The sequence below is a fragment of the Kamptonema formosum PCC 10802 genome, assembly GCF_000332335.1.
Classification (GTDB): Bacteria; Cyanobacteriota; Cyanobacteriia; order Cyanobacteriales; family Oscillatoriaceae; genus Oscillatoria.
Genome location: NZ_KB235948.1, coordinates 3,233,511 through 3,287,768 on the forward strand (window position 1 = coordinate 3,233,511; position 54,258 = coordinate 3,287,768).

The 54,258-nt window shown below is 54.5% G+C and carries 32 protein-coding genes, 1 pseudogene and 1 riboswitch (1 of these 34 cut by a window edge); of the genes and pseudogenes, 15 read left to right on the plus strand and 18 right to left on the minus strand.

Features of this window, described 5'->3' with window-relative positions:
* Both OSC10802_RS0113875 and OSC10802_RS0113880 read left to right on the plus strand, forming a co-directional pair.
* Window positions 1–1,099: the 3' portion of a serine/threonine protein kinase gene (locus OSC10802_RS0113875; protein ID WP_017717368.1), read on the plus strand. It extends 662 nt beyond the left edge of the window; only the last 1,099 of its 1,761 coding nucleotides appear in the window; its start codon lies beyond the left edge, outside the window; the stop codon is at window positions 1,097–1,099.
* A gap of 221 nt (window positions 1,100–1,320) precedes the next feature.
* Window positions 1,321–1,977, plus strand: a complete 657-nt coding sequence (locus OSC10802_RS0113880) for a tudor domain-containing protein (protein ID WP_017717369.1) — start codon at window positions 1,321–1,323, stop codon at window positions 1,975–1,977.
* A gap of 261 nt (window positions 1,978–2,238) precedes the next feature.
* On the opposite strand, the gene OSC10802_RS40100 is transcribed toward OSC10802_RS0113880, so the two are convergent.
* The 5 genes and pseudogenes from OSC10802_RS40100 to OSC10802_RS0113905 all read right to left on the minus strand — a co-directional run bounded on the left by OSC10802_RS40100 (window position 2,239) and on the right by OSC10802_RS0113905 (window position 13,987).
* Window positions 2,239–4,701, minus strand: coding sequence for a two-partner secretion domain-containing protein (locus OSC10802_RS40100; protein ID WP_017717370.1), 2,463 nt, complete (start codon window positions 4,699–4,701; stop codon window positions 2,239–2,241).
* 240 nt (window positions 4,702–4,941) lie between these two features.
* Window positions 4,942–8,202: a two-partner secretion domain-containing protein gene (locus OSC10802_RS0113890; RefSeq protein ID WP_017717371.1), complete on the minus strand. Its 3,261-nt coding sequence runs from the start codon at window positions 8,200–8,202 to the stop codon at window positions 4,942–4,944.
* A gap of 290 nt (window positions 8,203–8,492) precedes the next feature.
* Window positions 8,493–8,942: pseudogene (locus OSC10802_RS40105) on the minus strand (filamentous hemagglutinin N-terminal domain-containing protein); the annotation flags it as partial.
* Window positions 8,943–9,237: 295 nt separating this feature from the next.
* Window positions 9,238–12,519 (minus strand): two-partner secretion domain-containing protein, encoded by a 3,282-nt coding sequence (locus tag OSC10802_RS0113900; RefSeq protein ID WP_155967722.1) that lies wholly within the window; start codon window positions 12,517–12,519, stop codon window positions 9,238–9,240.
* Between the two features lie 958 nt (window positions 12,520–13,477).
* Window positions 13,478–13,987, minus strand: coding sequence for a hypothetical protein (locus tag OSC10802_RS0113905; RefSeq protein ID WP_155967725.1), 510 nt, complete (start codon window positions 13,985–13,987; stop codon window positions 13,478–13,480).
* 267 nt (window positions 13,988–14,254) lie between these two features.
* Here OSC10802_RS0113905 and OSC10802_RS49775 point away from each other — a divergent pair, with 267 nt between their 5' ends.
* From OSC10802_RS49775 to OSC10802_RS44355, 4 genes are all read left to right on the plus strand, one after another.
* Window positions 14,255–14,407 (plus strand): hypothetical protein, encoded by a 153-nt coding sequence (locus tag OSC10802_RS49775; protein ID WP_017717375.1) that lies wholly within the window; start codon window positions 14,255–14,257, stop codon window positions 14,405–14,407.
* Between the two features lie 82 nt (window positions 14,408–14,489).
* The gene (panB, locus tag OSC10802_RS0113915; RefSeq protein WP_026098462.1) at window positions 14,490–15,275 is read left to right on the plus strand and encodes a 3-methyl-2-oxobutanoate hydroxymethyltransferase; all 786 of its coding nucleotides are present in this window, start codon (window positions 14,490–14,492) and stop codon (window positions 15,273–15,275) included.
* 274 nt (window positions 15,276–15,549) lie between these two features.
* Window positions 15,550–17,181, plus strand: coding sequence for a hypothetical protein (locus OSC10802_RS0113920; protein ID WP_198525117.1), 1,632 nt, complete (start codon window positions 15,550–15,552; stop codon window positions 17,179–17,181).
* Between the two features lie 835 nt (window positions 17,182–18,016).
* The gene (locus tag OSC10802_RS44355; RefSeq protein ID WP_052334308.1) at window positions 18,017–18,493 is read left to right on the plus strand and encodes an SET domain-containing protein-lysine N-methyltransferase; all 477 of its coding nucleotides are present in this window, start codon (window positions 18,017–18,019) and stop codon (window positions 18,491–18,493) included.
* 165 nt (window positions 18,494–18,658) lie between these two features.
* On the opposite strand, the gene OSC10802_RS49780 is transcribed toward OSC10802_RS44355, so the two are convergent.
* Complete coding sequence (locus OSC10802_RS49780; RefSeq protein WP_155967728.1) at window positions 18,659–19,303, minus strand: hypothetical protein; 645 nt, start codon at window positions 19,301–19,303, stop codon at window positions 18,659–18,661.
* Window positions 19,304–19,523: 220 nt separating this feature from the next.
* On the opposite strand from OSC10802_RS49780, the gene OSC10802_RS0113930 reads away from it, so the two are divergent.
* The 3 genes from OSC10802_RS0113930 (at window position 19,524) to OSC10802_RS40115 (ending at window position 28,921) form a co-directional block, all read left to right on the plus strand.
* Window positions 19,524–20,513 carry a sterol desaturase family protein gene (locus OSC10802_RS0113930; protein ID WP_017717379.1) on the plus strand — a complete coding sequence of 330 codons (990 nt, stop codon included), beginning with the start codon at window positions 19,524–19,526 and terminating at the stop codon, window positions 20,511–20,513.
* A 281-nt stretch (window positions 20,514–20,794) separates the two neighbouring features.
* Entirely contained in the window at window positions 20,795–27,289 is a 6,495-nt protein-coding gene (locus OSC10802_RS0113935) for a non-ribosomal peptide synthetase (RefSeq protein ID WP_017717380.1), read from the plus strand.
* A 288-nt stretch (window positions 27,290–27,577) separates the two neighbouring features.
* Window positions 27,578–28,921, plus strand: coding sequence for an MFS transporter (locus OSC10802_RS40115; RefSeq protein WP_017717381.1), 1,344 nt, complete (start codon window positions 27,578–27,580; stop codon window positions 28,919–28,921).
* A 426-nt stretch (window positions 28,922–29,347) separates the two neighbouring features.
* On the opposite strand, the gene OSC10802_RS0113945 is transcribed toward OSC10802_RS40115, so the two are convergent.
* From OSC10802_RS0113945 to deoC, 8 genes are all read right to left on the minus strand, one after another.
* A complete protein-coding gene (locus OSC10802_RS0113945) occupies window positions 29,348–30,382 on the minus strand; it encodes a DMT family transporter (RefSeq protein WP_232731676.1) in 1,035 nt (344 codons plus the stop codon).
* A 398-nt stretch (window positions 30,383–30,780) separates the two neighbouring features.
* Complete coding sequence (locus OSC10802_RS0113950; RefSeq protein WP_017717383.1) at window positions 30,781–31,587, minus strand: hypothetical protein; 807 nt, start codon at window positions 31,585–31,587, stop codon at window positions 30,781–30,783.
* A gap of 231 nt (window positions 31,588–31,818) precedes the next feature.
* Window positions 31,819–33,093 (minus strand): DNA-processing protein DprA, encoded by a 1,275-nt coding sequence (locus OSC10802_RS0113955; RefSeq protein ID WP_017717384.1) that lies wholly within the window; start codon window positions 33,091–33,093, stop codon window positions 31,819–31,821.
* 7 nt (window positions 33,094–33,100) lie between these two features.
* Window positions 33,101–35,197, minus strand: coding sequence for a RecQ family ATP-dependent DNA helicase (locus tag OSC10802_RS0113960; RefSeq protein ID WP_017717385.1), 2,097 nt, complete (start codon window positions 35,195–35,197; stop codon window positions 33,101–33,103).
* A 62-nt stretch (window positions 35,198–35,259) separates the two neighbouring features.
* Window positions 35,260–36,480, minus strand: a complete 1,221-nt coding sequence (locus OSC10802_RS0113965; protein ID WP_044170993.1) for a glycosyltransferase family 4 protein — start codon at window positions 36,478–36,480, stop codon at window positions 35,260–35,262.
* A gap of 157 nt (window positions 36,481–36,637) precedes the next feature.
* Entirely contained in the window at window positions 36,638–38,239 is a 1,602-nt protein-coding gene (locus OSC10802_RS0113970; RefSeq protein ID WP_017717387.1) for an MFS transporter, read from the minus strand.
* Window positions 38,223–39,158, minus strand: a complete 936-nt coding sequence (recO, locus tag OSC10802_RS0113975) for a DNA repair protein RecO (protein WP_017717388.1) — start codon at window positions 39,156–39,158, stop codon at window positions 38,223–38,225. Before recO ends, OSC10802_RS0113970 begins: the two co-directional genes overlap by 17 nt.
* A gap of 178 nt (window positions 39,159–39,336) precedes the next feature.
* A complete protein-coding gene (gene deoC / locus OSC10802_RS0113980; RefSeq protein WP_026098464.1) occupies window positions 39,337–40,029 on the minus strand; it encodes a deoxyribose-phosphate aldolase in 693 nt (230 codons plus the stop codon).
* Window positions 40,030–40,479: 450 nt separating this feature from the next.
* Here deoC and OSC10802_RS40120 point away from each other — a divergent pair, with 450 nt between their 5' ends.
* A complete protein-coding gene (locus OSC10802_RS40120; protein ID WP_017717391.1) occupies window positions 40,480–40,734 on the plus strand; it encodes a hypothetical protein in 255 nt (84 codons plus the stop codon).
* 143 nt (window positions 40,735–40,877) lie between these two features.
* On the opposite strand, the gene cobW is transcribed toward OSC10802_RS40120, so the two are convergent.
* The 3 genes from cobW to OSC10802_RS0114005 form a co-directional block, all read right to left on the minus strand.
* Window positions 40,878–41,918, minus strand: coding sequence for a cobalamin biosynthesis protein CobW (cobW, locus tag OSC10802_RS0113995; protein ID WP_017717392.1), 1,041 nt, complete (start codon window positions 41,916–41,918; stop codon window positions 40,878–40,880).
* A gap of 186 nt (window positions 41,919–42,104) precedes the next feature.
* On the minus strand, window positions 42,105–42,509 hold the full coding sequence (locus OSC10802_RS0114000; protein WP_017717393.1) for a DUF1636 family protein: 405 nt from the start codon (window positions 42,507–42,509) through the stop codon (window positions 42,105–42,107).
* Window positions 42,510–42,795: 286 nt separating this feature from the next.
* Window positions 42,796–42,939, minus strand: a riboswitch (cobalamin riboswitch).
* A gap of 66 nt (window positions 42,940–43,005) precedes the next feature.
* Window positions 43,006–43,965, minus strand: coding sequence for an alpha/beta fold hydrolase (locus OSC10802_RS0114005; RefSeq protein ID WP_017717394.1), 960 nt, complete (start codon window positions 43,963–43,965; stop codon window positions 43,006–43,008).
* A gap of 562 nt (window positions 43,966–44,527) precedes the next feature.
* Here OSC10802_RS0114005 and OSC10802_RS0114015 point away from each other — a divergent pair.
* The 5 genes from OSC10802_RS0114015 to OSC10802_RS0114040 all read left to right on the plus strand — a co-directional run bounded on the left by OSC10802_RS0114015 (window position 44,528) and on the right by OSC10802_RS0114040 (window position 52,125).
* The gene (locus tag OSC10802_RS0114015) at window positions 44,528–46,198 is read left to right on the plus strand and encodes a serine/threonine-protein kinase (RefSeq protein WP_017717396.1); all 1,671 of its coding nucleotides are present in this window, start codon (window positions 44,528–44,530) and stop codon (window positions 46,196–46,198) included.
* Window positions 46,199–47,079: 881 nt separating this feature from the next.
* Window positions 47,080–47,634, plus strand: coding sequence for a COP23 domain-containing protein (locus OSC10802_RS0114025; RefSeq protein ID WP_017717398.1), 555 nt, complete (start codon window positions 47,080–47,082; stop codon window positions 47,632–47,634).
* Window positions 47,635–47,753: 119 nt separating this feature from the next.
* Window positions 47,754–48,626: a S1 family peptidase gene (locus OSC10802_RS0114030; RefSeq protein WP_017717399.1), complete on the plus strand. Its 873-nt coding sequence runs from the start codon at window positions 47,754–47,756 to the stop codon at window positions 48,624–48,626.
* A gap of 501 nt (window positions 48,627–49,127) precedes the next feature.
* A complete protein-coding gene (locus OSC10802_RS40125) occupies window positions 49,128–50,036 on the plus strand; it encodes an Rpn family recombination-promoting nuclease/putative transposase (protein WP_017717400.1) in 909 nt (302 codons plus the stop codon).
* A gap of 523 nt (window positions 50,037–50,559) precedes the next feature.
* A complete protein-coding gene (locus OSC10802_RS0114040; protein ID WP_017717401.1) occupies window positions 50,560–52,125 on the plus strand; it encodes a serine protease in 1,566 nt (521 codons plus the stop codon).
* A 79-nt stretch (window positions 52,126–52,204) separates the two neighbouring features.
* Here OSC10802_RS0114040 and OSC10802_RS0114045 read toward each other — a convergent pair whose 3' ends face one another.
* The gene (locus tag OSC10802_RS0114045) at window positions 52,205–53,602 is read right to left on the minus strand and encodes a serine/threonine-protein kinase (RefSeq protein ID WP_017717402.1); all 1,398 of its coding nucleotides are present in this window, start codon (window positions 53,600–53,602) and stop codon (window positions 52,205–52,207) included.
* Between the last annotated feature and the right edge of the window lie 656 nt (window positions 53,603–54,258).

Sequence of the window (54,258 nt, forward strand, 5' to 3'; positions counted from 1 at the left end):
ATACAGCCCCCCAGAGCAGATTGCCGGCGCTCTTGTCGGACCGGCTGCCGATTTCTACGCCCTGGGGCGCACCTGCATTCACTTGCTCACCGGGCGCTACCCCGCCGATCTCGACGATCCCGTGACTGGACAGTGCCGGTGGCACCATCACGCCCGCGTCAGCCCAGTCTTGGCTATTCTTATAGATGAAATGGTGCACCCGTCACCCGAAAAACGACCGGCAAGCGCCGCTGAGATTTCTGGACGCCTGCGCCAGCGGTCGCGGGCCAGCCGGCAGCGCCGCCCAGTCACTGTCCGGGTAAAGGCCACCGGCAGCGCCGCTTCTGGAGTGATGCGGGCCATTTTCAAACCCCTGTGGCAAGCCCTCACCTCCATCGCCATCTTCTTCTATGAAATCGCTGCCGGCACAGTCGCCGCCATCATTGCCACAGTCTGGTGGGCGGTGCGAGCGCTATTCGATACCTTGCTCGGCATGGTGCTGGCGGGATTGGGCGGCAGTGTGGGAGCCGGCATCGGGTTCTGGCTAGCGTACAGGGTGCCTGCCGGCACCCAGCTTGTCAACTTCCTCACCCACCAGCTAACCTTCTTAATTCCCGACACCCACCTCACCGTCGAGCGGGCGGTTCTTGTATTTGCCTTTGCTGGGCTGGGCACAGCCCTGGGACTGACCGAGGCGGGAAGTTTTGGCCAGTTCCGGCAGTTTGGGCCGGCTGGGCTGATGGGAATTTTCGGCTATGTGCTGGGGTGGTTTGCGTTGGGGGCGATCGCACCGGCAGCCGCAGCAGCCGGCAGCCTCACTGAAGCTTGGATGGCATTTACTGCCATTGCGATCGCAGCCCTCACCCTCGGTCTGGGATTGCGCGGACCTGTCCTGCTGCACGCTTCTCTCGCCGCCATCGGAACCGCCACCTTAGTTGCCGGTTTGCTTTCCCCATCCCCCTCCTCCTTTTTCCCCCACCTTCTCCCCACAGCTGCCGGCGGTATCCAGGTGGCAGAGAGTGTCGTCTTTTTTGCTCTCTTGGGCAGCACCTGCGCCTTCTGTCTCGGTGTCACCTACTACCTCCTCGTTCCTTTTTTGCGCTTGTTGGGTTTCCGCTAACCTTCACAAACCGGGTTTCTGATTCAAGGGTTCGGGCCAGCTGCCAAAGTTGTCGCAGAAACCCGGTTTCTTCTAGGAGCCTGAGAAACCGGGTTTCTGATTCAAGGGTTCGGGCCAGGTGCCAAAGTTGTCGCAGAAACCCGGTTTCTTGAATTGACATTTCATAACTCATTAGGTTAAAATAGCATATATCGTCACTGTTTTTGCGAGAACTAGCAGCTATGAAATCAGGAGATACAGTTGCGGCGAAATGGGGTGAGGGCGGTTATTACTTAGCCCGGATTGTAGGGGGCAGCGGAGAGGAATACGGTGTTATTTATGCAGATGGGGAAACCGGCACCCTCAGCCCAAAAGAGATCCTTCCCATTGCCCCAGCCGGCAGCACCAAGATTGGCGATCCCGTGATCGCCGCTAGCCAAGGAGCTAAAATGTATCCGGGGGTTATCATTGAAAAACTTGACGGCGGGGAAGCGTACACCGTGCAGTGGGATAGCGGCGACGAACCGGCAGTCGTGCCGGCAGACAAAATTGCCAAATTCCCTATTCCTCTGCTGAAACCCGGAGATACAGTCGCCGCCAAGTGGAGTGAGGGCGGTTATTACTTTGCCCGAATCGTAAGCGTCAAGGGCGACAGTTATGATATTATTTACGGAGATGGGAACACCGCCACCCTCAGCGCCACCGATATCATTCCCATTTCCCCACCAGCCGGCACTATCAAAGCCGGCGATTTCATTCTAGGCGTCTGGGAAGGGGACCGCATGTACACCGGCACGGTCACGGAAACGATTGAGGGCGGAAAGGCTTATATCGTGCAGTGGGATAAGGGCACCACTCCGTCGGTTGTGCCGGCAAGCCAAATTGCCAAGCTTCCGTAAAATTTCCCTAAACTTTGATAAAGAGTGGCTGTTTCCGGGGCAATCTGCAATCGCACCAGAGCCACCGGCACCTCGGTCAGTTGAGCGGTTTGCATACTGTTGGCAATCCGCAATCGCACCCGAGATGCTGGCACTGTGTTGGGGGCGGGTTTATTGGCAGGGTGAGCTGTGTGAGAAATATTTCGGGTGAGCCCGCCCCTACAGCCATCAGCAATTTTATCCGAGTCCTTGACAAAAAAGCGAAATTGTGGTAATGGGAGGCTACCGGCTGGCGGGGCAGTTTGCCGGCGGCTGCCAAGGGGGGTGGGGGGTGCCGGTGCTTGGGTTGGCGGTGAGGGTGACGGTGCCTGCCGGGCTGATGACCCACCCTTGGGCTTCTGCGAGGGGCGGTGGGGAGCCGGGATTGGGGGATTTGGGGATTTCTCGGGTGAGTGTGGGGGGTGCCGGCGCTTCTGGTTGGGGGGACGCCCACTCAATGGCAGGGGCAGTGCCGGAGAGGGGATCGCTGGGTGCCGGGAGGATGCCGCCAGAGCCGGTGACGGTGAAGCTGTTACTCTGGTGCGTTTGGCAGCTAGAGTCAATCAGTCGGGAGACATCAACCAGATTTGACTGCAATTCGACTAAACCGGCTGCGGGGTTGATATCTGGGGTGTTGAGGGTGACTGTGCCGCTGAAAGACGAGCCAAGCTGGGAAGAAGCGGTGATGTCAGAATCTGGAGAGGGGCGATCGCGAAACTTGGTGCCGAAAATGCCGGTGGCGCTGACGGTGACTCGCCCGCCAAAACTCTGTTCGGCGTTGGCGGAGATGTCGCTATTTTCCAAAGCTACTAGGGTGTCTGCGGTGATAGTAATATTGCCGCCGGTGGCTGTGCCCTGAGCGCTGGTGGTGATATTGCTGCCCCTGCGAAGTTGAATGTCAGAAGCGTGCAAAGTGATGTTGCCGCCATCGCCGGCTGAGGTTTCTGCAGTCAGCAGCGCTTCGGTGTCGAGGCGGATGGTGCTCGCCCTGACGGTTAAGTTGCGGGCTGTCCCAGTGCCGCGACTGCGGACACTGACTCTCGCCCCATCGCGAACTGTCAACCGCGCTGTTTCCAGGGTCAAACTGCCGCCGTTTCCGGTGGAATTCAGCCCGCCGGCAGCGTACAGGCCGCTGCTGAGATCGCCGGCAGTGGCGGTGCCGGCGAGTTCTGCGGACTCGGTGGCGATAACTGTCAGAGATCCCCCATCTCCGGCACCGAAGGTGGCAGTGCCGGCAGCTGCGCCATTGCGGAGACTTAAGCGTGCGGTTTCAATGGTTAAATTGCCCGCACGTCCGGTTGAGCCCTGTTCCGCTTGAGCGGCAAAACCGCTGGGAGTCTCTCCGTCAGGGGAAGTGCCGGCAGCCTCTACCGATTCTGCTGCGCGGACACTCACAGATCCCCCATCCCCCGCGCCGAAGGTGGAAGCGCTGATTCCTGCGCCATCGCGGACGGTTAAGCGCGCTGTTTCAACGGTCAGGTTGCCCGCTCTGCCGGTTGAGAATGTTACCGCACTCAAGCGTGCCGGGAGCCGGCTGCCGGCATTTGTGCCGGTGAGTTCTACTGATTCGCTGGCTTTAAGTGTTACAGAACCCCCATCCCCCGCACCGGTGGTGGAAGCGCTAATCCCTGCGCCATCTTGGAGGGTCAAGCGTCGGGTTTCCACGGTTAAATTGCCCGCGCTGCCGGTGGAGTAAGTATTAGCCGTTAGGGTGCTGCTGACCTGAGTGTCGGGTGAGGCTCCCCTCAAGTCTACCGATTCGGACGCCCGCACGCTGAGGGTCCCTCCGGGTTCTGCTCCTTGGGTGAGGGCGAAAATTGCGGAACCGTCGCTGAGCAACAGCTGCCGCGCGGCGACCTGAATATTGCCACCCCCACGGCCACTGGCATCAGCAGAAGCAGCTTGCGAGAGTTGAATATCTTGGAAGTTTTGCACTCCTGAATACTCCAGCGCCCAACCGGCACTGTTTGGAATGAGACTGACATAACTTCCCGCGCCCGCACTTCCCAGTTCGATGCGCCCTCCTTCTGCTGTGATATTTCCCCCGACTAGGGAGATATTGCCTCCCAGTAGGGATAAAGTTTTGCCGGCACTCACTTGCAGTCCCGCCGATCTGTTATCCCGAATTATAGCATAAGTCTCGGGGTCAAGACTCATATTGTTACCGGCACCCCGCACGACAATCTCTCCCGGATTCTGCCCCAACTGCAAACCTACCGGCACATTGACTGTCAGTAGCGGTGGCGCGGTTGGGTTTGTGGCGCTGAATTGGTTGCCGTCCGCAAATTTAATGCTGCTGGCGGTACTCGCTAAAAATGAGCCGCCAATATTGAGTGATGCGTTGGGACCAAAAATAATTCCGCTGGGGTTGAGCAGGAATAAGTTGGCGGAGCCATTGGCTTTTATTCTGCCGTCTATGTTAGATATTGACCCCCCTGTGACTCGCGTGATAATATTTTGAATATCGGGGGAATTGTTGAAGTGGGCGGTGCTGCCAGCCGGCAGAGAAAATTCCCTAAAGCTGTGGAAGAGATTCGCACCGGCATTCGTGCCGCCGGTGATTGTGACAGTATTTCCTTGTGGCGTGACGGTAGAGTTCACCGGCATTGTTGCGTCGGGAACAATTTGTGCCGAAATCGGGCGGCTTGTCTCCAGGCACGCGATTGCCAGACTGCCGAATATCCAGATGGGAATACCCTGTTTCATTGCTGTTTTTGGATTGTGCTGGCGAGAGTGGGGGCTGCTGGCTCGTTCTCTAGCTTAAACGCCTTGCTTTGCTGCTTGCCAATTTTCCAATTCTAGCCGATCTCTGTGAGTGGGGGCGGGGAAAGGGTTCCATGCAGCAGCTGTTCCAGCGGGCTCACCCGCCCCAAAGGTTTATATACTGTTGGCAATCTGCAATTTAAACAATGGGTTGACAAAAAAGCAAAAGTGTGGTAAGGAAGGCTACTGGCTCTGGGGGCAAGCTGAGGGCGGCTGCCAGGGGGCGGGAGTGCCGGCTCTTGGGTTGGCGGTGAGGGTGACGGTGCCTTGGGGGCTGATTGTCCAGCCTCGGGCTTCTACGAGGGGGGGTGAGGAGCCGGGATTAGGGGATTTGGGGATGGTTGGCGGTGGGGGAAGTGGGCGGGGAAGGGGAGTGGAACCCAAATCGATGAGTGGGGTGCCGCCGGCGAGGGGTTCGCTGGGGCTGGGGGGGATGCCGCCCCTGCCGGTGACGGTGAAGCTGCTGTTGCGGTAGGCGGCGCAGGTGGTGTCGATCAAGCGGGCGCTCTCCAGGAATTCTGACTGCAATTGCACAAGCCCAAAGGCGGGGTTAACGTCTGGGGTGCTGATTCGCACGACGCCGCTGAAGGAAGCGCCGAGCTCGGAACTGGCGGTGATGTCGGAGGTGAGTGGGGATTCGAGGGGGCGGTATTCGGTGCCGAAGATGCCTTTGGCGCTGATGGTGACTTGCCCTCCGGAGCCTTTTTGGGCGTTGGCGGTGATGTCGCTATTTTCTAGGGCGGTTATGGTGTCGGCGGTGATGGCAATATTGCCGCCGGTGGCGGTGCCGGTGGCGCTGGTGGTGATGGCGCTACCACCGCGCAGCTGGATGTCGCCGGTGGTGAGGGTGATGTTGCCGCGATCGCCGGCGGCGGTTTGGGCGCTGAGTGTTCCCCGGTTGAGCAGCCGCACTGAGGGGGCGGCAATTTCCAGGTTGCCGGCTTTCCCACCGGCAAAACTGTCTACGGCGACGCGAGCTCCATTCCCCACAACAAGCCTGGGTGTGGCAATGTTGATGTCGCCGGCATCTCCGCTGCCTGCGGAGTTTGTGCGGATTAAGCTGGGAAATCGGGCGTCAGCTGACGTTCCTGTTACTGTTACTGAATCGCCTGCTGTGACCTGTATAGTTCCGCCCCTTCCGGAGCCAAAGGTGCTGGCTGAGACTCTCGCTCCCTCGCGGAGATTTAGCCTGCCGGTGTTAATCATTATATCTCCCGCATTTGCCGGACTGATCGTGGTAGTGGTTAAACTTGTGTTCAGGGAGATGCCCAGGATATAAAAGATGTCGCCTCCGGTCAGTTCTACTGAGTCGGTGGCGTTTACAGTCAGGGTGCCGCTGGCTCCCGCACCGGCGGTGCTGGTGAGCGCTACGGCGGAATTCTGCATTCTCAAATTCCGGGTGTTAACCGTCAGGTTGCCTGCCACTCCTGTGCTTCCAGGTCTGTTGCCGGTGAGCAAGCCGGCGCTATCTAATTCTACTGAATCTTTGGCGTTTACTGTTAAAGCTCCCCCCAGACCGGCACCTGTGGTGGATGTGACGGCGAATGCTCCATTTCCGGCGGTGAATCGGGAGGTGTTAATTGTGATGTCCCCGGCATCGCCGGAACCGAAGCTCATGGCATACAAGCCGTTGCGCAAGTCAGACAGACCTGTGGTGAAATCAGCGAGCTGGGTAAACCCTTCGACAAATCTTCCCGTGCCGGCGATCTCTACAGAATCTGTGGCGTTTACTGTCAAGTTGCCGGCATGTGCTGCGCCTGTGGTGCTGGTGGAGATTAGCCCGCCGCGCAGGATTAACCGGCCTGTTTCAATGGTAATATTGCCACCGGCACCGGTTGCTGCTGACTGGACTGTGGTGGAGATGGTGCTGGGAGTTTTGCCGTCTGGGGAGGTGCCGGTGATTTCCACTGAATCCCTGGCTTTTATGGTGAGGGTGCCTGCAGCGCCGGCACCGGCACTGCCGGCGGAGATCAGCCCCCCATCCCGCAGGCTCAACCGCCCCGTTTCCACGGTCAAATTGCCGGCATTTCCTGCGGAACCCTGAACCGCTTGAGTTTGCAGGGTGCTCCCCGAAATTCCCCCAGCCGCACCGCTCAATTCTACTGATTCAGACGCCCGCACTGTCAGGAAACCCCCACTGCCCTCCCCCCATGCTGAAGCAGATATAAACGCGCCGTCTTGCATGATTAACCTGCCTGTTTCTATGGTAATGCTGCTGGCGTTGCCGGTGGAACCCTCGTTGGCTTCGCTCAGCAAGAAATTGGGCAAGCCTTGGGGGCTAATCCCTCTCATTTCTACGGACTCTTTTGCCCTGACTGTCACTGAACCACTACTGCCTGCGCCAAAGGTTGCTGATGAGATCACTGCTCCATTTTCCATAATTAACCGGCCCGTGTCTATGGTGAGGGTTCCGCCATTGCCGGTGGCTCCTTTCGTGACTTCCGTCAGTAAGGAGCTGGGATAGCCAAAGGCATTTATACCGCTCAGCCGCACGGAGTCTGTGGCGTGCAGTGTCAGGGACTCGCCAGATTTTGAGCCGGCTGTTGTTGCCATCATAACACTGCCGTCGTTCAGGGAGATTTGACTGCCGGTTACTTGGATCTTCCCGCCGCTGTCGCCGCTGGTGTCCAGGGAAGCTGCTGCTGCCAGCTGGATGTTTTGGAAGTTCTGCGCGCTAGAATATCCTAAACTCCAGCCATTTTTTGCTGGAGTTAGGGTGACGGTGCTTCCCGCCCCCACACTTCCCAGTTCAATTCGCCCGCCTTGTGCGGTCAAGTTCCCACCGGCAAGTGTGAGGTCCCCCCCAACAAGGGCGATGGTTTTGCCGGCGACCTGAAGTCCGGGGGGGCGGTCGTCTTTGAGGGTGGCAAAGGTTTCCGGATCGGATTTGAGATTGTTGCCGGTGCCGGCTATTTCTATTTTACCCGGTTCCTGCCCGAATTGCAAGCCAACCGGCACGCTAACTGTTAGCAAAGGCGGCGCTTTTGGGTTTGTGGCGCTAAATTCACTGCCGTCCGCAAATTTAAGGCTGCTGGCGGTGCTGGCAAGAAATGAGCCGCCAATATTCAGGGAGGCGTTGGGGCCAAAAACGATGCCGGTGGGGTTAATCAGGAATAAGTTGGCGGTGCCATTTGCCTTAATTGCGCCGTCTATGTTGGAGATTGAGCTTCCTGTAACTCGCGTGATGATGTTCTGAATATCGGTGCTATTATTGAAGTGAGCTGTGCTGCCTGCAGGGAGAGAAAATTCCCGGAAGCTGTGAAAGAGATTCGCACCGGCACTGGTGCCGCCGGTGATGTTGAGCGTATTTCCTTGTGGGGTGACGATAGAGTTTACCGGCAGGGTGGCGTCGGGAGCGATTTGCCCCCAACTCGGGCTGCTAGTCATTAGGGACGCTGTTGCCAGACTGCCGAAAATCCAGAAGTGGCGAATACCTTGTTTCATTGATGTTTGTTGGATTGGGCTGTCTTGGGGGATTGAGGGTGCCGGCTTTTTTGTTCACCTCACCCGCCTTCTTACTTTTAGCTTGCTGCCGGCTAATTTTGCAATTCTATCTGTGCCCAAAGGGCATGATCGCGCAGCGCGGCTTATATACTGTTGGCAATCTGCAATCTGCTGCCTTTGGGTTGACAAAAAAGCGAGAGTGTGGTAAGGGAGACTAGCGGATGGCGGGGCAGTTTGCCGGCACCTGCCAAGTCCCGTGGGGGGTAGCGGTGGGGGGGTTGGTGGTGATGCCCCAACTGCAAACCCACCGGCACGTTAACTGTCAGCAAGGGTGGCGCTGCTGGATTTGTGGCGCTGAATTCCGTCCCGTCCGCAAATTTAAGGCTGCTGGCTGTTGTGCCCATAAACGAGCCGCCAATATTGAGGGAAGCGTTGGGGCCAAAAATTATTCTGCTGGGGTTGAGCAGGAATAAGTTGGCAGTGCTATTGGCTTTAATTCTGCCATCTAGGTTGGAGATTCCACCCCCTGTCACCCGGGTGATGAGGTTCTGAATATCTATGTTATTATTGAAGTGGGCTGCCGTGCCGGTGGGGAGAGAGAATTCCCTGAAGCTGTCAAAGAGATTGGCACCGGCACTGGTGCCGCCGGCAATGTTGAGCGTATTTCCTTGTGGCGTCACGACAGAATTCACCGGCAGTGTGGCGTCGGACACAATTTGCGCCGAAATCGGGCGGCTCATCCACAGGCACCCGATTGCCAGACTGCCGAATATGCAGATGTGAATCCCCTGTTTCATTGCTGTTTTTGCTAGGGTTTATTTTCCGGGGTGGGGCAAATGGGAACTTTCGCACATTAAACGCCTGACTGCACTTCGCCAAGTGCCTGTGGCCATTCTACCCGATGTGGGGCTCAACTGCAATTTAGATACTGTTGGCAATCTGCAATGGGCAAGGGGCCTCCGGCAGTTTGTATCCTGTTGGCAATCTGCAATATTTTTGGAGCTTGACAAAAAACAGAAAATGTGGTAATGGAGGCTACCGGCTTTGCGGGCAGGGGGTGAGGGGCTGGAAAGTTCCGTGGGGGGTGCCATTAGGGGGGTTGGCGGTGAGGGTGACGGTGCCTTGGGGGCTGATAATCCAGCCTCGGGCTTCTACGAGGGGGGATGGGGAGGCGGGATTGGGGGATTTGGGGAGGGTTTGCGGCTCGGAAGGTTGGCTGGGAAGGGGGGGGGAGCCAAAATCGATGAGAACGGTTTCGCCGGCGAGGGGTTCGCTGGGGCTGGGGGGGATGCCGCCCCTGCCGGTGACGGTGAAGCTGCTGTTGCGGAAAGCGGCGCAGCCGGTGTCTATCAGGTTGCTGGCATTGAGGAGTTCTGGGTGCAGCTGGACTAGCCCAACGGCGGGGTTTGCGTCAGGGGCGCTGATTCGCACGACGCCGCTGAAGGAAGCGCCGAGGAGGGAACTGGCGGTGATGTCGGAGGTGAGTGGGGATTCCATTTGGCGGTATTCGGTGCCGAAGATGCCTTTGGCGCTGATGCTGACTTGCCCTCCGGAACCCTGTTGGGCGTTGGCGGTGATGTCGCTATTTTCTAAGGCGGTTATGGTGTCTGCGGTGATGGCGATATTGCCGCCGGTGGCGGTGCCGGTGGCGCTGGTGGTGATGGCGCTGTTCTGGCGCAGCTGGATGTCGCCGGTGGTGAGGGTGATGTTGCCGCGATCGCCGGCGGCGGTTTGGGCGCTGAGTGTTCCAAAGTTGAATAGCCGCACTGAGGGGGCGGCAATTTCCAAGTTGCCGGCTTTCCCACCGGCAAAACTGTCTACGGCGATGCGAGCTCCATTCCCCACAATAAGCCTGGGTGTGGCAATGTTGATGTCGCCGGCATCTCCGCTGCCTGAGGAGTTGGTGCGGATGAAGCTGGGAAATCTGGGGTCGGCGGAGGTTCCTGTTACTGTGACTGAATCGGTTGCTGTCAGATGTACAGTTCCGCTGCGCCCGGAACTGTAGGTGCTGGCTGAGACTCTCGCTCCCTCGCTGACTGCCAGCCTGCCGGTATTAATCTTGATATCTCCCGCATTTGCTGGACTGATTGTGGTAGTGGTTAAGCTTGTGTTGAGGGGGATGCCCAGGATATAAAAGATGTCGCCGCCGATCAATTCTATTGAGTCGGTGGCGTTTACAGTTAGGGTGCCGCTGGCTCCCGCACCGGCGGTGCTGGTGAGCGCTACGGCGGAATTCTGCAGTCTCAAATTCCGCGTGTTAATTGTCAGGTTGCCTGCCACTCCTGTGCTTGCCGGCCTGTTGCCGGTGATCAAGCCGGAGTTATCTAAATGTGCGGACTCTTTGGCATTTACTGTTAAAGCTCCGCCCAGACCGGCTCCTGTGGTGGATGTGACGGCAAACGCTCCATTTTCGACGGTGAATCGGGAGGTGTTAATTGTGATGTTTCCCGCATCTCCGGAACCGAAGCTCATGGCATACAAGCCGTTGCGCAAGTCAGACAGACCGGTGGTGAAATCGGCTAGCTGCGCAAAACCTTCGACAAATCTTCCCGTGCCGGTAAGCTCTACAGAACCGGCAGAATTTACGGTCAAGTTGCCGGCATGTGCTGCGCCTGTGGTGCTGGTGGAGATCAGCCCGCCGCGCAGGATTAACCGGCTCGTTTCAAGGGTGATATCGCCACCGCTACTGGCAGCGGCGGATTCAACAGAAGTGGAGATAGTGCTGGGAGTTTTTCCGTTTCGGGAGGTGCCGGTGAGCTGTATAAAATCCCGGGCTTTTACTGTCAGGGTGCCGGCGGAACCGGTACCGGCACTGCCGGCGGATACCAGCCCCCCATCCTGCAGAATTAGCCGTCCGGTTTCTACCGTCAAATTGCCGGCATTTCCTGTCGATCCGGGACGAGCTTGTGTCTGCAACCGGCTGCCGGTGCCGCTGCCATCGGCACCGCTCAATTCCACGAATTCTGTCGCCCGCACAGTCAGGACTCCACCTTGACCGGCACCGCCCGTAGCGGAGCTAATCAAAGCTCCATCCCTGACGGTTAGCGTGCCGGTTTCAATGGTGAGGTTGCCGGCATTTCCTCGGGAGCCGGCGGGAGTGGATGCTGTCAGGAAGCTGCCCAGTCCACTGGCGTCCACTCCTGAAAGTTCTGCGGATAGGGAGGCGCGCACCGTTACAGATCCGCCGTCACCGGCACCAAAGGTAGAAGAGGAAATCAGGGCTCCCTGCTGGAGGAGCAATCTGCCGGTTTCCACTGTAATGTTGCCGGCTTTTCCTGTGGATCCCGGATAGGCTTCTGTGACGATGAGGGTGTAAAGTCCTGCGGGGCTAGAGCCACCCATTTCTACAGAATCTGCGGTGCGGATGTCAATATTGCCACCGGCTTTCCCCCCGAAGGTCAAACCGAAAATCCCGCTCCCATCTCTGAGGGAAAGTTGGCGAGATCGCACTTGAATGCTGCCGCCGCCTTCCCCGCTGGTACTGGCAGAAGCTGCGCTGGTGAGGCGGGTGTCGGAAAACGTTTGCCCGACGGGATACTGCAGCGCCAGCACCGACGTATCGGTCGCAATACTGACTTCTCCCGCCGCCAAACTGCCCAGTTCTATGCGTCCGTCTGGGGCGGTCAAATTGCCGCCATTGAGGGCAATTTCTCCCCCAACTAGGGCTAGGGTTTTGCCGGCACTGACTTGCAGCCCGGGGGGCCGGTCTCGCAAAATATACAAGTCGGCTACCTCTATCTGAAAGTTATCTAGGTCAATGGTAACATTGTGACCGGCACCCCGCACGACAATTTTTCCCGGATTCTGCCCCAGCTGCAAGCCAACCGGCACGTTAACTGTCAGCAAGGGCGGCGCTGCCGGGTTTGTGGCGCTGAATTCTATCCCGTCCGCAAATTTAATACTGCTGGCGGTACTCGCTAGAAATGAGCCGCCGATATTTAAGGTGGCGTTGGGGCCAAAAACGATGCCGCTGGGATTGAGCAGGAATAAGTTAGCGGTGCCGTTAGCTTTGATTGTGCCGTCTATGTTGGATATTGTCCCTCCTGTCACCCGGCTGATGATGTTTTGAATATTTAGGGAATTGTTGAAATGGGCTGTGGTGCCTGCCGGCAGTGAGAATTCCCGGAAGCTGTGGAAAAGGTTGCCCCCGGCACGGGTGCCGCCGGTGATGTTGAGGGTATGGCCCTGTGGCGTTACCGCAGAGCTCACCGGCAGTGTGGCGTCGGGAGCGATTTGCGCCCAACTCGGGCTGCTAGTAACCAGGGACGCTATTGCCAGACTGCCAAAAATCCATAAGTTGCGAATATCGAGTGTCATTGATGTTTTTTGGATTGGGCTGTCTTGGGGGGTGGGGCTGCCGGCTTTCTTGCCAGCCGGTGCTGCCAGCGGCTCTACTTCCGCACCCAACCCGCCCGCTAACTTTCGGCAGCCGGCAAGTTTTTTTTCTATTTTACTTTATATCTCTTGCTAGCGCAATCCGCTGCAAAAAGGAAGGAGGAAGACACAAGAAACGCTTTTTTCCCCGCCGAAAGCCCCCCCGCTCCCCTGCTGCCGGTCTGGCCAGATTCATAAGCCCACCTTATCTTATTCCCCGATTTGATTTGAAGATTAAAACTTAAGGTTAAGAATTGTTCCCAAAAATATCGTTAAGATTTGTGAATAATAGGAGAAATTATCAGTTAGCGGACGGACTTGCGCCGTTTGAGGCACTTTGATAAAATAATGCCAATTTGGTATTCTCAGGGGCACCGTGTGGCCAAAAATAGTTAAAAGGAGATAATTTTGCCTTTTTGCAGCCTGAAATGCTCATTCCACCGTACAGTTTTTCTGCCCGGAGGCGAGAGGCGCGATTATTTCGCCAAGGTAGGAAATTTGGATTTTCGTTACAGAACTTAACATCAGCAAGGAGGCAGTTGACAGAGTAAAAATTTTGTGGTAAGCGTGTTATGCCGAGCGGCGAGAGGCGAGCGGGCTCTGCGACAAAAACGCCGCCAGAGAAACCATATCAGAAAGTAAAAGCGATGGCAGTAACGACACAGCAATTGATGCAGTGGAAATCTGGCCGCAAGACCTAATCTTAAATTAGGTATTCCTAGCCTTGAACATGAAATAGCTTGGGCTAAAGATGCTGGTTATCATCATGTGTATCTTGGCCCTGGCTATGAAAGATATAGCATTTATAAAAGTAAATTGCCTGGCTTTGAGTGGTGGACCGGCAGTGTGTGAAGCAGTGAGGTAGAACAGTATCGCTAGCTATGTGTTAGAGATAGCAAGATCAAACTGTGCGCGGATCTATACGATGTTTAAACAGTGCTTGCAGGTATTTTTCGGGCCAAGCCTGATAAAATCCTTTTTTAGCAAGCATGGCTGCCTTTTCATTTAAGTCACTAAGTTCCTGCACCAGTGCCAGTGCATAGGTACCCTGGTTTAGGCAGACACCATTAACAATGTCGGGAGTTTCGGGATGATCTTTAAGCACCAACAGATTTTTGGGCAATAGATAATCTAGATTGGCACGATTTAGCATTTCACTAAACACACTGTGCGGATACAGCTTGGGATCGTAGGCTATGACTACTACCCTTTTTGGTATACCCTTTTCGGCAAGCTCAATCAGATCGGACATTGGGTCAGTGCCAACTCTCACTTCAAAATCATTTTCTAATCGTGCTTTTCTTGCATAAGGACAAGGGGGGAAACGTCCAAAGGCAGGGTGTGGTACTTCTACAAAATCTCTAATCCATTTAAGCAGGTCTGCCGCAACTTGTTCGTAGGTGAGAATCATGGGAGTTTAGTTTTCTTAGTTATCTCAATATTCTCTTTGATAAAATCGGAAATCATTTGGCGTTCTTTATTACTGATTCATAAAATTTGAGCGCAGGTCATACCACGGCGCATGTACCCTACTAGACGAAGAGCATCGGTCCGAATGTTGTCTCTAAATTATCGCACGGAGTTGCGCCGTTTGAGGCAATTTGATAGAATAGTGCCAATTTGGTATTGTCAGGGGCACCGTGCGGCTAAATCAGGCGTTCCAGGCAGGAAGTGAGGGGTGTGGCAGGCTGAAGCCCTGATTGTGACGTACAATTCTTCTGGGAGGCGGGAGGGGGGCGAAATTATTTCGCCACTGGAGGAAATTCCAGTTTTCTTAACAGAACGTAACATCCGCAAAGCGGCACTTGACAGAGGGGGAATTTTGTGGTAAGGGTGTTATGCCGTGCGGAGAGAAGCGAGCGGGCTCTGCGACAAAAATGCCGCCAGAGAAACCATATCAGAAAGTAAAAGCGATGGCAGTAACGACGCAGCAATTGATGCAGTGGAAACAGCAAGGGCGCAAGATTGTAGCGCTGACGGCGTGGGATTGGACAATAGCGCAACTGCTGGACAGTGCCGGTGTGGATGTGATTTTGGTGGGGGACTCGCTGGCGATGGTGGCGCTGGGGATGGAGACGACGCTGCCGGTGACGGTGGAGGAGATGCTGCACCACGCCAAGGCGGTGCGGCGGGGAGTCAAGCAGGCGCTGGTGGTGGTGGATTTGCCGTTTTTGAGCTATCAAGAAAGCCCGCAGCAGGCGATGCGCTCAGCCGGCAGGGTGCTCAAGGAGACGGGGGCAATGGCGGTGAAGCTGGAGGGGGGATATCCGGCGATCGCAGAAACGGTGTACCGGCTGGTGCGCGCGGGGATACCGGTGCTGGGGCATGTGGGGCTGACGCCGCAGTCGGTGCACCTGCTGGGATACCGGCAGCAGGGGAAGACAAAAGAAGCCGGCGAGCGGATTTTTGCGGAGGCGGAGGCGCTACAGGATGCCGGTGCTTTTGGCGTGGTGCTCGAGCACATACCGGCGGATCTAGCGCGGCGAATTACCGAAAAATTAGCGATTCCCACGATTGGGATTGGCGCGGGACCTCACTGCGACGGTCAGGTGCTGGTGACGGCTGATTTGCTCGGGCTCTCGGAGCGCAAGCCGCCTTTTGTCAAGTCTTATGTTAATCTGCGGGAGACAATAGGGCAAGCGGTGCGGGAGTTTTGCTCTGAGGTGAGAGAGGGGGAATTTCCGCAAGGGAGCGAGTAGGGGGTTTTTGAGTGATTTTACTTGAATAATAAACCGCCAAGACGCTAAGAACGCCAAGAAGGAAGAGGATATAGGAAGAGGGATAGAACAATTCCCCTCGTTCCCCAGATCCTGGGAGCGCAACTCTGGAGGATCTGCCTCCTTTCGACCACGAGCAGGTTAAAAGGCTAACAGCTTATATATTTGTAGGGGCGGGTTCAGCCGAGATATTTGTGGCGCAGGGCAGGATATGAATAAACCGGCCCCTACGTCTCTGCGAACATGATATGAGAGTTTGTTGCGAGAGCCGGCTGAGCGCGAGGTTTCTCTGCCTCGATCTCAGCCTAAAGGCTCATGCCGGTTGGGGGTTCCAGCCGGCATGATGGGGAAAAGGAGGGAAAGAAACCGGCGACTGCTCGCACTTGCGAGGGGGCTGCCGGCATTTTACACCATGCAGGAACCCGAAGAGTTAAAGCCTGATTCTAATCGTGCCGGCTCGGAACCGTCTCGCCAGTTTTCCTGGTGGGGAAAGATAAGCGCTATTATAGCACTTTTAAACTTTATTTTGGTGCTGTTCAATCTCAGCTATATCCCTTTGCGGGACTTCTACCTGAGACAGGTTCCCAGTCTTGTCGCTGTCTCCGATCCCTACAAAGGAATTGAACCGCACCCTGTGACGGAAAAATACCTGAAGACGGTTGATGACTTGACGGTTGATCTGGCTCAAAATGGCTTGCGCTCGCCGGAGAGCGAGGGGTTGCTGTCGTCCCTGCGCAGCCAGAGCACTGCTATGCTTGAGGAAAACCCTTTCTTGCCGGCGTCTAAGTGGGGGGCGTTCGCCAAAATTCAGCAGCGGATGCGCCAGCATGTAGGAGCCTCTTCCGCGAAACAGGGGTTTGAGACGTTTTGGAGTGCGAACTATTTAGAGCGCCGGAGTTGGGATAAGGAAATTGCTTTTTTTTACCGGCAAATTCGGCCTTTAATTGCCACAAATTATTTCCGCAATGCCGGCGATTCTGGCGAGTTTATCGATGAGTTTTGGCGGATTGACCTCTGGTTTGCCGGCTTTTTTGGTATAGAGTTTATCGCGAGCACTTTTCTGTTCAGCCGGCGGCGTGCGGGGGTGAGCTGGACCGATGCCATGCTGCGGCGCTGGTATGACGCGCTTCTCGTCGTGCCGGTGTGGCGCTGGCTGCGGGTGATTCCGGTGACGGTGCGGCTGCACAAATCCGGCTTGGTGAATCTGGATCGCGTGCTGGCTGAAATCGCTCACGAGCCGGCTACTTATCTGGCAGATTTGGTGTCTAAGTTTGTGATAGTGAGGTTCATCAATCAAGCGCAAGATGCCATCAAACAGGGGGAGGCGGCGCGGCTGCTGCTGAACCCGCAAGCGTACATTGAAGTAAATGATGTTAATGAGGTGGAGACGATTGTTGACCGGCTGCTGCGCCTGACGATTTACAGAGTTTTGCCGCGCCTGCAGCCGAATATTAAAGCCCTGACGCACCACACGCTGGAAGGGGCGCTGAAACAATCTGAGTTTTATCAGAACATACGGCAGATTCCGGGGCTGGGGGAATTGCCCAAACAAGTTACGGAACAGCTCGCAAGTAATCTTTCTGAAGGCGCAGTTGATATGCTGTCTAGCTCCTACTCTGACACGCAAGGGCGGGCAATTGTAGATCGGCTGAGGCAGGATTTCAGCAAAGCGTTCGTCAGGGAGTTGCAGGATAAGGAAACGCTGTCTGAACTGCAGTCGCTGATGTCGGATTTGCTGGAAGAAGTGAAGTTGAATTATGTGATGCGAGCGACGGAAAGCGAGGCGCACGCTACAATGGAAGAAATCACTCAGCTGGACAAAGCCGCCGAGAGTGTCTCACCGGCAGCGGAAGGTGAGCCGGTGGATAATTCTGTCCCCGTGGCTTGATTTAAGAGGAGTATTCGGATATGCCGGGGGCGAAGCAAAAGGGAGAAAAATAGAGTGCGAAAAAAGGATGCCCCCTGACAGGGTCTTCGGATGGAAAGTCAACACCGGCAGTGAACTCAGATCGCAATTCCCGCCAGGAAATCGGTCAGGGGTGCAGCCCCCTAGCGCGGTACAGGTGGGGGCGCTGCCGGTGGCACCACAATCTATCTTAAGACAGATGCGGAAATTGTGTTTTAAGTTGTGAGACGACCGGCTGACTACTTAACAAGTATTTACACAACTCCTCTAGACAGGGGGAAAAAGTGTGGTTTAGATTTAGAGGCGTACTTAAAAAGTTGTTCTTAACTGATGGCCCAAGAAAAATAGGCGGAACAAAAAGGATTTTAAGGCGAACAGTTGCAGTCCGCTTTTAGCCATAAATCTGGCTAGCGGCGGGTCTGTACTGTTGAAACAAGTCACGAATATTGGGGGCGGGGCTTTGAGGGCGTGATAGCGTCTCCCCGACCCAGATATTAAATGACAAGTTGAGAGCATCCCTGGATCGAACACCACTCGCAGAATAGCACAAGCCGGCTTTCCGAAGAGGCTCCCTTTGTGCGAGAAGACTGCACGGTTATTTCAACCTGATATCAGACGGCAGTGGCAAATAGAGATGAGCCTTATCGGGCTCATCTTACCTAGGTTATAAAACATCCGCCGTCCTGAGCTTGCCCGAGCGATCGGGCAACTCAAACAACCTATAAAATCTCTGCACCGTTTTTCGAGGATTCCAATTATGACAAGGCTTCATTTCCCTCTGAAATACAGGATTGTCCTGCATCCTGCTAAAGATCGAGTGGTTCTTGCCACCGCCCCGTATGTTAAAGACGAACTTGTGTGTGTGGGGATGCCAGTGGGTGTCGCTCCGAAGCGAGACAAGTATTCTGTTCAAAAGGGAGATCAGTTACATGTATATTTAAATGAACCAGCGGAAGTGTTCTCCCACAGCTGCGACCCCAATCTCTATATAAAAGACAACGAGTTTGGCGGCTACAATTTTTACGCGGCCAGAAATATTGGGGTTGGGGAAGAACTGGCATGGCATTATGGCATGACTGAAGCCACAAGTTTCAATCATTTTCAGTGCTGTTGCGGCTCAAAAAACTGCCTTGAAAAAGCGCTCGGCTTTAAAGAGTTGACAGGACATTTGCAAGCCAAATTGTGCCGGTTAGGGGTCGCGAACTATTTGCAAGTGTGGCATGCGAGCCAAACTTACGACGCGCCAGAATCTGCTGAATCGGGTTATTGTAGAAAGGAGGCAGAGCCGACCTAGGCGCGTTCCCCGCCTGAGGCTGGGAACGAGGTAAAGTGTTTATAAAAAAAAACGTGGCTAAAAATCGGGGGTGGCCACGGGGGGGCTGCCGCTACAGGCCGTGTGCCATTACATATATAGGGGCGGGCTCCCTCGAGATGTAGAGACAGGGGCGGGCGGGTTCTATCATTGGATGTCTGCTTGCGCCGCCCCTACCCGCAAAAGAAAGCCGGTTTCTTGCGCCGGGGGAGGCTTAATATGTGCCGGTGGTGGTGCGCGAGCAGGACGGGCACAGAGGTGATGGAAATCGCTTGACTGGACAGTGAGAGGCGCTCCTGGCGCAACTGGAATACAAGGGGAATCTCTGCGGGTGCCGGTGAGGGTGGGAGTGGCCATTTTTAGGGATATAGCACTTGCCGGTGAGGACATTAGACATTGAGGGCAGGCAAAGCGCAGTCCCTGCGGATATCCCTCTTGAAAGCCGGCGGAGCTGACAGAGCCTCGTTCCCAGTATGAGCTGGGAACGAAGGGACAAAGGCAGCCCACCAGGGGTGAGGTTGGCCAAGCTGAAGCTGCCGGCAGTCCAATGGTTAGACACCCTTTGTTGCTCGCAGCTCCGGGAGGGTGAAGAGGGGAGCCCTTTTGAAGCGTCAAGCTCAAGACGGCAGCACGCTTAACAATATTTAACAATCTGCCCCTAGACAGATGCGAAAATTCTGCTTTAAAGTTATAAGCGTCGTTTAAAGGTTGTTTGTCCCACCATTGGCCAGAAAAAGAACCATTCTTAGAAGAAGCGTTACTGACGAACAGTTGCAGTCCGTTTTGGGCCATAATTTCGGCTAGCGGCTGTCTGCAATACCGAAAAAAATCACGAAGACTTGGGGCGAGGCTTTGAGGGCGTAACCCAAACCGAACCCAAACCGATCTGTATGAAGATTGGGGTCACGGCTTTTTAGGAAATAGACCGTGGCTGGGAGTCGTGGCGGGTAGAGGAATAGTGCTTGTTCCAAGCGCGTGCGTTAAAAGAATGGAGCGAACGCAATAATAGAGGGTGAAGAATTTGGAGACAGCGATAGAAGTATTGAAGCGCGGCTTGTACCCACTGGAAATCCCATTTTTAGGGGACAGTGTGATTTACTGGATGTACCTGGTGTCGGCGGGGTTCCTGGTGGCGCTTCTCTATATAGTGCAATCGGCCAAGTCGGAAAAGAAGACAAACTTCTTACAGTACATTTGGCCCAAAGAAGTGTACCTGCATCCTTCGACCGTTACAGGGTATAAATATTATTTTGTCTACACGCTGCTCCAAAGTTTTGTCGTACTTCCGGCGATAGTATCTTCAGACTATCTGGCCAATGGGGTGCGATCCGCACTGACACAGTTAACCGGCACAACCGCCCTATTTGCCGTCACAGAACCGCAATTCTGGCATCAGGCTGCCTTTACGGTTTTTATAGCGCTGGTAGAAGATTTTGGGATGTACTATTTCCACTATCTGGGCCACAAAATTCCTTTTCTGTGGGAATTCCATAAAGTGCACCATTCAGCGGAAGTCCTGACACCCCTGACTGTCTACCGCGCCCATCCGGTCGAGCTGTTTTTTGGGGCGACATTTTTTGCTGCAATCACCGGCATGGCAATGGGACTGTGGATGTATCTGTTCGGCAGTCAGATGTCGCTGCTACTGATTCAAGGAGTCAACGTCCTGACGTTCGCTTTTTATCTGGCTGGCTATAACTTGCGCCACTCTCATATCTGGCTGGCGTATCCTTCCTGGCTCAGCTATATTTTGATAAGTCCGGCTCAGCACCAGATTCATCACAGCATTGAGCCAAAGCACTATGACAAGAATTTTGCTTATATTTTTGCCTTCTGGGACTGGCTGTTCGGGACGCTGTATGTGCCGCAACAGTATGAAAAAATTAGTGTCGGGCTATTAGATGGAGAGAGCGAGCTGTATAAGAGTGTGAGCGATATCTTGCTGCAGCCCTTTAGGGCCATTGTCCAGGGCCTGCGCAAAACTGCCAGCGACAATCAGTAAGTAAAATCGGGGCAAAAATTTTTCTGAAGGGGTTGGAAGGATGAGGCGATATTCTGTGATAGAATGAATGATGATGCCATAGAATGAATGGGGGGGGAGACATCCCGCCGCGCTCGAAATATCACTGGGCAGGTTTGAGAGAGGGAGGGGGAGCCTCTAAATAGGCGTTCCCAGGCGGAGCCAGGGAACGAGGAAATAATAGAATGAATAGGTCGGGAAGACTGCCCGGGTATCAGGTCAGATTGAGAGCTTCATTGTTAGTTCAGTAGGAAGAGAGGCGAATGTTAATTTCCGATATCAAGGTTTTGGGTGGGGAAGAATCCCTAAAAGAAGGCAGCGTGCATCAATTGTTTGAGGAGCAAGTCAAGCGAACACCGGATGCAGTAGCGGCAGTGTTTGCAGACCGGCAAATCACATATCGGGAGCTTAATAAGCAAGCAAATAAGCTGGCCCATTACTTGCAAAAGTTGGGAGTAGGGCCAGAGGTGATGGTGGGAATTTGCCTGGAGCGCTCTTTAGATATGGTGGTGGGAATATTAGGTATTCTCAAAGCCGGTGGGGCTTATGTACCGCTAGATCCAGCCTACCCAAAAGAACGCCTAGCCTTCATGCTGGAGGACACCGGGCTATCAGTTCTTGTGACTGAGAAGCAATGGATGCAGGCGCTACCGGAATTTGAGGGAACGGCAGTCTGCCTGGATGAAGAGCGTCAAGACATTGCGCGAGAGAATCAAGAAAACCCCGCCAGTGGGGTAACACCGCAAAACCTGGCCTACATCATCTATACTTCAGGCTCCACCGGCAAACCTAAAGGGGTGCAGATGCCGCACGCAAGTGTGTGGCATTATATTCAAGAGATCGACAAAGTGTTGCGGGTAAATGACAGCGATGTTTATCTGCACATGGCCTCGTTTTCATTTACAGCTTCAGTGAGACAGCTGATTTTGCCTCTGTCCCAAGGAGCCACTTGTGCGATCGCTACCCGCGAACAAACGAGAACGCCCCTGAGTCTATTTGAGCTCATCCAAAAACAGGGGGTTACGGTTTCGGACGGCGTGCCCTCGGTGTGGCGCTATGGACTCATGGCGCTAGAAAGTATAGACAAAGGGCACAGCCTCAGCCAATCAAAATTGCGAATGATAGTATTTGGCGGGGAATTGCTGCCCTGTCAATTACTGCAAAAGCTGCGAACTATATTGAAAAATCAAGTGCGATTTTTCAATATATTAGGCCAGACAGAAACTATTGGCCACGGGTTTTATGCCGTTCCCGAAGACTTCAGCCAAGAACAGGGGAATGTCCCCGTTGGCTCTTGCCTGGAGCGGGCGCAGCAGGTGTACATACTCGACGCTAGCCTGCAGCCAGTGCCTGAGGGAGAATTGGGGGAAATACACGCTGCCGGTCTGACCTTGGCCCGTGGCTATCTCAACCGGCCTGAAGCGACCGCCGAGAAATTTGTATTAAATCCTTTTAACCCCCAACAGCGACTGTTCAAAACGGGGGATGTTGGCCGGTATTTACCGGATGGAAACCTAGAAATTGTTGGGCGGATAGACTTTCAGGTCAATATCCGGGGAATGCGAGTCGAACTGGGAGAAATAGAGTCAGCTTTGGGACTGCACCCCAGTGTGAGAGAGGCGGCGGTAACAGGGAGAGAGGATGTGCCGGGGGACAAGCGCATCGTCGCCTATATCGTTCCCAAACCAGCTTCAGAAGATAGCGCACCGGCAGTCGATCTGGCGGAATTGCGGAGCTTTCTGAATCAGAAGCTGCCCGATTACATGGTGCCAAGCGCCTTTGTGCTGATGGAAGCGCTTCCCTTGCTGCCCAATGGGAAGTTAAACCGGAACGCCTTACCGGCACCCGATGTATCTTCTTATCAGCGCAACTTTGTAGCGCCGCGCAGCCAAACAGAAAAAGAGATAGCTGCCATCTGGGCGGAAGTCTTAGGGCTGGAAAAAGTCGGCATTTATGACAACTTTTTGGAATTGGGCGGACACTCCCTGCTGGGAAGCTTAGTAATTTCTCGGCTGAATGAAGCGTTCAGTGTCCAGTTCCCCGTCACGGCTTTATTTGAGTCACCGACAGTAGCCGGTTTGAGCGACCGGCTGGAAACAGCTGTCCGCCAGAATCCGAGCCAGCAAATACCCGCTTTGCAACCGGTGGATCGTTCCGGGAAACTGCCCCTATCCTTGACCCAGCAGCGCCTTTGGTTTGTGGATCAACTGGAAGGCGCAAATGCGGCTTTTAATATTACCCGGGCGGTGCGTCTGGTTGGCCCGCTGAAGGTGGGTGTTCTGGAACAAGCGATCGGGGCAATTATTGAGCGCCACGAAACACTGCGCACCTCGTTTACGACCGTGCGTGGGGAGCCGGTGCAGGTTATCGCTTCTCCCCAGCCATTTGCATTACCTGTAGTGGACTTACAGGCATGGCTAGAAGTAGAGCGTTCCGCAGAAACGCTGCGATTAATTAAAGAAGAATACAGCCGGCCCTTTGACTTAGCGACAGGGCCTTTACTGAGAGTAACTCTGATTCGTTTAGATTCAGAGTCTCATGTCCTGACCGTCACTATGCACCACATTATCTCCGATGCTTGGTCAGCGGGGATATTCTTCAAAGATTTATCGGCGTTCTATGCGGCTATCGCCGAAGAAACAGCCCCTCAGCTAGCGGAACTGCCTGTCCAGTATGCAGATTTTTCGTACTGGCAGCGCCAGTATATCAGCAAAGAAGCAGTAGAAACTCAGCTGAATTACTGGAAAGAACAGTTAGCTGGGGCACCGCCCTTTACAGAACTGCCGGTGGACAGACCTCGCTCTTCCACGCAGGGCTTTGAAGGCAGTATCCACCGATTTGAGTTGAGATCTGAGTTAACTCAGGATCTGAAAGCGCTGAGCCAGAAGTCTGGCGCTACGCTGTATATGACTCTGCTGGCGGCGTTTGTCATTTTACTGTCCCGTTACAGCGGTCAGGAGGATATTGTTGTCGGCAGTCCGATAACAAACCGCAACCGCAGAGCTTTAGAATCGCTAATTGGGTTTTTTGTCAATACGCTGGTATTGCGCACCAAACTTCAGGGAAATCCGACGTTCTTGGAAGTCTTAGGGCGGGTGCGGCAGATAGCGCTTGACGGGTACGCTCATCAGGACGTGCCGTTCGATTTCCTGGTAGAAACTCTCCAGCCGGCACGGCACTCAAATCAGAGTCCCCTGTTTTCGGTGATGTTCGTTTTGCAGAACTCTCCCGTGGAACAGCTGGAACTGCCGGGGGTGAAAGCCATGCCGGTGGAATTAGACCGCCCGACTGCCGGTGCGACTTTTGATTTAACTCTGTCACTGCAAGAGACTGAGTTGGGATTGAGGGGAGCGTTTGAATATAACGCTCAGCTGTTTGATGCCACGACAGTCGAGAGGATGGTGCGGCATTTTCAAACTCTGGTGGGGGCGCTCGCAACTCATTCTGAGTCGCGGATTGCGCAGCTGCCGGTGTTAACCGCTGCCGAACAGCATCAGATTCTGGTGGGGTGGAATCAAACACAAACGGACTATCCTGCTCTCGAGTGCCTTCATCAGGTATTTGAACGCCATGTGCGGAACACGCCCGATGCCGTAGCCGTGGTGCTGGCTTCCGGGGAGAGTGCCGGTGCCGGTGAGGTTCAGAAACAGCTGACTTACCGGGAACTCAACGCACGAGCGAATCAATTCGCTCGCTATTTGCGGTCAGTGGGCGTCGCACCGGAAACGCTGGTGGGAATTTGTTTGGAGAAAACCCCCGATTTAATTGTGGCTCTGCTGGGAATTCTCAAAGCCGGCGGTGCCTATCTCCCTCTCGATCCGACCTATCCTTCTGAGCGGTTGGGGTTCATGGTGCAAGACGCTCAGGTGCCGGTGTTGGTGACGCAACAGCAGCTGCTGGGGAAAGTGCCGCAGACAGGCGCTCGGGTGATTTGTTTGGATGCGGACTGGCCTGTCATTGGCCAAGAGAGCCCGGAGAATTTGGAGTGCAGCACCACTGCAGAGAATTTGGTGTATGTGATGTACACTTCGGGGTCAACCGGCCTGCCCAAGGGCGTGATGATTCCCCATCGAGCGGTGATGCGATTAGTGGTCAGTACAGACTATGTGAGCTTGAGTCCCACAGATGTAATCGCCCAAGCTTCAAACACCTCCTTTGACGCTGCCACCTTTGAAATCTGGGGCGCATTGCTCAATGGTGCCAAACTGGTGATTTTTACGAAAGAAACAGTCCTCTCCCCGCGATATTTTGCGAGCAGCTTGCGCTCGCAGGGAATTACAACGCTGTTCGTCACCACGGCGCTGTTTAACCAAATTGTTCGGGAAGTGCCCTCTGCGTTTCAATCGCTGCGCTTCTTGCTGTTTGGGGGTGAGGCCGTTGACCAGCGCCGGGTGCTACAGGCGTTAGAGTCGGGCGCACCCCAGCAGTTATTGCACGTTTACGGGCCCACCGAAAACACAACCTTTTCCACCTGGTATCGCGTTGAGAAAGTGGAGCGAGGAGCCGCGACGATTCCGATTGGGAAAGCGATCGCCAACAGCCAAACTTATATTCTCGACCGGCACCTTCAACCCGTTCCTGTGGGTGTGGCGGGCGAACTCTATGTCGGGGGTGCCGGTTTAGCGCTGGGATATTTGAACCGGCCCGCGCTAACGGCTGAAAAATTTATTGCCAACCCGTTTGCCGGTGGGGAGCGTCACAGCGAGCGCCTGTACCGGACGGGGGATTTGGTCCGGTACTTACCGGATGGCAATATCGAATTTCTGGGACGGATTGACAGTCAAGTCAAGATTCGCGGCTTCCGCATCGAAACAGGTGAAATTGAAGCCCTACTGAGCCAGCACCCAAGTGTGAGAGAGACTGCGGTTATTGCCAGAGAAAACGCTGCGGGCGACAAGGAATTGGTGGCTTATGCTGTCCTGCGTCAGGAGCAAACACCCACAATTAGTGACTTGCGCAGCGTTCTGAAAAAGCAACTGCCCGACTACATGGTGCCAAGCGCTTTTGTGCTGCTGGAATCGCTGCCCCTAACTCCCAACGGCAAAGTAGATCGCCGCGCCCTACCGGCACCAGATATCTCCGCGAGGGAACGGGAAGATAACTTTGTCCTACCGACTACCCCTACTGAAGCGAAACTGGCTGCTATCTGGGCGGAAGTTTTGGGACTGCAACAGGCAGGCATTAACGACAACTTCTTTGCCTTAGGAGGACACTCTCTCCTGGCAACCTCTGTCATTTCTCGCATCCGGGACGCCTTTTCTATCGAACTGCCCCTGCGCCATCTCTTTGAAGCGCCCACCATCGCTTCTCTGGGTCAGGTGATAGAAACTGCACGGTCTGCTGAGTCACAAGAGCAATCTTCCAGCCGTGAGGCGTTTGACGCTTTAGTTCCTCTGGCACTGGGAGCCCGAGACACGCACATACCGCTGTCTTACGAACAGGAATATATATGGGAGCAGCAGCAGCTAAATCCTGACAGTACCGCCTACAACAGCCGTATTTCTTTACGTTTCACAGGAACTTTATCTCTGGAGGCGCTGGAAAAAAGCATCAATGAAATTATCCGCCGGCACGAAATTCTGCGGACTGTATTTCCTGTCATAGAAGGTCAGCCCGTGCAGTTCATCGCCCCAGAGCTGACCCTATCTTTAAAGGTAGTGGACTTACAGTACCTACCTCCTGCCGAGCGAGAAGCCTCAGCTCAAAAATTTGCTGCTCAAGAATTAAAGTGCCACTTTGACCTCGAAGCCGGGCCATTAATCAAGACAACCTTGCTGCGGTTGGCTCCAGAAAAGTATTGGCTGTTAATACCGGTGCACCATATCATCACGGATGGCTGGTCAACCGGCATCTTTCTCCAGGAGTTAAAAGCGCTTTACAGCGCTTTCTCAAATGGATTGCCTTCCAGTCTGCCCGAAGTGCCATTGCAGTACACCGACTTTGCGCTCTGGCAGCGAAAGCGTTTTAACGAAGAGGTGCTGAAAAAGCAGCTTGATTATTGGCTTCAAAAGCTGGCTGATATTCCTCAACCGCTTGATGCCCCCCCTGCCGAGCGGCTCGGCAATAGTACCAACAGCCGGCGCGCATCTGTCTATTCTGCAGTTTGGCCTGAGACTCTTGTGGCATCCATTGAAACTCTAAGCCGCTCTCGAGGAGCCACCCTCTTCACCATCATTATTACGGCTCTGAATATCCTGCTGTTCAAAGCTCGCGGAGAGCGCGAAATTATAGTGCTGGCAACAATTGGCAATCGCAGCATGCCCGAACTCGAACCAATGCTGGGTTGCTTTATCAACGACGTGATTTTGCGCTCTGAAGTAGACGGCTCTCAAACCGGACTCGCTCTTTTAGAGCAGGTTAAACAAACTGTCAGTGAAGCTATCCACAATAAGGAGGTGCCTTTACAAAAAGTCCTTGAAGCTGTCAAAAGCAAAAGAGAACTGACTGTCTCGGCAAGCGTTACTTTGGAGCCCGCAGTACATGGCTCTGACCGGCTGCCAGAGTGGGAATTTGCACCTGTTCCGCCTAAAGGGGTACTTTGGGATGAGGCAACCTCTCTGGAGATTTACGTTTCTTTCCCCGCAGTAAATTCTAAAGCAGCTAACATTAAGGTCTATTACAGCACAGATTTGTTTGCAGAGGAAACGATCGCTCGTCTGTTTTACGGCTGCCAGAAAATTCTGCAAAAGCTCGTTGAATTTCCCGAAACAAAGGTTGATGACTTTGAGTGGCCTGAGTTAAAAGCTGAATGGCCCTAGCCTTAGGGCGAAAAATTGCTGTCAGCAGTCGGTAGCAGTCGGTAGCAGGTAGTGGGCAGTGATTTTTATTCCTGCCCACTCCCCGCCAAAATAAGGCGATAGAGACAGTGGGCGTGCGGAATGCGCCCTCGATGTCAATAACCTGTCGCTCACTGTAAATACGAGCGTAAACCTGAGATCGACAAGACCGATATCCAGAAAAATCAGGTTTGCAGCCTTCGGGTGAGTTCGATAGAATAAGGCGTATAATATGACATCGAACTGACAGAGATATTTATCATTGCTAGCATGGGGACTTTTATCTTTATCTGGTTTGGTCAGGTACTCTCTCTCGTTGGTTCCAGCTTGACCAACTTTGCTCTCAGTATCTGGCTCTACCAGCGCAGCAACTCAACCACGCAGTTCGCTCTGCTCATCCTGTCCACGACCTTGCCCGCTATCCTCGTCTCCCCAGTCGCAGGCGTCTTTGTAGATCGCTGGAGTCGTCGCTGGACTATGATTCTCAGTGACTTCTGCGCCGGTCTGTGTACCTTGTGCATTGCCGGACTATTTGTTACCGGCAAACTAGAAGTCTGGAACCTCTGCCTGCTCACTGCTCTTAGCTCCAGCTTCAGTACCTTTCAGGGGCTTGCCTACAGCGCCGGCACTACATTAATGGTGCCGAAGGAACAGCTGGGTCGTGCCAGCGGCATGGTGCAAAGTGGGACCGCAGTGGCTGGAATCGTCTCACCATTACTGGCAACTGCACTGCTAGCAACCATCCAATTACAGGGAATTATCCTGCTCGATTTTGCCACGCTGTGCTTTGCGCTTCTCTGTCTGCTACTGGTTCAATTTACCGAAGTTAAGACCGAAGAAGCTCAGGAGGAGAAAGTGGGCTCTCTCCTTGAAGATGCCGTCTTTGGATGGAATTACTTCATGGAGCGCCCCGGTTTAGTGGGGCTGCTGGTGTTCATTGCCAGCGGCAACTTCCTCGTCGGTTTAGCTGAAGCTCTAACTGCCCCCCTAGTGCTCTCCTTCGCTTCACTGACAGCTCTTGCCACAATCTCCTCTATCGATAGCATAGGAATGTTACTCGGCAGTCTCGCAATGAGCTTCTGGGGAGGACTGAAGCGCCAGATAGCCACCGTATTTATCGCCATGTTGCTTGTCGGTTTATCCTGTCTAGTTTCTGGCTTGCGCGCTTCAGCAGTTCTGTTCAGCATCTCGGATTTCTGTCTGTTTTTCCTCATCCCCATCATCAATGGTTCCATCCAAGTAATTTACCAAAAGAAGGTCGCACCGGAGGTACAGGGAAGGGTATTCTCCTTCCGGAGAACCATTGCTCAAAGCTCCCTCCCGCTTGCTTATCTTGCTGCAGGACCGCTCGCCGACCGGGTTTTTGAACCGCTGATGGCCTCTGGCGGTTCCTTGGCGGATAGCATTGGACAAATTATTGGTTTTGGTCGGGGTCGCGGGATGGCGTTGATGTTTATTATTGCGGGAATCTTTACTCTCTTGCTAACCTTTATTGCCTACTTGTATGCCCCTCTGCGGCAAGTGGAAGACGATCTGCCCGATACAGTTCCCGACGCCCCCGCACTGGACACCTCACTCAACAGTCCAGATAGCGCTTCCATCTCTCCCCTGTGATCTCACCTCTCTCGTGCGGGGACGCGATTTATCGCGTTTCGGTTTATCGCGTCTCGATACATCGCGTCTCCCTATCCCGGATTCACGCGGATAGCGCTTCTCAGTTTGACGAGATACAGCTATAGCGGATCTCAATTGTATGAAGTGGGTCTTAGAAACCCGGTTTCTTTAAGAAACCGGGTTTCTCTGTAAAAGCTATATATAAAACTGCACCCAGGGGAGATATAATACATTGCTGAGAGACGCCGTGCCGGTGAGACATGCTACGATGGGGAATGGCTGATGGCGGCTGTCCGTCCGAAAGCCTCAAAATAATACGCCCCAAGTCACGACAAGGTTGAATCATCCCTCTTTAGTGCCGGTCAATAAACGGTTTCTCAGACTTCTTGACCGGCGCTACAGGATGGTGCGGTTCATTAATCGCAATTACGCTTCGGGCGAAGGAGATTCGCTGACTGTGATTGCGCCAAGCACCGCAGTTTGTTTTTTGGCCTCCGCTTGACTCGATTGAGCCAGATAAATGCCACTTAACACCACGGCAAACATCACCCAGTCAAACAAACTGACTTTTTCCGAGAAAATAAACCAAGCAAAGATAGAAGCAATAACCGGCTCCAGAAGAAGCGTGACGGCGACAATTCTTGACGGCAGTCTGCTGAGGCTGTAAGCCAAAAGTCCCTGACCAAAAACTTGGCAGAACAGCGCTTGGAAAATGATGAAAAACCACCCCATCCAGGTATAGGGCAACAATCGGTTTTCGATAAGCGGGAGCAGGGGCAACAGAATCACCGTTGTAGCGCCGCAGCGCCACAGCATAATAGTTGCGGTGCTAAATCGGGTTTGCAGTCGCTCTACCAGCATCAGATAAGTGCCAAAAAAAATGGCAGTGGTTAATGCCAGCAAGTTACCTTGTATTTGGTCAGGAGAAAATTCCACCCGGTCGAGTTCAAAAGCGATCGCTCCCCCCACCGCCATGACCATACCAATCAGGAATCTTTTATCTAAGCGCAAGCCAAATAACAAAAAACTGGCAATCCCGACGAATAAGGGACTCAAATTAGAAAGGAGCGCCACATTGGCCACGCTGACTTTAGTCAGGGACCACGCCCACATGAGGAAATAGGTAGTAGCCGCAGTTCCCATAGCCGCCAATAGGGCTATTTCAGATTTGCTAAAAGGCTTCTTCACTACAGTTAGATCCTCGGAATTGTCACGGCGGAAAGCCTCGATTCCGCTCAGCAGACCAAAAACGACTGTGGCAATCCAAGCGCGGTGAAATGCTACCGCATTTGCCCCGATTTCGCGCTCGCACAGTTTGGTCAGAGATGGGGCTAGAGATATGGGAATCAAGGCCACAAATAACGAGAGAAGTCCGAGCAAATTTGGTGAGACTATCTCCTGTTCCTGTAGCAATGGTGAGACTATCTCCTGTTCCTGTAGCAATTCCTGTTTTGTCATCATACTTGCGTTCCAAAGGGTTTGCCTAGTAGGGTGCGCTCCACTGAAACGCACCTAAAGCATAATACTATAACCTGGCGACCACATTAATGTATCGTCGGTAACAAATAATCCGATACTGGCAGCTCGTACCATGTCCCCGGGCATGATTTAAAATGGCTAAGCATAAGGGCAGAGGCGGGGCGTGGTTTTCCGCAGCCTCGCCTCAGCAACAGCTGTCTTCAACCAGTTCCACAAGCATCTATTATTCCCCTCTTCCCCGAACAGCAGCTGCCACCCCGCGCCCCACCAGAAAAAATCTGAATTTCCTGTTTCACATAAATCTGCATTAATTTTTCGGGAGAGCGGATTCCCCCCTCACTCACATCCGGATGGCACCGCTAAATTGGAACCCTCCCTGTCTACCGGCTTGTGTTGACCTCACTCGGTTGAGCTGGCAGTGAGGGACGCCGGAACAGATACACGACAAGACCGATTAAAGGGACGAGACGGACTGTCCAAAGCGCGGTCGCGTCGCGCCAATTGCGGCGAGCCATGTCATCTGCTACGAGCCATGACTGGAATATCCAGAAAACGATAATGTCTATAAAAAACGAGTGCGCCAGCCGGTCGGTAGAGAGCAATTCTAACAGCGCTTCCCAACGCGCTCTCAAGTCGCCAAATTCTGGACGCGCCCATGTCGCCCAAGCGACTGAAGCCGCAACTGCGCCGGTTAAAACCAGGGGAAACACTCGACTTTCTGCTATCTTTTCTAAAAAGGTGAGGGAACCTTTGGGGGTGTGGGGATTGGGTTGGCGCAACGCCAGCCAGGGGAGATAGAATACATTGGTGAGAAACGCGGTGCCAATCATAAATGCTATAATGGGAAATCGCTGCTGGCGACCGTCACTGAGAAACCCCCAAAATAACAAGCCCCAAGTCACGACAAGGTTGAATAATCCTTCCAGTGCTGGGTTGAGCGCCGGTGCGGAGGTGGGGAACACAGCTGGGAGCACAAACCAGAAATTCAGGCTCAAGTTTAGCGCCTCTCGCAAGGTTTCCGGTTGGGTGTGCAGCAGTGACTCTCCGGGGGCGAAGTCACTCAGCAACAGGTATCCCACATAAACCGCCCATGCGCCCCACAGGAATATTCTGGATGCTGTCGCTGCTGTATCTTCTTGGAATAGGTTTGGGATTTTGCCGGCAGCATTTTTGATTAGACTGATCATGATTTGATTGACACTTCGCTGGAGGTGAATTTCATGCCGGTGCGATAGGTTCCGCACCGGCACGTTTTCGCGTTTCAGAATATCTGTGGCTCATCATATCACACTCCCTGACACTATTTTTCCTGGTGGGCGGAGAAAGGGGCGGGTTTATTCATATTATTCGCTGGGAGAAACCCGTATCTTTAAGAATACGGATTTATAGCCACCAGAACACTTCCCACCTGCCATCTATTACTCAGCTATATCCAGCAGAGACAGCTGCACCTCCCCTCCACTGACAGCATAGCCATTTTTGGTTTTCACCACCCTCCCCTCAGCCACAGCTTTCTTCAACCAATCCTGCATCTGCGCCAGTCGCACATCCAGACATTCTGCCAGAGACTTGGCATCCTTGGGTTGCTGCAACTTTTCCAGAATAAATGGCAAAACAGCTTCATAGATGTCTTTTGGGGAAGACTGACTTCCCTGACGCGGCGCTGTTTCCTCCCTCGGAGATTCAGCTCCCCCAGTTTCGCTAACATTAATTGCCGGCACTTCCGCATCATGTGCCGGCGGTTCAGCAGTTGCTGTATGCCGAAGATGCTGCATTAAATCGTTCCCGAAATTTTCAGGAAAAGGCTTCGCTCCTTTCCCGATCAGCTGGCGGTTGCCTTCAGGAACAGTTGCGGAATTGCGGACAAAAACTGGAACCTCCTTTATATGTTCCAGCGCTTCCAAAGCACCCGCCCAAGTGCCCCCCTTACCAAACGAGGAACTAACCACTAGCGCCGCATCCGCTAAACCATAAATATACTTGTTGCGTCCCATTGCATTGCCGGTATTGAAACCGGCATCGGGATCGTAAGGAGAAATTAGAACCAGCCTGCCTTCCCGGATCGCCGAACGATATTTTCCAGAAACAGATACCTTAGTTAAGCTGTCAGCAAGCACCCCCACAGCCTTTCCACCGGCATCCATTACCCCCAGTATCGCGGCTTCATCCACTCCACGGGCGCACCCGGAAATGACCTGAATTCCCTGTTCCCCACAGCTTTGCGCTACTTTTTGGGTATAGCTGATTTCTTCCCCCTCCACATCGCGAGATCCCACCACCGCCAGCCCTCCCCCAGAAAGCAATTCTGGGTTGCCGGCACCGTAAAGAATTGCCGGGGCTGAATGCTTGAGTTTCTGCTTGAGACGCTTAGGATATGAGGCGTCGCTGCGTCCCAATACCCACAGTCCTTTATTCGTCCACTTTTCAACCGCAAGCGCTAGCATTCCCCCCCGTTCCAGCAATGCTGCAAGCCGCTGAGGGTTTAACTTTACGCCGGTCATTTCCTGCAATCGCTGTTTGCCGGCACTTGTCAGCAAATCCGCCGGTCGCATCTGATTTTCCTTTAGCCAGCCGGCTAAATCGTTATACTCGCGCAGCCTTAAAGGTTCTGGTTCGGTTTGCCTGGACTGACCAAAACTGGCACATAACAGCAGAATCGCCTGGGTATCAGGCATCAGAACGTGATTTAACATCTCTTTTCTACTCCCCGCCTAACGAATTGAGTGCTAGTGCCAGTGGGAAAACCTCACCGCTGCCAGCCTGTCGGAGGAGGGCAGCGATTACGGTAAAAGTCCAGCGAGAGTCCACCATATCATCCACCAAAAAAACTGGCCCGCTGATTCCTGGCCAAGGGTTAACTGCAAAGGCCCCATCTAAATTGTGAGCTTGCTGGTAGCTGTTGCTCATGGTTTTTTGCGGCTGAGTCTCGCGGATCTTCCGCACCGCTGGCACAAAGTGAAGACCTAATATTTGAGCTAATCGTTGGGCAAAATTCGGCACAAGTTCTGGCTGGTTCAAAGAGGGAACGCAAGTCACCCACGTTGGCAGCGGGTTGGGCTTCCATCGCTGAATCATCTCGAAGGCACCCTGAACTAGCCTATCATCAAAGCAGCTTTCCCCATATTTGCCCAGCCTCACTAGCTCTCCCCAACCGGCATCCCCCCACAAAGACATCGCCCGTCCTTCTTCCCACCGCAAGTTACTAGCAATATTCCCCTTCCAACTATATACTGAAAAAGCATTTGCCGGCCACTGCTTGCGCGGTTCAAGTCCCTGGTCGCTGCGGCGCAGAAATCGAACTGCCCGGTTGACAAATTCCATCGAATATGCTTCCGGAAGCAGAGGTTTGCCCAGGCAAACAGCGCATTTGCCGCAAGCCGTTGGATTGGGGTCATCTAACTCTCGCGCCAGGAACAGCATCAGGCACTCCTGACTCTGCATGTATTCTACCATGCGCTCTTGTTCTTGGCGGCGGATTTGAGTCAGCCGCTCGATTCTCTCGGTGTCAGGCTGGTAAGATACAGGAGTCGCATACCACTTCGACCCCTGTTTGGTGACGGGTGCTGGAGACTCCAGCGACAGCAACTTCAAAACTTTTTCGATTTGCCCTCTAGAAAGATTCAACTGCTGCTCCAGCACCGGCACAGAAAGCCCGTCCTCAGCTTGGTTCAAAGCGCTTAAAACCTGCTGCGTGTGCGCTTGCGGCGGGAACGCCGTTTTGATAAAATAATTGGCGATCTCATCATCCTCCTCCCCGCTCAATAGAATCCCGTAAGCTCGCTCAACTGCTCTGCCGGCTCGCCCCACCTGCTGGTAGTAGTGAACAGCAGAACCCGGACGCTGGTAGTGAATGACAAAACCCAAATCTGGTTTGTCAAAACCCATCCCCAGGGCGGTAGTAGCCACCAGCGCCTTAACCTGATTGTTCAGCAGTCTCTCTTCTAATTCTAACCGAAACTCTCCATCTTTTTCACTGTGATAAGCTTCCGCATCAATTCCCTGAGACTGCAACCATCTGGCGACTCTTTCCGCATCTCGAACCGTGAGAGTGTAAATAATCCCACTTCCGGATATAGCAGGTAAATATTGAGCTAGCCAAGCTAAGCGAGCTGCTGGACTCGGCAAGTGAATATTTTGCAGGCGCAGGCTTTCTCGCGCCAAAGCCCCTCTGGAAACGCTCAGGTTTGACCCCAGCTGGGAGATAATGTCGCTGACGACGCGGTTATTGGCGGTAGCGGTTGTAGCTAAGACGGGAATATTCTGGGGGAGCGCTTGTAAAATGCGGACAATGCGCCGGTAGTCTGGTCGAAAATCGTGCCCCCAGTCAGAGATGCAGTGAGCTTCATCGACCACAAATAGCCCGATTCTTCCGGCTAGAGGGAGCAAAACCCGTTCCCGAAATTCCTCATTTGCCAGTCTTTCCGGAGAAATCAGCAGGATATCTACCTCGCCAGCCAGCAACTGCCTCCGCACCGGCTCCCATTCTTCTAGATTGCTAGAATTAATAGTAGCGGCTCGCACCCCAATTCGCTGAGCCGCTGCAATTTGGTTGCGCATCAGAGCGAGCAGGGGTGAAATCAGCAGAGTCGTGCCGGCACCAAAATCCCGCAGCAGGCGAGTCGCTAAAAAATAGACAAAACTTTTACCCCAGCCAGTGCGCTGAACCACAAGGAGACGCTCTTGCTCAGAGAGCAAAACGTCAATCGCTTCCCACTGACCGGCGCGAAATTCAGCAGTTGGGTTATTCAGCGCTTGTCGCAGGAGAGACAGCGCCTTCTGTTTGAGTGCGGTTGTCAAATTGCCTTACCTCGCTCAGCACCCCAGCACTTCCAGTTTACAGGAAAACGCTCCCGGCGCAGCTAAACCCGCCACTTCAGCCAAGAGCGCCGGTGGAGGCGCATAACCTCCTCATAAAGCTTTTCCAGCTGAGTGACATTTCCGCTGAGCGTGTAGCGTTCCAGCACGCGCTGGCGAGCCTTTTGCCCCAGCAGCGCGCAGAACTCAGGCTGGTCGCGAAACACCGGCAGCAAATTGCGCAGCTGCCCCGTCACCCCCTCAGTTCTGAGAACCACACCGGCACCGCCTTCGAGCACTTCCCCATCCGCACCGGCATCGGTTGCCAGAGGAGCCAGACCGCAAGCCATCCCCTCCAGCAGAGACAGCGACAGCCCCTCCATCAGCGAAGGCAGAATAAAAACATCCGCCCCCCGGAGGATTTCAATGCGCCGGTGCTCGTCACCAATAAAACCCAGCCAAGTAATCCCGTGTTCCTCCCCATAAAACGGCATCAGAGACGCCGCTAGGGGGCCATTTCCCACAATCACCAGCTGGCAGTCAGGGCCCATATCAGACTTTTTCCAAGCCTTGAGCAGCGCCTCAACATTTTTTTCCAGCGCAATCCGCCCCTGATAGACAAAAATCCGCTCCCGCCCCAGTTGTTCCTTCAGCGACGAAGGACCCGGAGAGTATTTCAGGGCATCCACCCCATTCGGAATCACCGCCACCTGAGATTCCGGCACCCCCAGCTTCACCAGTAACTCCCGCTGCATTTGGGAAAACACAATTGTCCGGTCATAGTTCGCCAGAAAAGGAGCGTACAGCTGGTAAGTCAGCTGCTGGGTGCTGGAGGTCAGAGTGCGGGGCTTGCGCTCGAACGCCGGGTGGAAAGTTGCCACCAGAGGCAAATCCAGCTCATCGCAGATTTCCGGCAGCAAAAAGTCCAGAGGAGACAGGGTGAGAGAAGCGTGCACCAAATCCGGTTTCAGGCGTGCCAGCGACTCTGCCAGCACCTTGCTCGACCTGAGGGTGGGAACTGTGTAAATTGTTGATTTATAAAGGCAGGGCAAAGGAACTTCGCAAGCCAGAGTCCAGCCGCTAGTTTCCACAGCTTGCGGCGGTTTGCGGGGTTGCCCCTGACCGGCAAGCCAGGAAGGGAAAAAGCTATCCGGGTCAGCGGCTTCTTGCTCGAAGTGGAAAAAGCTGACCTGATGTCCCCGATCTAGCAGCGCGTTAGTGATTTCGCGCGAGTATGTAACATTGCCACAAAACGGTGATTTTTTTCCAAGCCAAGCGATGTGCATTGCGGTGGGAGGGGCTAGGGGGTTAATAGCAGTAAAGTGGGCGGGAGCATTCTTATTGTGCGAAGGAGCCCAAAACAATGCGATAATGAGTTCAGCCGGAGGCAGGAGAAGAATATTTTTGGCCAGCTGAATCCCGGCAACGGGATTGAAACGATGCCTAATTACGGGAAATATACCAGGTTAGGAACCCACCGGCGACCGCCAGTCCCGCCAAGCCCAGAAATACCACCTTCAAACCGAAGAAAGCTTCCGCCACACCGGCTAGAGCCAGAGGCAAACTCAGGGCGATATTTGTCGCATTGTTCTGCAGTCCGAACACCTTCCCCCGCATTTCTTCAGGCGTTTCTGCCTGAATCGCCGTTTGCACCGGCACGCCGGCGACTGCGGCGAAAGCGCCCAGCAGGGCGATCAGCAGCAGTTCTGGCCACAGCTGCTGGGAAAACACGGACATGCCGGCGAGAGACGCTGCCATGCCGGCAGAGCCCGCCATACTCAGCTGGAAGTGAGACAGCCGCAAGTCAAGATGACCGATAACAGCTGCCCCCAAGCCCAGACCCGCGCCCCCAGCAGCGAGCAAAAAGCCGAACTGGGAGGCTTTCATCCCGGGCATTAACTCCGCCAAGCGCACCGCCAGAACTGCCAGAGCGGCAAAAATGGAGAACAGAATCACCAGCTGAATCATAGCGGCGCGGATGTGAGGCTGCTGTTTCAGGTAGCGCAGCCCGTCGCGGATATCTTCCAGGACGTGGGGGGATTCTCTCTCAGCGGGGTTAATTTTCTCACCCGTTCTCAGCAGCAGCAGCAGCAGTCCCGCCAGGACGTAGCTCCCGCCCACCACCAGTTCCTTGCCGGTGTCAGCAAAGCCAATCAGGCGGTCTGCCAGAGCCAGGAGCGGCTCCCCGACGGCGAAGCCAACGATCAGCGACCCCATCATGGTTGTGGTGTAGAGGGCGTTGGCTGACAGCAGGTGAGGCCGCTCCACAATCAGCGGAATTGCCGCCTGTTCTGCCGGTGCGAAAAACTGGGTCAGCGTCGAAACCAGGAACGTAACTGCCAGCATCAGGCAGAAGCCCAGGGGCAATCCCGCCAGCTCTTTCCCGGAGGAGAGCCAGAGCAGCGCCGGCAGGGCCAAAACCAGCCCGCCTCGCAGCAGGTTTGTCACCACCAGCACGGCTTTTTTTGGCCACCGGTCGGCGAACGCGCCGGCAAGGGAGCCCAGCAGCACGGCGGGAATGGTGAAGGCTATCATAATGGCCGACACCCAGCTGCTGATGGTTTGCTCGCCGCTGTGAAATCGACTGGCGATCAGGGCAATCATCAGCACCAGATAAACCTTGTCCGCCAGCTGGGAAAACACCTGCCCCCCCCACAGCGCCAAGAAGTTGCGGTTTTTCAGCACCGGCACGAAACCCTTTTCCGGTGCCGGCGGTTCTGGGGGGGGAGGGGGGAGGGGTGAGGGAGACTCCGGGAATAGCCCAGAGTTAGCTCCGTTGCTTGCCGGCGGCTCGGCTTCCCGCTCGCTCGCTGCCGGCTCAGCACTTTTTGGCAGTGCTGTCTCGGATTTTGGAGTGTTGCGGGTGACAGGCGGACCCGAAGCCGTCTGGCGATCGGGGATTTGTGTGCCGCTGGCACAAAAATTCCCTGACTGTCTCGCCGTGGGAGACACATTGCCCGAATGGCTGGCCTGAGGGGCAGGCTTGCGGTTGTGCTGCTGGGGTGAGCCAGCTGTTTTGAGCTCAGAATCAGACAGTCGCATCATAGCTGGCGGGGAACTCGGCGAGGGATGCAAAATAGTTATCCATTAGGGCAGCAGAGCGTATCGACCGGTCGAAGTGATACTGAGCATATTGACGCAAAATGCGCTCAACGGAAACCCATGCCGTCTCTGCGGTGCCGGCTGGGTGTGGCGCTGTGGCGGCATCTGGCCAAGAAAGCTGGGACTCAGCCAGCTGCTGCAGCAGGGCCAGCTCCAGCGCCTTAAGCTGGGCGTCCAGCTTGACTGGCGTTCCGGAGCTGACCGAAACCCGGTGGCTGCTGGGCTGGGTTTTTGCCGGCTCGGGGTGCCGGGGTGCCGGCGCTCCGGGGGGCGCGATTTCCGAGACGCTCACGGTTCCGCCCAAGGAGAGGCTGAACCCGGCGCGCCAGTTGGGATGGCTGAAATCTGGGGTGAGCCGGCGCTTCGACAGGCAGCAGGTTTGAACTTGCGGGGCAATTCCCGCCAGGGCTAGCATGTGAAACACGCCGTGGGCTAGCAGGGCGACGACCGGCAGGGTCTTTTGGCCAGCCGCCTGCAGCTCGGGGCGCTCCAGGCGGCTCAAATGCTCGCACAGCAGGGAAAATAGCTCCTCTTGCGGCTGGTCGCTCATCGCTTGACAGAGCACCAGTTCCGCTAAATACTGTCCCGCTGCCAGTTTTTCTAGAGAGCGGCTCAAACCGGGGTAGGTTTTTACCGTCACCGCTTGGGTGATTTTGTCGAGGGAGCGCCCTTTGGCAACCAGCAGCTCGTTGACAACAAACAAGCCACTGCGCCCGCTCAAGCTGGAGTTTTGCTTGCGCGCGCCGGGAGCCACCGCCCGAATTAAGCCACACTCCCGCGTCAGCACCGTCAGCAGCCGGTCTGACTCGCCCATCGGCACTCCTTTGAGGTTAATTCCAGTGGCTTTGTAGGTTCGACTCATTGTATTGTTAAATGGCCTTTGGTCAGAACGTTATGGCCTGAGGGCTCTTGCCGGCACCATCCCACTCCAGTAAAAATCTTCTCACGGGGCAAGAGGTGAGGGGGGGGAGCGGGAGAGAGAAAAAACCGCACCTGCCAGCCACTCCGCATTTTTACTCCGCCGGCACCCGAGGGCGATGCTACCTTTCAGCAGCGGCACCGGCGCTCTCGCGCTGGCGGAGCAAACCCACACTGCGAGAGGTGCCCAGCCGCGTCGCGCCCGCGATAATGAGCTCTAGGGCTTGCTCGTGGGTGCGGATTCCCCCGGATGCTTTGATGCCAATTTGCCCTTTGGTGATTTCTTTGAGCAGGCGCACGTCTTCTACTGTGGCTCCGCCGTGCCAGCCGGTGCTGGTTTTCAGGAAGGCGACACCGGCATCGGCGCAAATCTCTGCGGCGAGGCGCTTCTCGGGCTCCGTGAGCAGGGCCATTTCTAAGATGGCCTTCACCGGTTTGCCGGTTTCCTGGCAAATTTCCGCTATTTCCCGGTGGGCTTCCCTGGTTTTGCCGGCCTTTAGGAAGCCCAAATTGAGAGCCACATCCAGTTCTGCGGCCCCATTTTCTACCGCCTCTTGCGCTTCGTACAGTTTTGTCCCTGCTGTGGTCGCGCCGGTGGGAAAGCCTATCACCGTACAGACTTTGGGCTTCTTGCCGTGGAGCAAATTCGCCGCCACACGCACATAAGCGGGATACACGCAAACCGCCGCGAAATGAAACCGGTCAGCCTCTTCGCACCACTTCTCCACCATCGCGGCAGTGGCTGCTGGGTTGAGCAAGGCGTGATCGATAAAGGGCGCGATGTCAATTTCTGGCCCGGCAACGGGTGAAGCCATTGCTGTTTCTCCCTGGTATCTATTGTTAAGTTTTATCATAAAGTTAAACAATTTTAAAGCAATCCGCCCAACCTGTTTAAGGTATAATACTTACAAACCGTGAGTCTGGCCCGGTCCGCACAGCCCGCGCTCCGCGATTCCCCGGTGCGCGCTGCCACCGGCAGCCGGTCGGCCTTGGGGCCCGGTGGCACTGCGGCGAAAAGCTCGGTCGGGCAGTTTCCGTAAAAGCCCTGTGCGGCGCACAAAAGGGAAGCAGTTCATTCCGCAATTCTACAGAAGAGAGAAAAGGTTTTTTTCGCAACAATTAAGTCAGGGTGGTGTGCGGTCGGGGAAAGATTGCAGGCTGCGTGGGACAGTCTCTTCGTGCTCTCCCTCTGCGCCCTTGACGTTCGTGCGATTCTTTCAAACCTTTCTTGCAGATGCGCGCTCCGCCTCGATTTGGAAAAAATAATGAGGGCGCAAATTTTTATGGCTTTTACAGGTGCGGTTTACTTGCTGTTCGCTGGCTATTTTTTCAAGGGCTGGTTTGAACTGTACAAGCGAGATACTAAGATGTCAGCAGAGGAGAAGCAGCTGTCCAAAGTGATTTTGGTAATCGCTACTGTTCTTTGGCCGGTCACTGTCCCTCTCTCTTACATCGAGAAACGCTCGAAAGCCAAAAAGTCCGCGCAGCCGCACACCAAAAAAGTGCCGTATGGCGGGTAAAATTCCCCGAACAGTAAGGTGCGCTCCGCTTGGGGGAACCGGCACCCCCTAATATTGAGGTTTTCAGCTGTATGAACTTTGCATAAGAAACCCGGTTTCTTAAAGAAACCGGGTTTCTCACTTAAAACCGCGCTTAGAGAAATTTAAACAGCAGAAAAGACAGCCTGAATTTGAGATTGGTCGAGGGCGCGCCCAATAAACACCAAGCGAGTCTCGCGGGGTTCAGAGGGCTGCCACAGCCGGTCGTAGAAATAGTCGAAACGCCCGCCCACTCCTTGCAAAACCATGCGCATCGGCTTGTTGGGAACGTCCACAAAACCTTTAATCCGGTAAATCTCCTGCTTACCGATCAGATCCTGCAGCTGCTCAATCAGCGCTTGCGGCTGAAACGCTTGTTTGAGGGCGAAGTGAACGGAGTTAATTTCGTCGTCATGCTCGTGTTCTTCCTCAGTGTCGTGATGGCTGGGCCGGCTGTCTAAGTTGTCCTCGACTGCTGCGTTGAATCCCAGCAGGACCTCGGGACTGATTTCGCCATTCTCACAGGGGACAATTTTAACACCGGCTCGCAGCTGCTGCTGCAGCCACTCCCTCACTTGGTTTCGGGTGGGGGAGCCCACCAAATCCGCCTTCGTCAGCAGCACCAAATCGGCACAGGCGAGCTGGTCTTCAAACAGTTCCTCAATGGGGGTTTCGTGCTCTAAACTGGGGTCGGCTTGTCGCTGGGCTTGCAGGGCGTCGGGGTTGCTGGCAAAGGTGCCGGCGGCTACTGCCTCACAGTCTACCACAGTGACGACGCCATCGACGGTTGCGCCGGTGCGAATTTCTGGCCAGCGGAAGGCTTGCACTAAGGGTTTTGGCAGTGCGAGTCCGGAGGTTTCGATGAGCATGCAATCAATCTGCTCTCGCCGCTTGAGAAGCTGCTGCATGGTGGGGAGAAATTCTTCCTGAACGGTGCAGCACAGGCAGCCATTGGTGAGTTCGACGATGTTGCTGCCGGTGTCTCCTTCTCCGTCGCAGACTTGGCAGGAGCGCAGCAGATCGCCATCGATGCCGACTTCGCCGAATTCGTTGACGAGAACGGCGATTTTTCGGCCTTGATTGTTTTGCAGGAGGTGGCGGATCAGGGTGGTTTTGCCGGCTCCGAGAAAGCCGGTGATTACGGTAACGGGAATTTTTGCACTCATGGGAGAAAAGAATTAATGAACCGGTCAGGTAGGGTTTGTCTGTATATGGCGATTCTAAATGATTTGTGATATCTGTAAGGAGCCAGAAACCCGGTTTCTTTGAGAAACCGGGTTTCTGCCTTTTCACAACTCGAATAGAACCGCTATAATATAGCTGGGATTTAGAGCCCTAGGGGATTTGGGGAATCAGCTATTTGTGGGTTGGGATGGGGGGATTTTGGCTAGGATACCTTTTTTCAGGGGTTCTGGGCGTTCTGACCACGGGAGAAGCCCGTCCGGTTTGGCGAAATACTGACCGGCGCACTGGAGGACGGCAGTCGAGATTTCGGGTAAGGTTTCGGCAGTGGCGGGCAAGTCGCCAAACAGATAGGTGTATTTGCCGGGAGCGGCAAAGGAGACAGTGCAGGAGTGGCTGCAGGCGCTCATGCACTCGACCGGCTGAATGGGAAAATCATCTCGCAAGTGCCAGGTTTGGGCGAGGTGGGAGAGCCGGTCGAGCAGTTGCTCACCGCCGCTTGTGCCTTGCCGCTTTCCGTCCCGCCAAACCGAGGCGCAGGTGGTGCAAACAAATAAGGTGTGCTGTGGGTTCATCAAGGGGTATCCTCGCGCTATTAGGGTTCATTGCTAATAGCGAATTGCTAAGAGTTGGCTAAATAAATGTTGGATTGGCGTGAGGGGATGAGAGGGCAGAGCGAGTGTCCGCCACGGAAAGTTGCAGCTCTTTTGTGTGAGTTCCGTCTAACAGGAGGCTGATGAAACGGGAGAGCATCCTGTTTTTGCCGGCAGGATATTGCGGTGGGTGAGGCTGAGAGCGTGACGCAGCCTACAGCTGATTGGGGGAATTCTCAATAGAATCTGTACCTCGCAGATAGGTGGGAAAGGAACCTAAAAGTCGGCGGGCATTCTGACTCAGAGACGGGCCGTCTCATTACAGCTGCGGGACAGCGCCGGACTCGCACCGGACTTTCCCCCTTGCGTCTGGTGGCTGCTCCCCACCAGAACCGACTGAGCCTCACAATTTTAACTTCTAACTCGGCTTTGCGGCAAGCCGAATTGAAAAAAAATCACAGGAGGCGCGGATGTTCAGCTACTCACCGGCGCTCGAATAATTGTGGCGCGAGAGAAATTTTCTGAGAAAGGGCAGGATAATATCGGCCAGGGCATCTGCGGATTCTTCATGGAGCGCCAAAGAACCGGGCAGCCAGCACTTCTGCACGGCGGTGAAACTGGCCAGCATTTCCATTTCCATGCGGGATTTGCGAGGGGTTTGCTGTCCGATGGCCACCAGCACGGGCACCGGCAGGGGCTGGAACAGTTCCAGGAACTCGCCGCGAGTCAGCACGGGGTCCAACGAGCCGGTGACGAAAGCTGCGGAAGCAAATCGCGCCCCTCTTTTGGCAGTGGTGGCCCGTTTTTCTTTGATCAGGCTGCGGGTTATGTTATTGGGGTTGCCGTAAACGTGGCGGCGGTACATCAAGCGGAGGAAGGGGGGCAGGGTATTGAGGAAGTAGAGGATCTGGCCCACCACCGGCAAGCACACGATCTGTTTGAGGATTCGGTAGAGCCACCGCTGTTCGCCCATTGCGGTGGGTAGCGGACCGCGCCAGGTTGGGGAGATCAGGACCGCCCACGACCACACCGGCGGCTTTTGCGCCGCCAGCTGCATGATGTAGCCGGCGGCGTGACCGGCTCCCATGACGACGACCGGTTCAGTAAAGTGGTCTGTGACGAAATCGGCTAAAAAGCGGCGGTACAGTGCCGGCTGGTAGCTGAAAGCGGGGCGCTCTGAGCTGCCAAACCCGGGCCAGTCCACGGCCACAACTTTAAACTCAGGTGCCAAGCGCTCTGCCAGCCCCCGCATTTCGGAGCGCGTGGAAACGGTGCTGAAGGCTGGAAGCATCAATATCGGCGTCCCCTCTCCGAGGGTTTCGTAAACCACCTTCACCTGGCGCTTTTTCCAAGTCCACAGATATTCTTGAACCGTACCGCCCATGCCGAGTGGGGCGGGGCTGGATTTTGCAGAAGTCGTTTCAACGGTCGAGGTCATATTGAGAAGCGTTCCAATTTCTTTACACAATAACAGCGGTTTCAACAAAAGCGGGCTGTACCTGAGCGTGTTCCTGCGAGCGTGTTCCTGCATCGCGCTCGCACTCCAAGCGCTTCCCACCCCGCAGTTTGTTTTCACCCCCCATCTCCCAGCACCGCGCAGGGGTTGGGCCGCACAGACAGAGAGTAAAGCACAGATTAGTATCCGCGCCTGCCGCTCTCCAATCCGCTCCTCTTCCCCTCAAATAATTAATGCCATCTCACCGGCTGACAGTCAGCAGCTGCACCGACACAGTAAATCACATTGTCGCTCTCGCTGGAAGGGGGCTAATACCCCACAATCGATCGCCCTGGCACTTGCATTATGGCAGGTACTGTCTTACAATTAACATCCCTTTTCCAGATAGCCTCTAACCCGTGCGAGCAGCAGGTGACGCACCGCGCCGATTCTAAGATTGGCAGCAGTGGGCGTGAAACCGAGTTTACACGGAAAATCCCGACTTGTTTAAACCATCTCCGTACAGTTACTATATCTATTAAAGCTTGGCAGGAAAGTCAAAAAGATGGTGCCCCGCACTTGCAGTAAAGGACATAACAATCCAACCGGCCATCGCTTTTGCAGCCAGTGTGGGGAGAAGCTGCAAGCGGAATTTTCTTGCGCCCCCCCTGCGGCTCCGTCCGGTTCCCCGATCATTCTGGAGTCTCGCTACCGCCTGGTGCGCCAAATCGGGCAGGGCGGCTTTGGGCGCACCTATCTGGCGGAAGATACGAACCGGTTTGGGGAACTGTGCGTTTTAAAGGAATTCGCGCCGCAAGTGCAACACCCCACCGCGTTGCGAAAAGCCCAAGAACTTTTTGACCGGGAAGCGTCTGTCCTCTACAAGCTACAGCACCCGCAGATTCCCCGCTTCCGAGAGCTGTGCCGGTGCGAGATGAGCGGATCTGAGCGCCTGTTTTTGGTGCAGGACTTTGTGGGGGGGCAAAGTTGCCGCGAGGTGCTCGATGCCGGTGTGCGGTTTGGGGAGGCGGAGATGCTGAAGCTGCTGCTGGACCTGCTGCCGGTGTTGGGCTACATCCACTCGCAAGGGGTGATTCACCGGGATATCTCCCCGGAGAACTTGATTTTGCGAAGTTCTGACCGGCTGCCGGTGCTGATAGACTTTGGCGGCGTCAAGGAAGTGGCGACATCTGCCGTGTCTCAGTTCGCCCAGCTGATTGCCCTCTCCACCCAGCTGGGAAAGCCTGGGTATGCGCCTGAGGAGCAGATACGTCTGGGGCGCGCTTACCCCTCCAGCGATCTGTACGCTTTGGCGGTGACGGCTGTCGTTTTGCTCACCGGCAAGGAGCCCCAAGAATTGTACGACAGTGTTAGGGCCGTTTGGCGCTGGCGGTCGGAAGTGCGTCTGAGCCCGATGCTGGAAGGGGTGCTCAATAAAATGCTGGCGCACAGCCCCAGCGATCGCTACCAGGATGCCGGTGAGGTGGTGCGAGCGCTGCAAGCTGTGCCGCCGGCTCTCCCGAGCAACCTGTCGCAGCTTAGGACCGTGGCGGTTGCGCCCCCACCGGCTGCCATTCTTACAGTGCCGGCAAACATCCCTGCTGCCAAAAGCAACCCCAACCCGCCCCCAACCCGCATTTCTTTCTTTGCCATCCCTGCTTTTTGGCATCCCGTGCGCCCAGTGGCAGCCATTGCCACCTGCCTAGTGTTCTTGGCTGCCATTAGCGCTCGGGTCGTTTCCAATTTTCCCGCAAATACCCCTGAGGCACCTGCTGCCTCCCTGAGTCTCCCAGAGGAGGCGAGCCTGAGAAAGATTGTGGATCGCCGGCAAGCTTTGAAAATTCCGGAACAGTTTTTTAATCGCGCCGTCAATGAACTGTTCTATGAGCAGAACCCAGTGCTTCGCGGGCGTCTCTTGACAAATTCATCCAAAGATGAATATTGGCGGCGCAAGTGGCGCGAGATTGCTGATAGCCTGCTGGCTAAGCTAGAGCGAGCCAATCTGAGTGAAAAAGCTCGCAGCCAGTTGGGGAGCTATACCCTACAAGACTTTGAAATAGCGAGCGGAAAAGTCAAGAAATCCACTTTCAGCCGGCAAGTTGACGCTCGGTTCTACAAGCTGTTTCCAGAACTGCGGGGGCGGACTCTCCACGCAGAAACATGGCAGCAAGTTTGGTATGCGATCGCCGCTGATCGACTGGCTGAAACCGGCATTGAGCTGTCCCTGTATAAATAGGGTGCGTTCCGCCTTGGGGAATTTTATAGCAGCAGTCATATTGGTTAGGACATCAGAAACTTTATGACTTAGGGAAAAAGGCGTAGGGCAGGCGTCTCGCCTGCCCTCTAGATCTAATGTCCTAACCTAAGTGCATACTGCTATAGCACTAGCCACTTAGGTTAGGACGTAGGACAGGCGTCTCACCTATCCCTGTACCTTAGGTGAGGACGTAGGACAGGCGTCTCGCCTGTCCCTATACTTACTGCCAAGTGAGATGCCTTGTCCTAAACTGACTCCATCGTTCGAGCTCAGAGGTCCATCGTTCGAGCTCAGAGGTCGATCATTCGAGCTCAGAGGTCGATCATTCGAGCTCAGAGGTCGATCATCCGAGTTCAGAGGTCCATCATCCGAGCTCAGAGGTCCATCATCCGAGCTCAGAGGTCCATCGTTCGAGTTCTTGGGCATGGGGCATTGGGTATTGGGCATCACACAAAAGCTGATTTCTCGCGCAGGTGCTTGCCCCATCGCAATGGCCCATGTGCAATGCCCTATACTATTGACAGGTTTCTGACAATAGCCGGTTTGAGGACAGGGGGAGTATCCCGTTGTGGCAAATATATCTGGGGGATTGGGGTAGGGGCTTCGCCTTGTGCCGGCTGGGGAAACCTGTCCCACAAGTGCCCTAGACGCGAGACGTAGCTAGGGTTTCCTCCTTTAATAGCCGGCAGATATCTGTGCGTTGCCGGTGGGGGCGGATGTGCCCCAGTCGGGGGGTTTTACCTTCTTAGAAACCGGCTGTCTTTCAGAAACCCGGTTTCTGAACCCCCGAGAGATTTCACAACTGCCGGAAGCAATTATTATCTCTAACCAGTTTAGCATATAAAAATGATGGCATCACCATGAAAGCCCAATTCTTTGCCCAACTTCTGACAGGGTTTGCCCTCGCCCTCGGCGCGACTGCTGCCATGAATCAGCCTAGCATGGCGCAAACCAATAAATACTTCTGCGCTGTGCTCAACAGCACTCCCACAACGTTCGTGCGCACGCCAAGGGGAAATATCTCGATGATTCGGTGGGTTTCCTATACTACGCCGGAATGGCCCCCTAAGCGCCGGTGCCTGGAGGTTTCTGCGAGATTCCAGCGCTTTTACGACAACGGCACGCTGAAGACTATCGGAACCGGCACTGTCAACAATCAATCGGTTTTGTGCGCGGTTCGTTCTTCTGGGGATTATTGCACTAATAATAATGTGTTGCTGACTCTGCCGGCGGGAAGCGACCGGCACGAGGCGTTGCAAACGCTGCTGGATATCCGCGCTCTCGCTTCCGGCAGAACCCTTGAGCTCAGCGGAAGTCAACTGGCGACCTATGTGAATGGCGAAAGCTATGTTAATATTGAGGAATTGCTGGAAATTGCGCCGGTTGAGTCAGGGAACATAGAGCCGGTTGAGTGAGGCGAGCGTGAGCTCTCTCTGGCGAAAAGAAACCCGGTTTCTTGGAGAAACCGGGTTTCTTGATTCTGCCTACCCTTAAGGTTTATAATAGAGCGAGACTCCGTATAAGGCAAAAAATTATGGCAAAACCCGGCATAAATTGGCGATTGATGATACTGGTTGCCTGTATTGGCGGCGTGTCCATCCCGCTGCTGGCACAGGCACCGGCTGTCCTTGTTTTTTTCAAACAGCCCCCGGCTCAACTCTCGGTGACTCAGCTGCATCAGCGGGCTCAGTCTATGACAGTTAAGGTGCTATCAAAAGAGGATTTGGGTTCGGGGATTCTGATTGGCAAGCAAGGGGATGTTTATACAGTCCTGACAAATGAACATGTAGTGCGGGCGGGAAAAGCCCCGTATCAAATTCAGACTGCTGACGGGAAGACACACCCGGCGGTAGAAAAGTTGCGCTCCTCGGCGCTAGAGGAGAATGATTTGGCTGTTTTGGAATTTCGCGGTGACTGCGCTGACTGTGTGGTGGGGAAAGCGGGGAAAACACCGGCACCTGGGGATGAGGTGTTTGCCGGCGGGTTTGCCTTTTCTGATGGGACAAGCCCGCCTTTAAAAGAGGGAGGGTTAAAAGGGTTTACTTTTAGAACGGGTGAGGTTTCGATTGTGCTGGAGAAACCTTTGCAGGAGGGGTATCAGATAGGCTATACTAGTGATATCGAAAAAGGGATGAGTGGGGGGCCGGTGCTGAATCGTGCCGGTGAGGTTGTGGCGGTTAATGGCATGCACGCCTATCCCCTTTGGGGCGATCCGTATGTGTTTAAAGATGGCTCCCAGCCGGCTCCTAGTCTCAAGCAGCAGATGGTTCGCTACAGTTGGAGCATTCCAATTCAGACGTTTGTGCGGCTTTCCCTCTCACCGGCATATAGCCTTTCTCATATTAGTGAGGGACTGAGAAACCCGGAAGAGGGCGGTCTCCGTGGGTGGCCATCGGTGTCAACTTAAGCTCCAGGCGATTGAAATCGCGGCTATACAAACGAAGTCCGCCTACGCGGACTTAAGAGAAGAGCGGGACTTTTAAAACCCGCGCAGGCGGGTTTTGTCTGTATAGCTGCGGTTTCAACCGCCCAGAGACTACGGGACACAGCTTAAGTTGACACTAATGGCACGGGGGCCCGCCCCTACGAAACCGGGTTTCTGCGCCGTAGTTCATCCAACTGAGAAACGCTATAGGTTAGGACGTCGGACAGGCGTCGCGCCTGTCCCTTTCCCTACTAGCAAGTGAGATGTCTTGTCGATTATTGAGCTGGTTTTTGATATAATTATAGCAGATTTGCCGATTTAATATCGGGGGAGGTGAGCGGCAGAAAGCAGGACATGTTGAGATGGACAAGAGAGAATCTGTGAGGAGCAGATATGACAGAATAAAGAGCCGGTGAAGACTTAAACACGGCTGAAGTACAGACAGACTATGACAGCCCTTGGAAAGAAGGGATCGAGCAGTATTTGCCGCAGTTCTTGGAGTTTGCTTTTACCGAGCTCCATGCTTTGATTGACTGGAGTCGCGGGTACGAGTCGTTGGACAAGGAACTGCAACAGGTGCTGCGGGATGCGGAGTTGGGAAAGCGCATAGCGGATAAATTGTTCCGAGTGTGGCTGCAAGACGGTGAGGAAGCTTGGGTGCTGATTCATGTGGAGGTGCAGAGTCAAGAAGAGTCAGGTTTTGCGGAGCGGATGTATGTATACAATTACCGCTGCTTTGACCGATATCGCAAGCCGGTGATCAGCTTGGCGGTGTTGGGAGATGAGCGGGCGAGTTGGCGTCCTTCTTCGTTTGGGTACGCTTATGACGGGTTTCGGTTGAGTCTGGAGTTTCCGATTGTGAAACTTGTGGACTATGAAGCGCAGTGGGAGGTTTTGGAGCAAAGCACCAATCCCTTCGCGGTGATGGTGATGGCGCACCTGAAGACGAAGGCCAAAACCGGCAAGCCCCAAGAGCGAAAACAGTGGAAGTGGAGTTTGATTCGCCGGCTGTTTGAGCGGGGGTATAATAGAGAGCAGGTGGTGCCACTGTTCCAGTTTATTGACTGGATGATGGCGCTGCCGGTGGAGTTGCAGCGGGAATTGCGACAAGAGCTGAAGCGTTATCAGGAGGAAAGCCAGATGCCTTTAATCAGCCGGATGGAACTAATGGCAAAAGAAGAGGGGCGTGAGGAAGGAATCGTGCGAAATGCTCGCGATTCGGTGATTGAAATCTTGCAGGCGCGGTTTCAAGTTGCCCCACCGGCAATCGTTGAAGCCGTCAATTCAATCTCCGATGTGGCGCGGCTGAAACAGCTTCTCCGACAGGCAATAGCGGTTGCCTCGGTGGAGGAATTTCAGCAACTCCTCGCGCAATCAGGAGAAGTAGGATAAGGTAGGGTGGGTGCGCGAGCGTACCCACCGGCATTCTCTCAATTGGGCGTCGCCTATTGGCATGATGCTGTTGGCGAATTGATAGGAGGTTTTACCCCACCCCCAACCCCTCCCCGTTAACGGGGAGGGGAGTTTTCTGGGAACTCTTGTTCCCCCCTTTCCTCGTCTTTCCTCGAAAAAAAAACCGCACATTTTGAGAATCTCCCTCTACTCTTTAGCCCGCGTAGGCGGGCTTCGTCTGTATAGCCGCGATTTCCAATCGCCAGGAACCTAGCAAACTAGCCAGAGGTCTAACCAACTACGAACCTTTGGGCTAAAGCCCAACTACGAACCTTTGGGCTAAAGCCCAACTACGAACTTTTGGGCTGAAGCCCAACTACGAACCTTTGGGCTAAAGCCCAACTACAAACCTTTGGGCTAAAGCCCAACTACAAACGGCAATTCCAGAAAAAATCGAATACCCCCCTTGCACTCCCAGGGAAGATGTGAGATAATGCAACAAATCTGGTAGAAGGTCGAACCGATGAACTTTCCCCGTGGACTGCCGGCTGCGCTCATAGGTGCGGCGGCGACAATTGCCCTGGTGCAGCCACAAATGGCTCAGGCATTAGAGCCGTCCGAGATATCAGCGAGAGCCAAAGAAATTACTGTGCGCATCGATGGCCCAGAATCCGGATCTGGCGTGATTTTTGAGCGCACCGGCACCACTTACTCCGTGCTGACAAACTGGCACGTTGTGGACACCGAGGGACAGTACCAAATCACTGCGCCCGATGGCCAGAAATATCCCGTTCCCTACCGCCAGGTGAAATATCTGCCGGATGTGGATTTGGCGGTGTTGCAGTTCACCAGCAACCAGCGCTACCCAACAGCCCAACTGGGCAATTCTGAGGAAATGACAGAGGGGAATAAGGTTTATGTGGTCGGTTGGGCTGACCCATTTCCGGGGATTCCTGAACCCAGCTATCTGTTTTTGGAAGCTAGAATTACCAGCCGGTTGCAAAAGTCAGAAAAAGGCTATGCTATAGTGCACGACAATCCCGCTACTCCGGGGACTTCCGGTGGGCCGGTGCTGGACAGCAACGCTCGACTGGTGGGGATAAACGGGCGTTTAACCTCGGAACCGAACACGGGAAAAGCTTTTGGTTTGGGGATTCCTCTGGAAATCTTTTTGGCGGCGAGAAATAATTTGGTGACGCCCAGGGGGATTGCGCCTCCAGAGGATTTTGTCAGTCGGGGGCAGCTATTAGCAAAGGCAGGAGACTACCGGGGAGCGATTGCTGAGTACAATAAAGCTCTGGAGAGCGATGCCAACAATTTTGAGGCTTACTACCGGCGCGGTGAGGCTTACTATTGGCTAGACGATTACCGAGCTGCGATTGCGGACTTTGACCGGGTGCTGCGATTCAATCCCAATAATGCCCTTGTTTATTTCTACCGGGGTTATGCCCGCCGCAACCTGGGAGACAATCAGGGAGCGATATCCGATTACAACCAAGCGATTCGCCTCAATCCCAACGATGCCGTTGCCTACAACAACCGGGGTATTGCCCGCCGCAACCTGGGAGACAATCAGGGAGCGATATCCGATTACAACAAAGCGATTCGCCTCAATCCAAACTATGCTGAAGCCTACTACAACCGGGGTATTGCCCGCGCTTACCAGAGAGATTATCAGGCAGCGATATCCGATTTCAACGAAGCGATTCGCCTCAATCCCAACTTGGCAGAAGCCTACAACAACCGGGGTAATGCCCGCACTTACCAGAGAGACTATCAGGGAGCGATATCCGATTACAGCGAAGTGATTCGCCTCAATCCCAACTTGGCCTATGCCTACAACAACCGGGGTTATGCCCGTGACGAACTAGGAGACTATCAGGGAGCGATATCCGATTACAACGAAGCGATTCGCCTCAATCCCAACTTGGCCGAAGCCTACTACAACCGGGGTCTTACCCACCGGCAACTGGGCGACAAGCAAAGGGCAATTGCGGATTTCCAGAAAGCCGCAGACCTCTACCGGCAACAAGGAAGGAGAGATAATTACCAAAAGGCACTCGACCTAATCAGGGAATTGCAGCAGTAGCTAAACCCCATTGAGAGACTGGGCTGTAATTGCAACCGCATACGCACGCAGGACAAAATTGGTATTAAACCCACCGGCATCACTCAATCTCAAACGATTCTATCATCTCTCGTGCCGTCTGCAAAAACTTAGAATACTTCCCTCTCTCAGCCGTATAAGTAATCACATAAGCCTTATTCTCCTTCACCGTCCAGACTTGCAGCCGCTGCACCTCTCGCCCCTCCTCTTTCCCCGCAAAAACCACTTCACTCGCCCGCCGGTGCCCTAGCGTCGCATCACTCGCTTGGCGAACACTCGCATCCGAATGCGTCCGGATTGTCCGCACAGACTCCTCCGTATATTCCTTCAGTGACCTCGGTCGGGATGAGAGATTTTCAACCGCGATGCTGAGATACTCTTGGAACCCATCCCCCTCCCCCTCTTTTGGCGACAGGAACATAACCACATCCCCAGTCACAACGTCTGAGGTGTCCTGTCTTGCCCAACTTTTAGGATAGCTGATTTTTATCCCAGAGTTGGCATCTTGATAGCTGACAAATTCCTCTTTTTGTGTTATAATTCTCGGCAAGACCGCCATCGCCGCCAAAACAGCTGCAACGCCCACCGCAATCGCACCTTTCCACAGTGGTGGGAGTCCGGGTGTTCGTGCCGGTGTGGGTGCCGGTGGGGGGAAGAGTTCTCGCAAAGCATCAGCAGCGGACTGACAGCGATCTCGGAAGTGGTAGCGCACCATTTTGTCTAAGACCTTCGCCAGGGGTTCGCTCACCGGCACCCTGTCGCGCCAGACGACTTCACCATTAGCATCTGTGGGCAATTGGTTCGGGGGCGTGCCGGTCAGTGCTTGGATGGCAATCATCCCCACCGCATAGATATCGCTGCAAAGTTTGGGCTGTCCAGCGGCTTGTTCGCCCGGTTTGTAGCCGGGTGTGCCAATATTAACCGTCGGTTTCACCGGCTGCTGAGAATTAACCACCGTAGTGCTAACTTCCTTAACCGCCCCAAAATCAATCAAGAATATTTTCCCGTCAGAAGCGCGTCTGATTAAATTTGCCGGCTTGAGATCGCGGTGGATGACATGGTGCTGCTGGACAAACACCAGCACTTGCAGGACATCCCGCAAAAGAGCAATCACCTCGTCCTCACTCAACCGCTTCCCCGGACAGATTTCTTGGCTCAGATCGTGCCCTTCGACGAATTCTTGAACCAAATAGAATTCCTGATTTTCCTCAAGGTGAGCCAGAAGTCGCGGGATTTGGTCGTGACTTCCCAACTTGTACAGGACTGCCGCTTCCTGATTGAATAACCGGCTCGCGGTTTGCAAAACAAACGGATCGGCAGACTGGGGTTTGAGTTGCTTCACGACGCACAGGGGGCGTGCCGGCATCTGCCGGTCTTCTGCCAGATAGGTCTGGCCAAACCCCCCTCCTCCCAAATGTTTGACAATGTAGTATCGCCCGCCGATAGTTTTTCCCAGCATCTGCTTTCCGCCTCCTACCCTCACTGATATTGATTTTGCCACAGATGAAAGCCTCTGCCTGCCGGCTGCCGGCGGTCGGGGTGCCTAACAGTCTCTTTCCAATCGCCAGGAACTTGGCTCTTCTCTTAGCCCGCGTTGGGCGAAGCCCTTCCCGAAGGGTAGGCGGGCTTCGTCTGTATAGCCGCGATTTCCAAGAGACTGTTGGCGAATTGATGTAGGGTAAGACCCCACCCCCAAGTTTCCTCGTTCCCAGCTCAAGCTTGCAGGAGGAAAAACCGCGCAGATTGTGAGAGTCTCGCTCCACTCTTAGCCCGCGTTGGGCGAAGCCCTTCCCGCAGGGTAGGCGGGCTTCGTCTGTATAGCCGCGATTTCAATCGCCAGGAACCTGGCCAACTAGCCAGAGCCAGTAGTAGGGTGCGTTCCCTCTTAGGGAACGCACCCTACCCCTTGTCCGGCGGCGGGCGAGCCGGTAGGGCTAAAGCCCAACTACAAACCTTTTCAGGTTAGGACGTAGGACAGGCGTCGCGCTGTAGGCGCTTGCGCCGTGCGCTCTTAGCGCATGCGCCGCTCCGCTAACGCCTGTCCCAAAGACCTGAGGTTCTTCCCGGCACTTTTAGAACCGGAAAGTCGTGCGCAGAACTCCGACCAAGATATCA

What these genes read in the sequence shown, in the direction of transcription:
- OSC10802_RS0113880 (WP_017717369.1), top strand. Translation starts at nt 1,321, where the DNA reads ATGAAATCAGGAGATACAGTTGCGGCGAAATGGGGTGAGGGCGGTTAT.
- OSC10802_RS40100 (WP_017717370.1), bottom strand. Translation starts at nt 4,701, where the DNA reads ATGAAACAGGGTATTCCCATCTGGATATTCGGCAGTCTGGCAATCGCG.
- OSC10802_RS0113890 (WP_017717371.1), bottom strand. Translation starts at nt 8,202, where the DNA reads ATGAAACAAGGTATTCGCCACTTCTGGATTTTCGGCAGTCTGGCAACA.
- OSC10802_RS0113900 (WP_155967722.1), bottom strand. Translation starts at nt 12,519, where the DNA reads ATGACACTCGATATTCGCAACTTATGGATTTTTGGCAGTCTGGCAATA.
- OSC10802_RS0113905 (WP_155967725.1), bottom strand. Translation starts at nt 13,987, where the DNA reads ATGATTCTCACCTACGAACAAGTTGCGGCAGACCTGCTTAAATGGATT.
- panB (WP_026098462.1), top strand. Translation starts at nt 14,490, where the DNA reads ATGGCAGTAACGACGCAGCAATTGATGCAGTGGAAACAGCAAGGGCGC.
- OSC10802_RS49780 (WP_155967728.1), bottom strand. Translation starts at nt 19,303, where the DNA reads ATGGCCCAAAACGGACTGCAACTGTTCGTCAGTAACGCTTCTTCTAAG.
- OSC10802_RS0113935 (WP_017717380.1), top strand. Translation starts at nt 20,795, where the DNA reads ATGTTAATTTCCGATATCAAGGTTTTGGGTGGGGAAGAATCCCTAAAA.
- OSC10802_RS40115 (WP_017717381.1), top strand. Translation starts at nt 27,578, where the DNA reads ATGGGGACTTTTATCTTTATCTGGTTTGGTCAGGTACTCTCTCTCGTT.
- OSC10802_RS0113945 (WP_232731676.1), bottom strand. Translation starts at nt 30,382, where the DNA reads ATGATGACAAAACAGGAATTGCTACAGGAACAGGAGATAGTCTCACCA.
- OSC10802_RS0113950 (WP_017717383.1), bottom strand. Translation starts at nt 31,587, where the DNA reads ATGATCAGTCTAATCAAAAATGCTGCCGGCAAAATCCCAAACCTATTC.
- OSC10802_RS0113955 (WP_017717384.1), bottom strand. Translation starts at nt 33,093, where the DNA reads ATGTTAAATCACGTTCTGATGCCTGATACCCAGGCGATTCTGCTGTTA.
- OSC10802_RS0113965 (WP_044170993.1), bottom strand. Translation starts at nt 36,480, where the DNA reads ATGCACATCGCTTGGCTTGGAAAAAAATCACCGTTTTGTGGCAATGTT.
- OSC10802_RS0113970 (WP_017717387.1), bottom strand. Translation starts at nt 38,239, where the DNA reads ATGATGCGACTGTCTGATTCTGAGCTCAAAACAGCTGGCTCACCCCAG.
- recO (WP_017717388.1), bottom strand. Translation starts at nt 39,158, where the DNA reads ATGAGTCGAACCTACAAAGCCACTGGAATTAACCTCAAAGGAGTGCCG.
- deoC (WP_026098464.1), bottom strand. Translation starts at nt 40,029, where the DNA reads ATGGCTTCACCCGTTGCCGGGCCAGAAATTGACATCGCGCCCTTTATC.
- OSC10802_RS40120 (WP_017717391.1), top strand. Translation starts at nt 40,480, where the DNA reads ATGAGGGCGCAAATTTTTATGGCTTTTACAGGTGCGGTTTACTTGCTG.
- cobW (WP_017717392.1), bottom strand. Translation starts at nt 41,918, where the DNA reads ATGAGTGCAAAAATTCCCGTTACCGTAATCACCGGCTTTCTCGGAGCC.
- OSC10802_RS0114000 (WP_017717393.1), bottom strand. Translation starts at nt 42,509, where the DNA reads ATGAACCCACAGCACACCTTATTTGTTTGCACCACCTGCGCCTCGGTT.
- OSC10802_RS0114005 (WP_017717394.1), bottom strand. Translation starts at nt 43,965, where the DNA reads ATGACCTCGACCGTTGAAACGACTTCTGCAAAATCCAGCCCCGCCCCA.
- OSC10802_RS0114015 (WP_017717396.1), top strand. Translation starts at nt 44,528, where the DNA reads ATGGTGCCCCGCACTTGCAGTAAAGGACATAACAATCCAACCGGCCAT.
- OSC10802_RS0114025 (WP_017717398.1), top strand. Translation starts at nt 47,080, where the DNA reads ATGAAAGCCCAATTCTTTGCCCAACTTCTGACAGGGTTTGCCCTCGCC.
- OSC10802_RS0114030 (WP_017717399.1), top strand. Translation starts at nt 47,754, where the DNA reads ATGGCAAAACCCGGCATAAATTGGCGATTGATGATACTGGTTGCCTGT.
- OSC10802_RS0114040 (WP_017717401.1), top strand. Translation starts at nt 50,560, where the DNA reads ATGAACTTTCCCCGTGGACTGCCGGCTGCGCTCATAGGTGCGGCGGCG.
- OSC10802_RS0114045 (WP_017717402.1), bottom strand. Translation starts at nt 53,602, where the DNA reads ATGCTGGGAAAAACTATCGGCGGGCGATACTACATTGTCAAACATTTG.